Below are 54078 nucleotides of genomic sequence, written 5' to 3'. Positions count from 1 at the left end.
GCAATTGAGCCTGCTCAGACTCGCCTCGAACGCCCGCATCGTACTGTCATAGCCTTGGTGTAGATTCTTGACCTTGGTGGTGATGAATATTTCCGCGCGGTCGACACCGCTTTCGCGGACCGCTTGCCCGACAGCCGCTTCGTTGTCGTAAAGGGCGGCCGTGTCGATGAGCCGATAACCAATGGCGAGGGCCGAGGTTATGGCGCGGACCGCGTCCTCGCCATACATCCCGGACACCCCTAAGCCCAACATGGGCATAGCGCGGCCATTGTTGAGAGTAGTTCGCGACAAAGGAGTCTCCATGGCCGGGAAGGAATGCATCACGATGAAAAGTGTATCAGTGCTACTGTGCGCCGGTGAGTTTTAATCGCGAAAAGGACTGCCAGGATTACTTTGAGTTGCAGGGGAGTGTGAACTCGGGACGGTTTCGGATTCTCTACCTCACGAATCAACTTCCCATGCCTGCTCATAGCGGTGGCCAGTTACGGGAAGCGGAGACGCTGAAGAGACTGAGCCGCGACTTCGCGATCGAACTCGTCGTCCTGACGAACCATTTCGAGCGGGACCGGGAGAATGCCGGCCTGCTGCTCCCGTACTGCGCGAACGTGACTATTGCTCGAAGTACGGCGGCTACCGAGGGTTACGAGCATCGGGTGCCGAAGAGAGTCGCAAGCTATCGATCAGCCATATTGCGGCCCGCCCTCGAGCTCAGACTTGCCGCGGGCGGTATCGATGCGATCCATGTCGAGGGGTATTTCATGATGAGACACCTCCCGGATGTCGATGTACCTGTCGTTCTGTGTGAAGAGAACATCGAATATCTCCTCGACAAGGCGTGCGAAGAACTCGGCAATCCGGATTCGGTCGGCTGGAATGAAATCAAGGGTCTCGAACATGAGGCCTGGCGGCGAGCGACGATCTGCGGCGCTGTGAGTGTCGACGACCTCGAGATCATGCGTCGCGACGCTCCGGACATCCACAGCGCTTTGCTTCCTTGCGGGTTCGATCATGTCGGCGTGACGCCGCCGCGGAGCCACGCCGGCGGGGTGCAAGTGGTGTTCGTCGGCAACTACTCGTGGACGCCGACGCATGACGCGGCCGTTCGCCTGTTGACCTCGATCTGGCCGCGCGTCTTGGAGCTCGTCCCCGACGCTCGCCTCAGTCTCGTCGGCGCTGGGGCCGACGAGTCACTGAGCATCCTGGCTCGGCAGACGAAAGGCGTGGAACTCGTCGGCCGAGTCGCGAGCGTGGCGGAATACCTCAGATCCGCGGACGTCTTCGTCTGCCCGGTGCGAATGCAGGGCGGCATCAAGATAAAACTCTCCGAGGCGTTCCAAACCGCATGCCCGATCGTGGCGGCGCCAGAAGCCTTGGCGGGCTTTCCGCAGTCGGCACGTGACGCAGTTGTCGTCGCAGACACGGACGCCCGCTTCGCCGCCGCCATTTCCGGGCTGTTGCTCGATCCGCAGAAACGGCAGCGACTCGCCGGGCGTGCCCACGCGGTCGCCAGGGCGCTGCCGACGTGGGACGACGCGGCCATGGCACTGTCCACCGTATGGGAAGAGTCGATGTCCCTTGTATCGGTCCGCTCGGAGGGATGATTTCAATGGTTCAGTCGGCTCGCAGCGCGGTGCCGGTGTTGGCCACCGGTCCGTTTCTGCGAGCCGCTCGCCGAACCCGGCGTGCATGTCTCCATGCACCGGGCTCTCCACGGTGTCTGCTGTCAGGCGCGGTTGACCGTGTCCCCGGGGGTGGGGATCGTGTTGCCGCGATATCGGTATCGAGTGACCGGCACCGCAGCGAGGTTGAACAGTTCGATCCCGTCCGCTGACGGTTTCCTCCATTGACCGTTGCGGCCCATGAGGTGTCGGCGGATATCCTTCCATCTCCAGCGGTGCAATCGCTTCCACCATCGGACAACTCGCCACCAGACGATGGTTTCGAGCCTGCCGAGGGTGTGTTTGGCGACCGCATGCCGGAAGTAGTTGGACCAGCCGCGCATGATCCGGTTGAGCTGGATCAATATGTCCCTGGGCGACTGTTGCGACAGTCTGCTCGTCAGCGCCCGCACCTTTGTTTTCAGTGTCCGGACGGCCCGGTCACTGATGAAGGTGTAGACGTGCTATTTGTCCGTGCCTCGCTTGCGTTTCCACTGGATGCGGAACCCAAGGAAGTCGACCCCATCGCTCATGTGCATCACCCGCGTCTTGGCTTCGGATAACCGAAGACCCAGGGGTGCAAGCACTTTCGCGACGTCCTCGCGTATCTGATCCGCTGCCTGTCCGGAATGCCGCACAGTCTCGGATCGAGTTCACAGTCGCTACATGCGACAGCTAGCCGACCCTAGTTCGAAAGTGGGCCAGAGCCAGTATTCAGCCGCCGTTGCATTCAAGACCGATCTTGTGTGACCGCGAACGTCGCGGTCATCACGAGGTCTCTCGCGAGGGCAGCGGGAGGCTTTGGTCGCTTTCCAGCCAAGTGCGGAGCTGACCCGCGAACCATCGGTGCCCCTCTTCGAGGGAATGGCCGCCGGGTCCGCGCTCGAATTCTGCCGGCATCTCGAGGAAGCATGTGCCCGGGCGCGGCGGTATTCCGCCGAATGTCCGTGTCGGATCGAGTTGCTCGGCCGCGACGACGGCGGGCGCAGGAAGCTCGCGTGGGATCGGGAATGCGAAGTTGTACCTGGGATGTATACCGGTGTCGCGAAGGAGAGCGTCCAGCATCAGCCAATCCAAGAAGTGGTTCGCCAACTGTCCGTCGTCATTCCACAGGTGGTCGTAGAAGGCGATAGACCCCTTGTGTCCCTCCGCCACGCGCCAGGAGCCGATGCGTTGCCAGCCGTCATGAAAAGGGTCGCCGACGTTGAAACGCCTCAGACTCCGCTTCTTTCCGACGTAGTGCTCGTGTCGCGAGGTCTCGCTCCAGCTCACCAGGGTCATGATCTCGTCGGGTGCGTAGCCCGACTGCTTGATCACCGTGGGAAGTTGCTCGACAAGAGTCCGGATGATGCGCCGGTTCGACGAGCCGTTGCGAGCCAGGTTGACGAGCTCGACGCCCAGGCTTTCGGCCAGCACGACGGGCCAGCCGTCGCGGGCCGGATGCTCCATTTCTTTTCCGACCGCGCAGCTGCAGCCGTTGGTCACGAGAAGACGGATCATGAGATCACGCGGATTCCGGTCTTGGCGACCCACGATTCAACGTGAGAAGTGTCGTTCAAGAGCGGTTCGCTCCTTCCGTTCAGGCTGGTGTTGAGCAGAGCGGCACAGCCGGTTTCCTGCTCCCAAGCGGTGAGTAGCGCATACAGTCCAGGGTGTTGGTCTGCGGCGACGGTCTGCACCCGGCTCGTGCCGTCGGTGTGCACGACCGCCGGCATTTCGTCGGACAGTCGACTCCGCGCGGTGAACTGCATGTATGGCGACTCGTGCACCGGAAGGTCGAACAGCTCGTGGGCGCGCTCCTTGCGAACGACCGGCGCAAAGGGACGAAACGGCTCGCGTCCTTTGATCTTGTTGACTCGGTCCTTCATGTCCGCCGGGCGCGGGTCTGCGAGCAACGAGCGGTTGCCCAGGGCTCGTGGTCCGAATTCCGCCTTACCGCTGGCCACACCGACGACACCGTCACCGATCAGGGCGGCGAGGATGTCGTCGACGGGCCACTCGGTGCCGAGCGATGTGCCGAGATAAGGCCCTCGCCAGTCGATCTCGCCTCCGACGACCGCGGCCGCGGCGCCGATCGACGATCCCGCGTCTCCCGGATTCGGGAGGATCCAAATGCGGTCGAACAGTCCGCGCTCGGCGATTCGAGAGTTCGCCACACAATTCAACGCGACGCCGCCCATCAAGACGAGGTTGCGAGAGCCGGTCTCTCGCGCAACCCACTCGGCTGCCGTCACGAGGATGTCCTCGGTGACCTGCTGGATGCTCGCCGCGAGGTCGGCCGGCTCGGCATCCGCGGCCCATTCCCCGATACCGCGATGCGGGTTGATGCGAACCCGGAACGACGGTGGGACTACTTCGATGAGGTCTTCGTATATCCGGTCGACATGGCGGGGCGTGCCGAAGGCCGCCATCCCCATGACGATGTATTCGTCTTCATTCGGACGGAATCCGCAGCGCCTGGTGAACGCGCTGTAGAGCAGGCCCAGGCTGTGCGGATACCGGCGCTCGTGAAGCGTGCGATAACCGGAACCCCGTGTGTAGGAGCCGATGCTGAAGGTGGTGAACTCGCCGATCGCATCCGCGACGATGACGGCGGTTTCGTCGAAGCCGGAAGTCGCGACACCTCCGATCGCGTGCGATCGGTGGTGATTGACGTACTCGATCGGGGGGAGCCGAAACGGAAGCCCGAGTGATCGCAGGTAACGGCGGGGGAGGTCGTTCAATTGCAGTGCGTCGGACCATTGTCCGGCGCGGACCTGGCGCGCTTTCTTGATCAGCGGCCGCTCGTACCAGGCGATGAGATCGGGTCGGCCGAAACTCAACGCCTCTTCGATGAGCGCCGGATGCAGATAAAGGTCGTTCTTTACGCGCGAATAGCGCTCGGCATGCGCGGCGAAGAGGATATTCGTGCCGTCGAGTACGGCGAGTGATGCATCGTGGGACAACGCCGAAATTCCCCAGACCAGAGTCACGCGCGGCTCCTACTTGTAAAGAAAAGGATCACGGCCACGCAGCTTTCTCATCTTAAGACGCCGTCTCAGCGTCTTGAGTGTGAATAGGTCAATAACGTTCTGCCACATCGGATTCAATGTACTTGAACCGGATGTCCATCGCAAGGGTTTGCACTGACGCGAGGCAAGTATGGCACCAGCACCCGTCACAGGCGGGAAGGGGCGATTGCGAAACTTCCCGATTCTGAGAATATTGTCTGCGCTTACTAATGCTGCATTCCTCAATAATGGTGTATTTCGTTGTGGATCTTGTTGGCTCGGGTGATGGGGTGGGCTTTGCCGAAGGTGTTGGCTGCGCGTCCTGACTCACGGCCTGGAGGGGCTGGGCGATCGGCCGGGGTCGGGGCGCAAACCTCGCCTGACCGAGACAGAGCGCAGTCGTATCGTGGCCCTGGTCACTACCACGCCACCGGGGCGGTTGACGCGGCGATCCGACGGCGCTCTGGAAGCCGAGCAAGACGGGGCACCTTCGTGCTGGACGCTGGATTCGCTGACCGAGACTCTGCGCTCCGAAGGCATTGTCGTGGGTCGTAGTCAGGTTCGCAGAATTCTTGTGGCAGAAGGGATCAGGTGGCGTCGTCCGCGGTCGTGGACGACGAGCAAGGATCCGTACTTCGTCCCAAAAGGACCCATATCGTCGGTCTCTACACGCAGCCACCGGCCGGGACCACGGTAGTCTGCGCCGACGAGCTGGGCCCGGTCTCGCCCCGCACCTTCGCCCATCCGCTCGGCGGCGCGGTGCTCGGGCGGGCGACCGACAACTACGGCCGCGTGATCGGCCATCCCGGCCTGTACGTGATGGACGGCGCGGCGGTGCCCGGCAGCACCGGCACGGTCAATCCGTCGCTGACCATCGCTGCGCTGGCAGAGCGCAATATCGAGAACATCGTTCGCGCAGGTCACTGAAACCGGGCGGGGCGGCGGGTTACTCTCGGCGGGATTGTTCGCCATAGCGGCGCGTACCGGCGGGCCCGTAGGAGGCAGCGCAGCGTAACCACGCAGGCCCCTCGGGAGTGCCGCAGTCCAACTCAGAAGGGATCAGTCGTGGCGCAGTACCGCACCGCAGCGGGACAGCAGGAATATCCGCGCAAGCCGCCGATCCTCTGGACCGATTACTTCATGCTCGCCGTCGCCGTGGTGTCGGCGGCGCTGATCGGCTGGGTCGACCTGCTCCCGGTGCCGGGCGAGCCCTGGATCGGGGCGATCGTCATTGCCGACTACGCGACCTGTGGGATCTTCGCTCTGGAGTTCCTGTGGCGCTGGCGGCGGGAGGACTGGTCCTGGAACTTCCCGTTCGTGTACTGGTACGAGGTGCTGTGCCTGATTCCGGCGACCGCCTCCTATTTCCACGATTCGCATACGGTGCGCATCGTGGTGCTGCTGGTCCGGGTGCTGCGCCTCGCCGATCGCGTGTTCGGCGACCAGGTCACCGTAGCGATCGTGAATCGGTCGATGGGCGCGATCGTCGAGGCGATCAAGCGCCCGGTGACGATGGCGGTGCTCGAGGAGATCACCGCGGTGCTGCGGGTGGGGCAGTACACCCGCAACATCGCCTCCGCGCTGGAGGAGAACCACGCCGAGCTGGACGCCATGATCATGGAGCTGATCAAGAACGATCCGCAGCTGGGCCGCGTGCGTTATATGCCCTTTCACGACGAGATCATCAGAGGCATCGCGAACACCGCCTTCCGCGTCATCTTCCAGGTCCTGGCCGACCCGCGCATCGACGAGCTGGTGGGAGACGTGTTGCGGGAGAACGTACATCAGATGCGCCAGGCGATACACGAGGGCGTGCGCGTCGCGGAGACGGTCGACAACAAGCCGATCCCTTCGCAGTGACGCGGGTCCGGATCAGGCGCCGATCTCCTCGGCGCCGTGCCGGACCTCATCGCGCGATCGCCCGTAACGCAGTGTCTCCCAGGCAATCAGCACGAGCAGTACCGCGCACAGCAGGCCCAGCGCGGCCACGGCGGGCAGCGTCGATGCCAGCGGAATCAGCGCGCCCAGCAGCGCGGCGGCGACCAGCCGCGGCCACAGCACCGTTCCCGTTGCATAGTGCCGGAATCCGACCAGCGCTACCAGGTACACGATCACCCCGCCGTACAGCGCGAACAGCGGAATTCCGTGCAGCTCATCGCGTAACGAATGCCCCGCCGCGCCGCCGACGTAGGAGAGCACCCTCTTCATGCCCAGCGACAGTGCGATGATTCCCACGACCATTGGAAAGTGCCAGTAGGTGTAGCAGTTTCGCGCGATCTGGATCTGCCGCGCCCCGCTCGCGCGGGCCAGGTGGCGTTCCACCACCCTGGCGGCCACATCGAAGTACGCCCACCACAGCAGTGCCGAAACAGCAAGTCCTAGTAGCGATCCCAGTGCGATCGGCCACGAGATCGGCAGCCCGGCCACCCCGACGCCGATGGAGACGATCGATTCGCCCAGCGCCACGATGACGATCAGCCCGTGCCGCTCGGCGAAGTGTCCCGCCGAGTTGATCCGCCACTCGTTGCCCGCGAACAGGGTCCAGAGCATGTCGCCCGTGAGGGCCGCCACCCACAGCCAGATCTGCACCGCGCCGTGGTTCACCGCGGCGACGACGAGCAGCGTGGTCCCGATCGTGAGAGACCCCAGCGCCCACCGGACCACCTGCCTGCGCAGCTGCGGGTCCTGCGCGCTGGCGCACCAGAACACCCAGAGGTGGTCCAGGCGGATCGCCAGATACCCGAGCGCGAACACCAGCGGCCCGTACCAGCCTCCGGGCATGTCGTGGAATGCCTCGGGGACTGTCTCCGCCAAGATCAGCGTCGCGCCCGTGGCGGCGAACAGCGCGACCCGGGCGATGCCCTCGTCGGCCTTGATCACATTGCCCAGCCAGGCGTACGCGATCCACACCCACCACATGACCGCAAGCACCAGAAAGGCCCGCAGCATGTTCACCGCGGTGGTCTCGTGTGCGGCCAGATCGGTGACCTGTGTGAAGGCGAACACCATCACGAGGTCGAAGAACAGTTCCAGCTCGGTTACCGAAGCGTCGTCGGTGACCACCTGCATCCGTGATCGCTTGCGGGTCATGGGGATATCGTGGCAGGTGATCGCGGTGCCCGCGGGATCAGCTCACTTCGTAGTTCTCTCCGAATTGAAATTTCTCGATGAACTCGATCAAGTTCTGCACCGCCTCCTCGTTGACCTTGGCGATGCTTCGTTTCATGAGAATTCCGGGTACGGGAATCGGAAGATATATTTCCGAGTGATACCAAACCTCGGTGCCCTCGCCGGTCGTCTCGAGCTCGAACCAGCCCTTGCCGCCGCCGCCCCCGCCGCTTTCGACGACGTTCCAGCCGATGCGGTCGGCGGTGCAGTCGTATTCGAGGACCTGGCGGTCGGAGTTGCCCAACGGGCTGACCGTCGCATAGACGCGCCTGGGACGCCCATAGTCGTCGTAGGTCGCCACGCGCACATCCTTGTGCGAGGGGGACCACTCGGGAACCCGCTCGACCGCGAGGAGTGCCTCCATCACTTGCTCGGGGTCGATATCGACGATGAATCGGTGGTCGGTCTTCGTGCGCATAGCCTTGTGCCCTCCACCCCCCGTACTACTGGGACCGATTGTCTCCAGGGTCACAGTCGGTCGTCAACCACCTGGTCTGTTCCGGAATTGTGAGAAACCGTCCAGTACGTATCTAGCTGCGGGAGCGCCGAAAGGGTCGCGCGCTTCGCGGAATTCGATGTTTGATCGTGAGGGTCGGGGGGTACCGAAGGTGGCGTCGGGTCTGGTTCAGGCGTGCCGCACGACCCAGTCCGGGCCCGGGAACACCAGGCTCTCATGGCCATCGTCGAATCGGACGATGTACGGCGGGGCGCCATCGGCCCCGCGAACCTCGATGACTTCTCCGGTGTGATCCGGCATGCCGACCGTATGGCTGTGGACCAATAATTGATCACCGACATTTGCCTGCATGATTCGCATTATCCGACCATCGTGATGAAAGTCACAACCCCCGAACGTGAGGACTGGGGGTGTCGGCGGATTGACAGGCTAGGTGGATTCGCCCTCGCGCAGCAGCGCGGTGACTCGCAGCGACGCGTCGTGGAAGCGGTTGAACGCATCGAGCAGCAGCTCGAGCTGCTCGGTGCTGTAGTCCGCGAGCGCCGAGCCGAATTCGCGGGCGAGCGGCTCGTAGTGCCGGGCGATCTCGGCGGTGCGATCCTCGGTGAGGGTGATGATGACGCGGCGCCGATCCCGTTCGTCGTGCTCGCGGGTGACGAATCCCGCGCGCAGCAGCCGATCGATCATCCGGGTGACCGCGCCGGTGGTGAGGCCGGTGCGTGCGGCCAGCTCGCCCGGGGTGGCGGCGCCGCCCAATCGCAGCAGGTTCAGGCAGCGCAGATCGGTGACGTGCAGCCCCAGCCGGTCGGCCACGGCCTGATGCATCATCACCGCGTCCGTGGCGTTGCGCTGCGCCGCCAGGGTGAGCTCTCGGCCCAGATCCGCGCTGGTCGCCGCGTGCTCGGTCATTGTTCTCGCCTCCCGTCGTCACCGGATCGCCGTCCGGCCTTGACAGCATAACCTCACCCGATCATTATCTTACTCATGCAACTACTTTTGGATGCAGTTAATGATTCGAGAAGATAAAGGGAGCGCCGCGATGACCATCGACCACGCCGACGAGGCCGCCATCCATGCCCTGATCGCCCGCGCCGAGCGGGCCTGGGCTGACGGCGACGCGCGGGCGTACGCCGCCTGCTTCACCCCCGACGCCGACTACGTGACTTTTATGGGCACCCATCACAAGGGCAGGTCGGCCATCGAAACGAGTCACGTGCCGCTGTTCGAGAAGTATCAAAAAGGGTCGCGCATCGACGGGGAGATCACCCAGGTGCGCGCGCTCACCCAGGATGTGGCGCTCGTGCACGGCAAAGGCGCGCTGGTGAAGGGTGCCAAGCGCCGCACCGCACGCAACACCAAGGTCCAGACCTGGGTCGTCGTGCGCCGCGACGGGGAGTGGGAGGTGGCCGCCTTCCACAACACGAAGTACCACCCGATCATGGCATGGCTGGCCACGCGGATGGACGCGCGTATGGCCTCTTCGGCGTTGCCCCCGGTAGAGGTGGCCGGATAAGTACTGGACTCCGGTCGGTACTCTTGGGTGCTGGTAACAGCGGTTGATCGATCTTGGAGGATCCCTCGTGGCTCTCGTCGTTCAGAAGTACGGAGGATCCTCGGTGGCTACCGCCGAGCGCATCCGGCGCGTCGCTGAGCGGATCGTCGAGACCAAGAAGCAGGGGCACGACGTGGTCGTCGTGTGCTCGGCGATGGGCGACACGACCGACGAACTCCTGGATCTGGCGCAGCAGGTCGCGCCCGCCGCGCCGCCGCGCGAGATGGACATGCTCCTGACCGCCGGTGAGCGCATCTCGAACGCGCTCGTGGCCATGGCGATCCATTCGCTCGGCGCGGAGGCGCGCTCGTTCACCGGCTCCCAGGCCGGCGTCATCACGACCGGTGCGCACGGCAACGCCAAGATCATCGATGTGACGCCCGGCCGGCTGCGCGAGGCCCTCGACGAGGGCACGATCGTGCTGGTCGCCGGCTTCCAGGGCGTCTCGCAGGACAGTAAGGACGTCACCACGCTCGGCCGCGGCGGCTCCGACACCACCGCGGTCGCGCTGGCCGCCGCGCTCGGGGCCGATGTCTGCGAGATCTACACCGACGTGGACGGCGTGTTCAGCGCCGACCCGCGGATCGTCTCCGACGCGCAGAAGCTCGAGCGCATCTCCTACGAGGAGATGCTGGAGATGGCGGCCTGTGGCTCGAAGGTGCTCATGCTGCGCTGCGTGGAATATGCGCGCCGCTACAACGTGCCCGTGCATGTGCGCTCGTCCTATACCGACAAGCTGGGCACCACCGTTTCAGGATCGATGGAGGACATCCCCTTGGAAAAAGCACTCCTCACCGGCGTCGCACACGACCGCAGCGAGGCCAAGGTGACCGTTGTCGCGATACCGGACGAGCCCGGCTACGCCGCCAAGGTGTTCCGCGCCATCTCCGATGCCGAGATCAATATCGACATGGTGCTGCAGAACATCTCGAAGGTGGAGACCGGCAAGACCGACATCACCTTCACCCTGCCCAAGACCGACAGCGCCCGCGCGGTGGAGATGCTGACCAACCGGCAGGGCGAGATCGGTTTCTCCCAGGTCCTCTACGACGATCACATCGGCAAGGTGTCCCTGGTCGGCGCGGGCATGAAGAGCCACCCGGGCGTCACGGCCACCTTCTGTGAGGCGCTGGCGTCCGCGGGCATCAACATCGACCTGATCTCCACCTCGGAGATCCGGATCTCGGTGCTGGTGCGGGACCACGAACTCGACGAGGCCGTGCAGGTGCTGCACCGGGCATTCGACCTGGGCGGCGACGAGGTCGCGGTCGTGCACGCCGGATCGGGGCGATAGGCCATGGGCGTACGCGTAGGTGTGGTCGGCGCGACCGGGCAGGTCGGCGCCGTCATGCGGAAACTGCTGGAAGAGCGCAATTTTCCCGCCGACCAGGTGCGGTTCTTCGCCTCGGCCCGCTCGGCCGGTAAGACGCTGCCGTGGCGCGGCGGCGAGATCGTCGTCGAGGACGCCGAGACCGCCGACCCCAGCGGGCTGGACATCGCGCTGTTCTCGGCCGGGGCCACCATGTCCCGGGTGCAGGCGCCGCGGTTCGCCGCGGCCGGGGCGACCGTCATCGACAACTCCTCGGCCTGGCGCAAGGACCCCGAGGTGCCGCTGGTTGTCAGCGAGGTCAACCCGGAGCAGACCCGCAATCTGGTCAAGGGCATCATCGCCAACCCCAACTGCACGACCATGGCCGCGATGCCGGTGCTCAAGCCGCTGCACGACGCGGCGGGCCTACAGCGGCTGATCGTGTCCAGCTACCAGGCGGTGTCGGGCAGCGGCCTGGCCGGGGTCGAGGAGCTGGCCTCGCAGGCGCGCGCGGTGATCGACCGCGCCGAGGAACTGACCCACGACGGCTCGGCGGTGGAGTTCCCCGCGCCGGACAAGTACGTCGCGCCGATCGCCTTCAACGTGCTCCCGCTGGCCGGTTCGCTGGTCGACGACGGCTCGGGCGAGACCGACGAGGACCAGAAGCTGCGCAACGAGAGCCGCAAGATCCTGGGCCTGCCCGAGCTGCTGGTGAGCGGCACCTGCGTGCGGGTACCCGTGTTCACCGGGCACTCGCTGTCGATCAATGCCGAGTTCGCCCAGCCCCTTTCGCCGGAGCAGGCCCGCAAGCTGCTGGCCGATGCGCCCGGCGTGCGGCTGGTCGACGTGCCGACCCCGCTGCAGGCCGCGGGCATCGACGATTCCCTCGTCGGCCGCATCCGCCAGGATCCGGGGGTGCCCGGCGGGCGTGGGCTGGCCCTGTTCGTCTCGGGCGACAACCTCCGAAAGGGTGCCGCGCTCAACACGATTCAGATCGCCGAGGTCCTACTCGCCAACCGCTGAACCATTCTCCGAACATCTGGTACCACATCCGGTACCAGATGTTCGGAGGAATCATGGCACCGGCGATTACGGCATCGGGAAGCCCGAGCCGCTGAAGCATGATCTCGCTGGGTACTGGTCGCGCCGGATTACGCGGGAGCATCGCCTGGTGTACCGGATCGTGGACGAGGAGCTGTGGATAGCCAAGGTCGGGCACCCACTACGAGTGAGGTCTCAGCCCGGTGAGCAGGTGGTCGACGTGGTCGGCGCCCAGCCGCAGGTCCGATTCGGGGGCGTGGAGCAGGAAACGGTAGTAGACCGGGCCGTACAGCATTTCGACCATGGCGCGCGTCGGGATGTCCCCGCGTAGTTCGCCCGCGGTGATGGCGCTGTCCAAGCGCTTGCAGCACTGTTCCAAGCGAGGTTCGACGATGGTCTCGCGCACGGCCGCCGCGATGTGCGGATCGGATTGGGCCTCGGCGATGACGGCCTGGTAGACGCCGCCGATGTCACCGGCGAGCAACTCACTCAGTGCGGTGATCTGTGTCTTCAGGTCGGCGGCGATGTCGCCGGTGTCCGGGAAATCCGTTGTGGTGCCCATCTTTTCGTTGACCGCGTCGAGGGCGACCGCGCCCTTGGACGGCCACCAGCGGTAGATGGTCTGCTTGCCGACGCCCGCCGCCGCGGCGATCGCGTCGATGCTCATCCGGGCATAGCCCTTTTCTACGGCTAGGGCGAAGGTCGCATCCAGAATCGCCTGATGCGACCGCTGGCTTCGTAGTTGCGGGTTCGGGGCGGGCGGCATGCATTCAGCGTACGCGGTACGAGACGAAACGTCTCGTCTTGACGCGGTCGAGTCGAGGGTCTACCTTGGCGAGACGAGACGAGCCGTCTCGTCATTGCCCTGCAACGCTCTACTGAGAAGGACCGACCCATGACCGACACCGATTCCTCGTCGACCAGCCGCTTCGCACGGGGCCTGACCCTACTGGGTCGGGTCGGCGGCAGCGACCCCACCCGGGTGCTGGACAGCATGGCCGATATCGCGCCGGATATGGGCAGGCTGACCATCGAGTTCTACGCCGATATTTACGGCCGTCCCGGGTTGACCTTCGCGCAGCGGCAGATCATCAACGTCGCGGCGCTGACCGCGCTGGGAACCGCCGCACCGCAGCTGCGCTTCCATATCGACGGCGCGCTCAATGTCGGCGTCACGCCGGTCGAGATCGTCGAGACGATCATCCATATGGGCGTGTACGCCGGAGTGCCCGCCGCGCTCAACGGCCTGGCGGTTGCCAAGGCGGCGTTCGCTGATCGGCCGGAGGCGGGCAGCCCGGTGGGCGAGAGTCGGATTCGGCCGGACGAGACGACCGGGCAGCGGTACGAGCGCGGGCTCGCGGAGCTCGAGCGCATCGACGGTCAGGCGGGGCGGCAGGTGATCGATTCGCTGGCCGATATCGCGCCCGACTTCGCCCGCTACGTCATCGAATTCGCCTTTGGCGACGTCTACTCCCGCTCCGGTCTGGACCTGAAGACGCGCGAGCTGGCGACGGTCGCGGCCTGCACCGCCCTGGGCTCGGCCGGCCCGCAGCTGCGGGTGCACCTGCATGGGCTGCTCAACGTCGGCGGCACGCGCGAGGAGGCCGTCGAGGCGATCATGCAGATGGCCGGCTACGCCGGATTCCCCGCGGCCCTGAACGGAATGGCCGCCGCGCGTGAGGTTTTCGCCGAACGTGCGGCGGCTGAGGCGAACGGGGACTGAGCTGCGCGGCGGGCCGGCTCAGTCCGACAGGTGGTTGATCAGTTTGTTGGTCAGTCGGGTGAGTTCCGCGCGTTCGCGCGGAGTCAGCACCGACAGCATCGCCTGCTCGTTCTCGATGTGGCGGGGGATCGCCCGATCGACGAGTTCCCTTGCGCTGTCGGTGAGTTCGATGAGCAGCCCGCGGCGATCCCCGGGGTAGGGGATGCGGGCGATGTAGCCGCGCTTTTGCAGGCGGTCCAGGCGGTTCGTCATGGTGCCTGTTGTGACCAGCAGCGATTCGGCCAGTTGTGAGGGTGACAGGCGGTAGGGGGCCCCGGCGCGGCGCAGCGCCAGCAGCACGTCGCCCTCGCTGCGGTGAATACCGAATTCCGTTGCCATCGCGCTGATTCGGGCATCGATCAGCTGGCTCACCCGCTCCAGCCGGGTGATCAGGGCCATGGTGTCCACGTCCAGATCGGGCCGCTCGGCCCGCCACTGCCCCAGAAGGTGATCGATGCGTTCGGATGCCTGCATGCCCTCACTCTAGCTTGACGTCGAGCTACCTCTTGTCATTTAGCTTGACATCAAGTAATTTGATGACAAGTTACTTGAAGGGATGGAATCATGACGCAGACTCGACCGGTTCTCCTGACCCAGGCCTCCGAGGCCGAACTGATCGGCCAGGACCCCACGGCGATCCGGCTGCACCGCGATGCGAGCGCCACTGATGGCGTGCTGAGCACGCAGGAGGTGCGCCTGGGCGTCGGGCGCGACGGGGCCGTGCCGCACTATCACGCCCGCTCGCACGAGCTTTTCTATGTCGCCGAGGGCGAGCTGCAGGTGCTCGCCGACGGCGAGATTCGCACCCTGTCCGCGGGCGGCTCACTCGTCGTGCCCAAGCATGTCGTCCACGCGTTCGGCGCCTCGCCCGACAGTGCGGTGCGGGTGTTCATCGCCCTGACGCCCGGCGTCGAGCGCTTCGAATACTTCCGGGTTCTGGAACGGATCGAGCGTGGGCAGACCTCGGTGCAGGAACTCCTCGACAACCAGGAGACCTTCGACACCTACTTCGTAGACGCACCCGAGTGGGCCCGGGAGCGCGCCGCGGGGCGCTCGGAGTCGGCGCGCGGCTGAGGCCGGCAGGCAGTGCTCAGCGCGGGCGCAGACCGTCGAAGACGATCGCGAAGACTCGTCCGCGCTGCCGGTCGTCGGCGTCCGTGGTGTACGTGGCCAGGAAGGCGCCCTTGAGGATTCGCATCAGGTCGGCGATGTCGATGTCCGGGCGCACCGCGCCGCAGTCCTGGGCGCGGCGCAGCAGCACGTCGATCGCCGCTCGCAATTCCAGCGTCGGCGCCTGGGATTCCACGCCCTCGTGGCCGCTGACCGCCTCGGCGAGATTTCGCTTCACCCCGCCCTCGATGACGATCGTGTCGAGGTAGCCGAAGAAGGCCTGGCCCGCATCCGGGGCGTCGGCGAGGGATTGCGCCTGTGCGGTCATGCGCTCGATGCGATCCACCATCGCGGCGTGGAACAGCGCCTCCTTGGTAGGGAAATGTCGGTACACGGTGCCCGGGCCGACGCCGGCCCGGCGCGCGATCTCGTCCAGCGGCACCGAGATGCCCTCGGCGGCGAAGGCCTCCTGGGCCGCGGCCAGCACGCGCTCGCGGTTGCGGCGGGCATCCGCGCGCAGGGCGCGACCCGGTCCGGGGGCCTGGGGCGCCTGTGTATCGGTCACGGCGACGATTCTACCGGGGTGCATATTGACAAACGGGGCGATCGTTCCGGATTATAAGCGGGGTATTCGTTCCGCTTATTGAAAGGGTAAGTCATGACAGAGAATTCGGTGCAGACCCCGCGGGAGCTGGTCGAGCGGATGTTCACCGACCTCGGTTCGGTCGATGCCGACGTGTTCGCCGATCTGATGGCTCCGGACGCGGTGTTCGAGATTCCGTTCACCGTCCCGGGCATGCCCGCTCGCATCGAGGGGCGGGAGGCGATTCGCGACCACCTCGCCCAGCGCTGGTCCCGCACGCGCGAGATCCAGATCCACGGGGTGTACCCCGTCGTCCACGACACGACCGATCCGGAGCTGTTCTTCGTGGAGAACGAGGTCGACATGACCCGGCCCGATGGCATCCGTTCGCGCGCAAGGACTTCGGTCAACGTCGTGCGGGTCCGCGACGGGAAGGTCGTGCTGTTCCGCGACTACATGGACACCGCGCGGCTGGCGAACCTGGTGCGCGAGGGCCTGATTCGGACGGGCGGGGAATAATCCGCGGTCAGCCGATGCCAGGGGTGCGCGGATCCGGCCCGCGACACAGCAGGATCCAGCATCCGGGCGGCGCGTCGGTGAACGGGAGCTTGAGCGGAATGTCCAAGCAGGACACCACATTACAGCTCGGATAGGCGTCGGGACCGATGCCGAACAGGGCCAGGGTGAAGTTCGAATCGAGATAGTTCTTCGGATTCAGCCCCAGCGGCGGCTCCACCCACGGTCCGGGGTCCGGAAACGGCGGCCGCTCGAAGGCCGCCATCAGCTTGCGGAAGAATTCGTGCGAGAGCTCGGGCATGTTCTGCAGCATGCCGGCCGGGCCCTCGGTGGAGTGATCGCCGAAGACTCCGGTCCAGGCGATGGTCAAATCCATGCTGGGGACGACGAAGACGTCCTGCAGTCCGACCCCGGACATCTGATAGGTGTCCGGGGGCATGAAGCTCGGTATCTCCGCGCATCCCGGCCCGACCCAGAACAGCAGTCCGTAACAGGGATTCGTCGCCGTGGGATGGGTGGCACGGTGCAGGTATTCCGGTGAAACGATCTGCGTCTCGCCCCAACGGCCGTTATTGCTCAGTAGCAGGCCGAGTTTGACGAGATCGTCGGGCGGGATCAGCAGGTGTGCGTAGCCGTAGGTGTGTCCGGCGCGGTCGCGGGCCCAGTAGTAGTCGCCGCGTTCGATGCCCAGCGGACCGAACAGCGCGCGCTGGGCGAACTGCTGCAGCGGCTCGCCGATGGCCAATTCGATAACATAGGACAGTAGGTCGACATTGCGCTGGCTGTAGGAGAAGTGGGTGCCCGGCGGATGGTCGAAGTGCACGCCCAGCGCCTGCACCGCACTGTCGGGATCGATCGAGAAGACGCCGGTGACGCCCTCGTTGATGGCGCCGATGTGCAGGCCCGAGGACTCGGTGAGCAGGTCCGCGACGGTGATCGAGCGGTGCTCCGCATCGCCCAGCCCGGGCGGCAGGTAGCGGCCGATCGGCGCGCCGAGATCGAGTTTGCCTCGGTCCCAGGCGATTCCGGCGATCAGCGAGACCACGCTCTTGGTAACGCTCCAGACGTTCCAGGGTATCCGGCCGGTCCGGCCGTTGTGCGGACCTGTGCCGATCAGACAGTTGTGCCGGAATATCTGGACATTCACGCGATTTCGGGACGTGGCGAAGGCGAGTGCGGCGGCCAGCCGGTCCGGATCGAAGCCGGCCTGGGTGGGTGTCGCACGCGGAAAGTCCCGTCCCGAGTCGACCTCGCAGCGGGTGTCCGCGCCGGTCGTCGCGTGGGCGAGCCCCGGCGTCACAGCGCTCACCACCAGTACGAGGATTGTCGCAAACCACCCCAGCAAGCGGCACATGGGTGTGAGGCTACCGCGTGACCGCCGGCGCACCGTGAATACGAAACGCGCACGATAACAATCGAGATCTGAGAGCACCGAGACGCCGAAGGCCGCCGGATCCGTGGATCCGGCGGCCTTCGGTCTGCACTACTGCACTGGTTTCGCGGAGCCCACGCAGCTCCGCGAAACCGCAAACCGATGCCCAACATGCGCCTCTCGGCGAGTGGTCGCTCGTAGCGACGAAGTGGTGAGGCCCGGGGCTGTCCCGGCATCGGCAAATGGTGACAACGCCGGGCTACGCCGGATCTATTCCGCCACCGGCAGTGTGAGCTGCGGCATAAGGCGATTCGGCCGGTGCGGGCGGCGGTCGCGACGTCTTGGCGCCACGGCGCAGCGTGGCGCGGAGGGGTGGCAGTCAGCCGCAGCGCCCGAGATCGGCCCGGTGGTCGGTGCCGCACCTGCTCCGCTCGCCTCGGGTTCGTAGGAATCTCCAGTTGTCCCCGCGTGACCTGCCCACTGGAATGGCGGTGCACCTACGAGTGCCCGGACATAGAACGGATTTACTAGTTTTATTGACTTATTCCAAAAAACTGCCAGACTAGGCCCAAGCACACCGGTCCGGGCAGCCCACTCCCGGACGGTGCTCACCAGCGAGGAGGCGCGCATGACGAAACCGACCACCACCAACACCGGCGTCCCGGTGGCCAGCGACGACGAGTCGCTGACCGCGGGCACCCAGGGCCCGATCCTGCTGCACGATCACTACCTGATCGAGAAGCTCGCCCACTTCAACCGGGAGCGGGTGCCGGAGCGCATCGTGCACGCCAAGGGTGCGGGCGCGTACGGCGAACTGGTGGTGACCAACGACGTCAGCCGCTTCACCAAGGCCGATCTGTTCCAGCCGGGCCGCCGCACCGAATCCCTCGTGCGGTTCTCCACCGTCGCCGGTGAGCTGGGCAGCCCGGACACCTGGCGCGATCCGCGCGGTTTCGCGGTGAAGTTCTACACCCGCGACGGCAACTACGACATCGTCGGCAACAACACCCCGGTCTTCTTCATCAAGGATCCGATCAAGTTCCCCGACTTCATCCGGTCGCAGAAGCGCCTGCCGGGCAGCGGACTTCGCGACGCGACCATGCAGTGGGACTTCTGGACGCTGCGCCCGGAGACCGCGCACCAGGTGGCGTGGCTGATGGGCGATCGCGGCATCCCGGCGACCTACCGGCACATGAACGGCTACGGCTCGCACACCTATCAGTGGGTCAATGCCCAGGGCGAGCGCTTCTGGGTGAAGTACCACTTCAAGACCGATCAGGGCATCAAGAACCTGACCCAGGCCGAGGCCGACACGCTGGCCGGCGCCGATGCCGACTATCACCGCCGGGATCTGTACGAGTCCATCGAGCGGGGCGAGTTCCCGAGCTGGACCCTGCACGTGCAGGTCATGCCGGAGGCCGAGGCCGAGGGGTACCGGTTCAATCCGTTCGACCTGACCAAGGTGTGGTCGCACCGGGACTACCCGCTGATCGAGGTCGGCCGCTGGACGCTGAACCGCAACCCGCGCAACTACTTCGTCGAGATCGAGCAGGCCGCGTTCGAGCCCTCGAATCTCGTTCCCGGCATCGGCTTCTCGCCCGACAAGATGCTGCAGGGCCGCGTCTTCGCGTACTCCGACGCACACCGCTACCGCATCGGGGTCAACTACGCGCAGCTGCCGCCGAACCGCGCCCGCGCCGCGGAGGTGAACACCTACTCCAAGGAGGGCGCGATGCGATTCGACTACAACGCGCCCGATGTGCCCGTGTACGCACCGAATTCGTTCGGCGGCCCGCACGCCGATCCCGCCCGCGCCGGTGACGAGGGCACGTGGACCTTCGGCCAGGAGGCCGTGCGCGCCGGCTACATCCAGCACCGCGAGGACGGCGACTTCGGCCAGGCGGGCACGCTGGTCCGTGAGGTGTACAACGACGAGGAGCGGGATCGCCTGGTGGGCAACGTCGTCGGCCACATCCTCGGCGGCGTCCGCGAGCCGGTACTGAGCAAGGTGTTCGACTACTGGAAGCGCATCGACCCAGAGATCGGCAAGCGCATCGAGGAGGGCGTGCGCACCGCCCGCTGATACGGCACGACATAATGCGCAAGGCCCGCACCGTAATACGGTGCGGGTCTTGTCATTTCGGGAGATCTTGTGGGGGAGTGGCTCCCGGATCAGTTCTGGCTGTGGGTGAGCGAGTTGTACATCTGGATCACGCTGACGACCGCGACCGGTCCGCCGACCGCGATCGTGCCGATGGCGGTGCCGAGCCCGGCGCCGATGCCCGCGCCGGCGATGCAGCCGCCCGGCGCGCCGATCAGGAACGCGGGCGGCATCAGCGTGGTGCCGACGACCGCACCGGCCACGCAACCGCCGGCCAGGCCGATCGCCGCGCCGAGCATGCCGCCGATCGCGGTGGCCAGGCCGATCTGGTTGGCGGCCAAGCCGAGCGCGTCGTTGAAGTCGTCCTGCGAGAAGATCGGCTTCAGCGTCACCGGGGCCGCGGGCACCGCCTTGGCCGGATCGGTGCTCGGGGTAAGGGTGATGGTGCGCCCGCTGGCGTCGACCTGGGCCGCGATCGGCCAGTCCTTCTTGTCCAGCTGGTAGGTCAGCGGCATCCCGTAGGCCAGCTTGCCGTTGGCGTCGAGGATCTCGAACTGGGTGCCGCGCACGTTGATCCGGCCCGCGTCGGTCCGCAGCACCACGGAGTGGTCGACCACGTTGGCGGTGTAGTGGATGCCCGGCGCCACATCGGTGCTGACGGTCGCACCTGGGCGGTTCGCGGGTGCGGCGGGAGCGTCGGCGTAGGCGGTCCCGCCGGCAACGGTGAGCGCGGCGATGGCCAGCAGCGCGGTCGACGCGACGGCGTTCAAGGTCTTCATCAGGGGTCGTTCCTTCCTTGCGAACACCGGTTCGCGAGACGAAAAGTATTGGGATCGAGGGGGATTGCCGCGTAGTGGGTTGTTACTGAGGGGCCAGCGTGAAGGTGCGAGTGCCCTCGATGCGGTGGCCGTCCTTCGAGGTGATGGTGAATGTGGTGGTGTACACCCCGGCCGGGCCCAGCGGCGCGAGATCGATGCTCAGCGTGCGGTCGTCCACGTGCACGTCACCGTGTGAGTAGACCTTGCCGTCCGGCCCGGTCACGACCAGCTCGGGGTCGGTCACCTTCTCGTTGAACGTGATGGACACCTGCGGCGGGCCCGCCTGCACCGCGGCCCGATCGGCCGGCTCGGCATGGGTGACGTACGAATGCGCATCCGCAACACCCGCGCCCAACATCACGACCCCGGCCACGACCGCGGCCAACAGGGTCGCAATCGACTGCAGCCAGCGGAGCTCACGTCCGCCTCGAACGAATTTTCTGGTCGACAAAACAATTCCTTTCCATACGTTGGTGAATGAGCCGGCAGGCAGCGCGAATCCGCATTTAGGGCAGCGCGAATTCGACAATTGTCGAGAGCGTTTCGACTGCCGCTATTCAGGCCTTCGCCGACGCGATCAATCGCCGTGCCGGGTCGCGATGGTCACGCCGGGTGAGCGCCGAATCATTCCGCCACGAACAAGGATGTTCGGGCGGTGCAGGAGAGGCCGCGGATGCGCGTGCGAGGAGGGCTGATCCGATCGGATCAGGACAGCGCGAGCGCGGCCGACATCGCGGGTGGGCCGCGTGGAGAAATCGCGCTGAGCCGCGCCGAATTCGGTCTCCGGACGATGGCGCGAGGTATGCGGGCTAGTCGGTCGTCGGCCGGCGGGGGTGGTCCGAACTCGGCAAGCATGGTGCGAGCCGCGCGTGAAACCGCAGCGTAGAAGCGCTCTACGGCGAAGATGAGCAGCGCGCACGCCAGAGTTGCGACGCCGTGCGCAGTCAGCATGAGCAACCCCCCGCGACCGGCGCCCTCGACGGTCGAATGCATGTCGTGTGCACCGGCCGTGGCCGTCAATGCGGCGTGTTCCACCAGTTGCCCGCCCGCGAGCAGGCCGAAAAGCGCGGCTCGGCCGCGTCCGGACGGTGAGCCGACAGCGGCTCCGACCGCACCGCTGACCAATAACAGCAGAACCAATGCCGAGGAATGCGGCAGCATGCCTTCGAATCCGTGCGCGGCGATTGCCAGCAGCCCACAGAGAATTCCCGCCAGACTTCCGCGAATACGATCGCGCGATGTGTCACCGGCATGGGTGAGCAACATCATCGACGACTACCTTTGCGGAAAGCAGGCCTAACTCGGACAAGGATCGTATCGACTATAACCGGCGTATCCGACGATTCCGAAATCCGCGGCCGCGCTCAAAACGCCCCTTAACCGAATCTTCCCAGCAGGAAGTATTTCGGCTCGTCCCCACCCGCCCGGCGAAGTTCGGTGCCAGGCGCCGTCATTTCAGCAAGACAATGGTCGCCCAGCAAGGCCGGCAAATCCTGACTACGCCCGTCGGCGCCCGCGGTGACCTGCAGGCCGCCGAGAAGTACGCCCGGGGCCGCGTCGATCGGGTATCGGTGCGGGCATGGCAGGGGTTTCGGGCAGCGCCATCCGCCGGAGCTGGGCTGGCGCGGATCGAGACGCCGGTGTGGCCGGTTCGTGCGAGAGCTGTTGCCCCCGGTGGTCAGCGCGGGTCGAACGGCTTCTGCGCCGGGCGACCGTGGCCGTCGGCGCTCACTGATTTGTAGCCGGGGTGGACGCCCGGGATCAGACCCTGGTCCGCGGCGATGCGGCCGAGCAGGGCGGTGAGCTGGGTGCGCTCGTCGGGGGACAGGGCGCGGCACAGCGCGTCCTCGTTGTCGCGGGCGGCGCCGCTCAACTTGCCCAGCAGTTTTCGCCCCGCAGTGGTCAGGTGCAGGGCGTGCAGGCGGCGGTCGTCGGGGTTGCGGCGGCGTTCGATCAGGCCGCGCTCCTCGAGCTTGTCGGCGAAGGGGACGAAGCGGCTGGGCGGCATGCCGAGCTCGTCGGCGAGTTCGCGCTGGCTACGGCCCGGCTGCATGACCAGCAACCGGAGCAGCCCGGCCTGGGGCGGGGTGAGGTTCAGTTGCGCGATGCGGTCGGCGAAATGCGCCGCCGCATGGGCTCCCACCTGCGCCAGGAGGAAGCCGACTCCGCCGGGGGGCCGATGTCCGCCCGACTCTCGGTCCGTGTCCATGCAGACATATTAGATGATCCAAAATGATGTCAGCTTGACAATCGTTACAGATTGTAATCATTATTGGAGAGTCACGATCAGTGCATCGCCTCCGAGAAGGACCGCCGTTATGAGCGCACCCACCACCACCCGGACCACCAGGACCGCCCTGCCGGTCCTGGCCGCCACCCTCGCCTTCGCCGCCTTCACGGTGGCCTACGTCGCGGTGAACTCCGGTGTCCCGCACCCGGATGCCACCGGTTCGGCCGTGCTCGCCTACAACATCGCCCACCGCACCCTGCTCGAGGTGGGCGCCACGCTGTTGCTGATCTCCGCCGCACCCCTCGCGGTGACGGCCACGCTGCTCTACCGCGCGGTGTCGGCGCGGATGCGCGGCGTGCCGCCGATCGCCATGGCCGGCGGCCTGCTCGCCTCCGGCGCACTCGTCGTCAGCGCCCTGTTCACCTGGGCGGGCGCCCGCCTGACCGGTACCGCGTCCCCGGACCTCGCGCGGGCCGTCGCCGATCTCGGATTCGTCTCCGGCGGCGCGGCCTACGCGGCCGGGGTCGGGCTGCTAGTGCTGGGCGTGGCCGTGCCCGCGCTGCTCGGCCGGCTGTTGCCGCGCGCGTTGGCGTGGTCCGGTCTGGTCATCGCCGCCGCCGGTGCGCTGTCCGCGCTGGGCCTGATCGTGCCCGCTCTGCAGTTCCTGTTCCCCATCGTCCGGTTCGGCGGGCTGCTGTGGCTGCTGATTACCGCAATCGTCCTGTACCGCCGCCGCTGATCACCCCAATCATCCTGTACTGCCGCTGATTTCACCCTGTTCGAAAGGTAACTCCCATGCTCAGCAACTACTCCGATCTGCCCGGGCGCACCGCCGTCATCACCGGCGGTTCCCGCGGCATCGGCGCGCAGACCGCCCGCATGCTCGCCGCCCAGGGGGTGCGGGTCGGCGTCGTCGGACGCGACAAGGACGCCCTGAACGCGGTCGTCGCCGACATCACCGCGGCCGGCGGCACCGCCGTGGCAGCACCCGCCGACGTCACCTCCGCCGACGCGCTCGCCGAGGTGCGGGCGCTGGTCGAGCGCGAACTCGGTCCGGTCGACGTGCTCGGCGCATTCGCCGGGGGCCAGGGCTTTCCGGTGCCGTCGGCGGAGCTGACCGAGGCGCGCTGGCGGGCGGTGCTCGACTCCGATCTGACCTCGTCTTTCCTGACCGTCCGGGAATTCCTGCCGGGCATGGTCGAACGTGGTCGCGGCAGCATCATCACCATGGCCTCGTCCGCGGGCCGTCAGCCCAGCCAGGCCAATCTCGCCTACGGCGTCGCCAACGCCGGCCTGATCATGATGACCCGGCACCTGGCCACCGAATACGGTCCGCGCGGCGTGCGCGTGAATACCCTTGCGCCAACGTCGATCCGGACCGAGAAGGTGGAGGCGAACATGCCGGAGGCAGTACAGCAGCAGGTCGCGAACATGCATCCGCTGCGCCGCCTGGGCACCACGACGGATGTCGCCGAGGCCACGCTGTTCCTGGCCTCGGACGCCTCGTCCTATCTCACCGGCCTGACCATCGATGTCGCGGGCGGCCGCATCACCAATTGACGCCGGTTCGAAGACAATACCTTGGCCCGCACAGGAATTGGTGCGGGTCCCGGCCGTGCTGACCCGCGTCGGATGGATCCCGGGCCTGTTCGTTGGGGCCGGGAAGACTGGCCGTCCGGGCTTATCGCATATCCACCGCCACTCGGGCGGACGCCGGGGTGGAGGGCGCCGAGCCGAGCGGGACGCCAGGTGCCACCTCGCCACGGGCGGTGGACCCGGCCGAGGTGCGGGACCGGCCGAGGTGGCTTCGCTGTTCGTCGTGCGCGCGATCTGGGTCAGCTGACCCGGTGTGCTGGTCGTAGGGGAGTCCCCCCGGGAACGAATATCACTGGTGTAGAAGTGATTTAGTCAGACTCGCGGCGGTGTCGTGGTCCAGCGGAGCGTGCCCGAGCAGGAAGCGGTACCAGAACAGCCCATAGAACTGGTCGACGATCAGGTCGATATCGGTATCGGCGCGGAGCTCGCCCCGCTCGAGCCCGCGGCGCAGCACATCGCGCACCACGGCTCGCCGGGAAGCTGTGTAGGTCCGCATCAGCTCGGCCAGGTGGCTGTCGTCCGCGGACTCCCGGACGAGCGTTCGCAATGCGGGCCCGGTGGGAACCTGTTGTGCCGCAGCGAAAGTCGACTCGATCAGGGCGAGCAGGTCGTCGTGCACGGAGCCGGTGTCCGGCTGGGGGACGTCCTGACGGGAGCGGTCCTGCAGCGCATCGAGCAGCACCGCGCCCTTGGACGGCCACCATCGATACATGGTCTGTTTGCCCACGCCGGCCGCGCGAGCGATGGCATCGATGGTGATGGGCGCGCCGTCGGATTCGGCCAGCAGGCGCAGCGCCGCATCGAGGATGGCCAAGCGGACCGCCTCGTTGCGGCGTCGGCCGGTGTGCGGGCGCGCGGAATCCGTTGGGGGTTCAGGCGATTGCAAACGTCCACCCTTCCTGGTCCGGTGAGGTTCCTCGGCTTGACGGGAATGCCGGAGCCGCTACTCTCGTTATCGAGACTGTAAGTCTCGTCAAGAATACGACGGGATCCTCGAAGAAAGAAGGCCAGCAATGACACAGCCCACGAATGCCCCGGTCGACCGCGTCGTGGTGATGGGTGGCAGCTCGGGCATCGGCGAGGCCACCGCCGCGCTGTTCGCCGCGGGCGGGGCGGAGGTCGTCGTCACCGGCCGCGGCCAGGACAAGCTGGACGCCGCGGTGGCCCGCATCGGCGGCAAGACCACCGGCCACCGCCTGGACGCGGCCAGCAAGGCGGACATCGAGGCCTTCTTCGCGCAGTCGGGCGCCATCGATCACCTGGTGATCGCCGTCAGCGGCGCGGCGGGCAGCGGTCCCTTCGCCGAACTCGACCTGGACGATCTGGCCGCCGGATTCGCCGCCAAGTTCTGGCCGCAGGTCCGGATCCTGCAGGCCGCGCTACCGCACCTGACCGCGCACGGATCGGTCACCCTGATCACCGCGGGCTCCTCGCGCGCGGCCTTCCCCGGTACCGCGGGCCTGGCCGCGATCAACGGCGCCCTGGACGCCATGGTCCGCCCGCTGGCGGTGGAGCTGGCGCCGCTGCGCATCAATGCGGTCTCGCCGGGCGTCATCGATACCCCGTGGTGGGATCGGATTCCGGAGGATCAGCGTCGCACGCTTTTCGAGGGGATCGTCGCCACCACTCCGGCCGGCCGCGTCGGCCGCCCGGAAGACGTTGCGGCGGCGATCGTTTCGCTGGCGACCAACGGATTCATCACGGGTGTCGTGCTGGATGTGCAGGGCGGGGCGACCCTGGCCACCGGTCGCTGAGCCGTCGTCCCGAGGTCGGCGGCCCTTTGCTCCCGATCCTAGAACATGCTCGCCCAGTACAGGATGCAGGCGAGCACGAAGACCACCACGGTTTCCATCGTCCTCCCGATCCAGTCGACGCCCGATCGTTCCCCCTCGAGGATACGGCGACACGCCGCCGACCAAGATCACAAGGCGGCAACAGAATGGGATGGTGCTCCTGCGGCCCCCTCCAACCGCAGGAACATCCGTATCTGCACCCGGTCGCGACCCGACCCCTCGTACAAGCCGCGACCGGCACCCACTCCCGGCAGTGGCCTACCGGTTATGAGAATGCCGCCCGGGGCTTGCCACGGGCTTAAGGAGAACTTGCGGTGCTTACGCGGAAATCTCGTCGGATTCGACGATCAGCACGACCAGTTGCCGCTGGCGATGGCGGCCCTGGCCGGGCGAGGCCGGGGCGTCCGAGGGCGCGGTCGGGCCGCCGCACCAGGTGATGGGCCGGCGGGAATCGAGCTTGTCGAGCACCTCGGGCAGCGAGGAGTCGATCTGCGCCGCGCGCACCACGCAGACGTGGCAGCTGGGGATCACCTCGCGCCTGCCCTGGCCCGGCCCGCCGTCCAGCACAACAGCCCCGGCGTCGGCGACCGCGCCGGCGCAGGCGGTCACGATGGCGTCGGCGTCGTCCAGTTCCTCGGGCGAGAGCTGCGGGTACTCGTCGAGGACCTGGTGATCCGGATTGGCGGACCACGTCTCGAGCCATTCTTCGGGCAAACCCTCGGGCGCCACAACGGATTTCGCGCGATGTTCGTAGAGCGCCCCGTATACCGCGGCCGGGATCTGCGGTTCGGCCAGCCGCCGCACCCGGGCGCCGTGATGCTCGAGACGTTCGACGAACTGTTCGATGATCGCGGTGCGATCGCGGGGGGACTCCTCGGTGGTGTGCCGCCGGTGGCCGTTGAGCGTGACGGTGCGATCGTCGTCGGGCAGTGCCTTGAGGCCGTCGCGCACGCGGCGCAGGAAATCCTCCCGCGACATCAGCACCCCCCGGACGGGATCCCCGCCGGCGTCCGATGGTGCGCTGTGCTGCGGGTAGCGAGCGCCGTTCGCATGAGAGGCGGCCCCCTTTCCGGAACGGCGTCGCAGCGACCCTGCGATACCGCGGAACCGGGTGCGAGACGAGCTGTGCGTTGTGGTGCTCGGCGTCCGTCCGCCCGGACGGACGCCTGGTCTGATCTTGCAGACAGGCTACCTGGACGCGGGACCGATCTTGCTCGAGGTTCGGGCTACTCGGTTATTTCGGGCCGCAATTGGCTGGAATCCGCTGGTGGGTGTCAGCGGGCGGCGTTGCGGATCTGGGCGAGGAATTCGGCGTTCGTCTCGGTCTGGCGCAGACCGGTGAGCAACAGTTCGATGGCCTGCTGCGGCTCGCGGCCGGCGAGGGTGCGCCGCAGCGATGCGGTGGCGGCGAGTTCGTCGGGGGTGAGCAGCAACTCGTCGCGGCGGGTGCTGGAGCGGTCGATGTCGATGGCGGGGAAGGTGCGCCGATCGGCGATGTGCCGGTCGAGCTTGAGTTCGGCGTTGCCGGTGCCCTTGTACTCCTCGAAGATCAGGGTGTCGGCCACCGAACCCGTCTCGACGAGGGTGGTGGCGATGATGGTCAGCGAGCCGCCGTTCTCGATATTGCGCGCGGCGCCGAGGAATTTCTTCGGCGGGGCCAGTGCGCCGGCGTCCACGCCGCCGGACAGGATGCGCCCGGTGCCCGGGGAGGCCAGGTTGTAGGCGCGGGCCAGCCGGGTCAGCGAATCGAGCAGCACCACCACGTCGCGGCCCATCTCGACGTGGCGCTTGGCGTGTTCGATGGCCAGCTCCGCGACCGCGACGTGATCGCGCGCGGGGGTGTCGAAGGTGGCCGCGGCGATGTCGGCGGGCACGGCCCGGGACAGGTCGGTGACCTCCTCGGGGCGCTCACCCACGAGCACCAGGATCAGCTGGCATTCGGGGTGATTCTTCGCGATGCCGTGCGCAATGGATTGCAGCAGAGAGGTTTTGCCCGCCTTGGGCGGCGCGACGATCTGCGCGCGCTGCCCCTTGCCGATCGGCATCACCAGATCCGTGACGCGCGTGGTCATTTCGTGCGGCTCGGTCTCCAGGCGGAGCCTGTCCTGTGGATAGATGGGGATGAGATCGCCGAAGTGTTTGCGGGCCTTGGCCTGTGCGGGCGGCAGCCCGTTGACGCGATCGACCCGCAGCAGCGGGGGCAGTTTGACGCCCTCGCGCTTGGGTCCGGTGATGCCGGTGATCGCATCGCCGCGGCGCAGCCCGTGCTCGCGGACCAGGCGCAACGGCACGTGCGCGTCGCGCGGTCCGGGCAGGTAGCCATCGACGCGCAACGAGGCATGGTTGTCGGTGATGTCGAGGATGCCGCTGACTTCCGTCGCGGTCTCGATGGCGGCCAGATCGCCGCCGGAATCGTGAATAGTGTTGTCCTGCATGGAATGTACTCCTGAATATGAGTGTGGGCGGGTGCGGCGAGATCGCCGCCGGTGCAGCGCGAGGCTGTGCTGTGAACCCCCGGGCGGTACGTCGGGTACCGGTACTTCGAATACGGCTTCGCTCGGATCACCGAGGAGAGTGGAGTTCCGGGGTGTCCAGCGGACTGTGGCAGGGATTACTCACCTGCATCCACAAGCTGGAGACATTGCCAAGGCTACAGTCGACATCGTCAACGCGCAATCATCCCGGTCTATTCCCGGCCGCCGGCGCCCGTTCTCTCGACATCGTTTCGACTGCCATCGGCTATCGCGCGCATCGTCGTCGGGCATTGCGCCCGTCGTTGTGAGATGCTGCGCTTATCGTCCTCCGGCGCTGCGTCTTTCATTATCCGGTGGGTTTTCGACGGGGATCTCTGGGTGGATTCGGGCGGAAGGCACGTCGAATGACGCCCCGCACAGGAATGACGGGTCCGAACCGGAACTGCGGGGCGCAAACGCGAAGAGCCCGGGTTCGCGCTCGCGAACCCGGGCTCGATGAATCGACGAATTACGCGCCGGTGGTGATGAATTCGGCCGCCATCTCACCGATCATGTAGCACGGCGCGTTGGTGTTGCCGCCGGTGATGCTCGGCATGATCGAGGCGTCGGCCACGCGCAGGCCCTCGATGCCGTTGACCTTCAGGGTCGGATCGACCACGGCGCGCTCGTCCACGCCCATGCGGCAGGAGCCGACCGGGTGGTAGATCGAGTGCACGCGGTTGGGCAGCTCGCGCCGCAGCGCGGTCTCGTCGGCCCACTCGTTGCCGGGGAAGAAGTTCTCCACGACGTCGCCCGCGATGCTCTTGTGCGACATCACATCCCGGATCATCTTGATGCCTTCGATCAGGAATTCGGTGTCCCACGGATCGGACAGATAGCCCGGGTCGATCAGCGGCGAGGCGAACGGATCCGCCGACGCCAGACGCACCTCGCCGCGGCTCTTGGGGTAGATGAGGCTGGGCATGATGGTCAGCGCCGCGCGCCGGTCGACCAGGTGCAGCTTGTCCTCGTCCTGGTTCGGGGTCGGGTAGCTCCACGGCAGGGTGTGGATCTGCATGTCCGGGTAGTCGCCCTCGGCGAACTTGGTCTTGACGAAGCCCGCGGCCTCGAAGACCGTGCGGCCCATCCAGGAGCTGCCCGGGTTGCGCAGCTCGCGCATGATGCCGCGGGCGAAGTAGGTCGGAATGCCGCGGTGGATGGCCTTTTTCGAGACGAAGGTCATCGGCACGAACAGGTGGTCGTGCAGGTTCTGCCCGACGGGTAGGTCCTGGTGCACGGCAATGCCCAGGTCGCGCAGGTGCCCGGCCGGCCCGATGCCCGAGAGCATCAGCAGTTGCGGCGAGCCGACGACGCCGGCGGAGACCACGACCTCCTTGGCGGCGCGCACGATGCGGTGCGAGCCGTTCTTCTCCTGGATCTCCACGCCGGTGGCGCGCCCGTTCTCGATGACCACGCGGGTGGCGTGCACGTTGGTGAGCACGCTCAGGGTCGGGTTCGGCATATCGGTCAGGTAGCCGCGAGAAGAGCTGTAGCGCAGCCCCTTTCGCACGCTTTGCTGGAAGATCGAGATGCCTTCCTGCGATTCGCCGTTGTAGTCCTCGATGATCGGCGCGCCCAGGGTCTCCGAGGCGGCGGTCATGAACTCCTGCGTGATCGGAGTCAGGTCCTGCTGGCGGGTGACCTCGATCGGGCCGCCGGTGCCGCGGTAGTCGCTCGCGCCGTCCTGCCAGTTCTCCAGGCGCTTGTAGGCGGGCAGCACGTCCTCGTAGCTCCAGCCCTTGTTGCCCTCGGCGGCCCAGGAGTCGAAGTTGGCGCGGTTGCCGCGCACGAAGAGCATGCCGTTGACCGAGCTGGAGCCGCCCAGCACCTTGCCGCGGGTCATGGGGACCTCGCGCTCGTTGGCGTGCTTCTGCGGGACGGAGTACTGGCTCCATGTGACGCGGTGCTTGAGCTGGGGCACGGTGTGCACCATGGTGATCATGCCGGGGCTGGTGACCAGGCGGGTGTTGTCCTTGCGACCGGCCTCGAGCAGGATGACGCGGGCACCGGTCTGGGCCAGCCGCCCGGCGATGGTGGCGCCGGAACTGCCCGCGCCCACGACGACGTAATCGGCCTCGGTGGTGTCCGCGCTGCGCGGAGAGTCGGTCATGATCGGTTACCTCATCCTCGAAGTGGTCGTCAGGGCCCGAAGCACGCGCCCGGGACCCACTGTAGAACAAGTTCTAATTCTGGTGAAGATCGAGTATGTAGCCGGCGTCACAGCAGGTCGGGCGTGGTGCAAGTGATCATGGTTTCAGAATCATGATCAGACACCTGTTCAGAAATGCTTTGAGGTGCTTGAATCTCTCTAGAACTCGTTTCATTTTCACGCCGGTTCGCGACGCGGCGGACCGTGAGGAGGAACCGTGCCCGTGCCATCGCTTCCCGCCGGATTCGACTTCACCGATCCCGGTCTGTGGGAACAACGCAAACCGGTGGAAGAGTTCGCGGAGCTGCGCCGGACCGCGCCGGTGTGGTGGAACGCCCAGGAGCGCGAATACAACCTGCCCTTCGACGACGGCGGCTACTGGGTGGTGAGCCGCCACGAGGACGTCCGGGAGATCTCGCGGCATCCGGAGCTGTACTCCTCGAACACCAACGGCGCCATCGTCCGGCTGCCCCCGGACACCACACGCGAGCAGATGGAACTGACCGGCGAGGCGCTGCTGATCAACATGGATCCGCCCAAGCACACCAAGATCCGGCGCATCATCTCCAAGGGGTTCACCCCACGCGCGATCGAGGCGCTGCGGGGCGCGCTGACCGAGCGTGCCGCGCGAATCGTGCAGGAGGCCAAGGAAACCGGGAGTGGCGACTTCGTGCAGCAGGTGGCCTGCGAGTTGCCGCTGCAGGCGATCGCGGAACTGCTCGGGGTGCCGCAGGCCGACCGGCACAAGCTGTTCAACTGGTCGAATCAGATGCTCAGCTACGACGATCCGGAATACGGCGACCCGATGACGGCCACCGCCGAGATTCTGGGCTACGCCTGGAACATGGCCGAGCAGCGGCGCGCGGAACCGTGCGACGACATCGTCAGCCAGCTGGTCACCGCCGATGTGGACGGGGAGGCGCTGGGCTCGGACGAGTTCGGCTACTTCATGATCCTGCTGACCGTGGCGGGCAACGAGACCACGCGCAATGCCATCACCCACGGCATGAAGGCATTCGTGGACCATCCGGACCAGTGGGAGCTGTACAAGCGGGAGCGCCCGCGCACCGCGCCCGACGAGATCGTGCGCTGGGCGACGCCGGTGACGGCGTTTCAGCGCACCGTCACGCAGGATCTGGAGCTCGGCGGTCAGGCGATCTCGGCCGGGCAGCGGGTCGCGCTGTTCTACAGCTCGGCCAACTTCGACGAGGACGCCTTCGAGGACCCGTTCCGGTTCGACGTGCTGCGCGACCCGAATCCGCACCTCGGATTCGGCGGCACCGGGGCGCACTACTGCGTCGGGGCCAATCTGGCCCGGCTGGAGATCGGCCTGATCTTCAACTCGATCGCCGATGTCCTGCCCGACCTGCACCAACTCGCCGATCCGGTGCGGCTGCGGTCGGGTTGGATCAACGGGATCAAGCACTGGAACGTTGCGTATTGACCGCGGGCACCCTCGAGCCCCTCGACGGTGCCGGTGCCGAGTACTCGGCCGACAAATGTGGGTCAGCGCGCCCAGGGTGCGACGACCGGCGGCTGACCGGGAATAAGTCCCTGCCCGCCGACGGGCAGCACCACGACGGCCTCGAACGGTTCATCGCTCGGATTGGACATGGCGAACAGCTCGTGTGCGGGCACGATAAGCGCGTCCCCGGCTGCCACCGTGAGGATTTCGCCGCCCATGGTGACGGTCATCGTGCCAGACAGCGCGATGAAGATCTCCTCGCGATCCAGGGCGTGTGCCGGCGCGTCGACGCCCGGCTTGATGGTGAGTCGCCACGCGCTGTTCTCGGTGGATCCGCGGCTGGGTGCGGCCAGACCGGTGAAGTTCGCGTGGTCGTTCTCGAAGCGAGGGGCGCGGTCGGCGGTGATGTGCGGCATGACTCTCCTGTGCGATCGATTGTGCGTTGACTATTGAGCCCAGGGCGGGCTGACTCGGTCGCCGCCGGGCGCTTGGGCGTAGGCCCCCACCGGCAGGATCGCCACCGCCTCGAACGGTTCGTCGCCTGGCACGGACACGCGGAAGACGGTGTGTGCAGGGATCACCAGTGCGTCGCCGGCGCAGAAGTCTCGGGTTTCGCCGTCGATGGTGGCGCGGGCCCGGCCGGAGAGGGCGATGAAGATCTCCTCCCGCGAGACCGCGTGCTCGTGGCCGGGATTGCCTGGGTGCATGGTGAAGCGCCAGACGCTGTTCTCGGTGGAGCCGCGGCTGGGGGCGGCTAGGCCGACTGCGGTCATGAGGGGAGCTTCGAAGACGGGCGCGTCGGCGGATTTGATGAGTGGCATGCTGTGACTCCTATGTATTCAACCAATGTGTTCAACTGTGGTGTACAACTAGAGTTGAACATGTTGCCGGGAAGGAGTCAAGGATGGATTTCGGCGTCCTGCTCGGGCAGGCATACCAGGCGTTCGTTCGGGAGCTGCACACGCATCTGGCTGAGCACGGCCATCGCATGCTCGGCGCTTCCTATGGCTATGTACTGCGCACATTGGCCGAGAACGCGCTCACCGCAAGTCAATTGGGGGAGCGTCTCGGGATCACCGCGCAGGGTGCGGCCAAGGTCGTCGACGAAATGGTGCGGGACGGCTACGTGGAGCGGTGCCCGGATCCGGCGGACAAGCGCGCCAAACTGCTGCACCTGTCCGACCGGGGCCGCGACATGCTGGACACTGTGCGGGAATTCCACGCCGAGTACGAGCGAAGGCTTGCCGCGCGGGTGGGTGCAGACCAGGTCGCGACGGTGCGAGCCGTGTTGGGCGAGATCGTCGGCGCGGCAGCTGATTCCGGCGCGGCGCGGACCTTCCGGCCGCTATGAGGCCCGCCGCGCGCGTATCGGTGGCGGCTGAGGCCGGTCACATTGGTACTGACGGTGAGCGCACGACTGCCGATGGTGATGCGGCCGCTCTCTTCGGGTGCGAGAGGCTCCACACTGATCCCGTCCGTTGAGTTTCAGGATCGGCCGGGGCATCACGAGCGCGGTCCGCGGCCTCTCGGATGCCGGGCAGATCGACCAGGGGTTGCAGGACGGCGTTCACGACGTCACACGCGACTTGGGGGGCCTGGTCATCTCATCGGGATGTGAGCCGGACGGGCGGGCCGCCTCGCCGCGTTCGTCACCACGCGCGACGAGTTCGTGCAGGCCCCGAACATAAGCAGTCCCCGGTACTCACGTCTCGATCCGTGAGCCTCAGTCGTCGCTTCGGCTTCGGTTTCGGGGCTGACGTGCCGGGGGCCTCTCCAGATGCCCTAACAGAATCATGTAGGTCTTTGGACGTCTCCGCCGTCCTCATGGTTCTATTCAGCGTTTCTGGCGTATCGCTCATTATCCGTCTTTATTCAGACGACGTCAAGACGATCGCGGGCCTATTTCGGCAGCCACCCGCTGACCGGGCCATCTCATCTTGCCCGCCGGGGTGAAGCTCGATTCGGAGGTAGCATCTCCCTTTGTGAGCATTCGAGAGATTCCCGTCAAAACCCTTGCCGACGAACCCACCACCCTGGCCCAGTTGGCCGGTGACAAGGCGTTGCTGGTGGTCAACGTGGCCTCGAAGTGCGGCCTGACCCCGCAGTACACGGGCCTGGTCGAGCTGCAGCAGACCTACGGCCCGCGCGGATTCAGCGTGGTCGGCGTGCCGTGCAACCAGTTCATGGGCCAGGAGCCCGGCACCGCCGAGGAGATCGCCGAGTTCTGCTCGACCACCTACGGCGTGGATTTCCCGCTGCTGGAGAAGGTCGACGTCAACGGCGACGCGCGCAGCCCGCTCTACACCGAGCTGACCCAGACCGCCGACGCCGAGGGCGAGGCGGGGGACATTCAGTGGAACTTCGAGAAGTTCCTCGTCGATCGCGACGGCAAGGTTGTGGGGCGCTTCCGTCCGCGCACCGAGCCGAAGGACCCTGCGGTTATTTCCGCGATCGAAGCGGTGCTCTGAAAACGTTTGCCGGATAAGGTAATTCCGGTGCCTGGGCGGCGCCTCGCGAGAGCGGGAGCCGCCCGCCGCCGGACCGACTGTTGTTACGAGACGCGAGCGTCGTAGGCCTCGCGTTGGGTGAGTATCTCGCCCATGTGACCCTGTGCCCAGGTCCTGAGGCCGCGGGTCACGTCATGAAGGGAACGGCCGAGGTCGGTCAGTTCATAGGTGACGGTGACGGGGACGGTCGGCGTCGCGGTGCGGGCGATGACGCCGTCGCGTTCCAGGGCCCGCAATGTCTGGGTCAACATCTTTTGGCTGACGCCGGCCAGTAGCCGTGCGATCTCGGAGTAGCGCATCACCTTCGCTGCCGCTGCCGCATCGGGCTGGTCCGGAGTGTCGCCCGCGAGCGCGCAGAGGACCAGCACGACCCATTTGTCCGAGATTCGATCGAGCAGCTGGCGACTGGGACATGCCGCCAGGAACGCGTTGTACTCCACCTTGCTCTGCGCTCGTTCCCGAGCGGCTTTCGGCATCCCCATGTCGATAACACCCGTCCAATAAGTGAGTTACGCACTGTAAAGTGCCTACTTCCCAATGGGAAGTAACTCCCTGATCATGGTCCAAGGCGGCGACACGCGCCACCTCCGATCAGAGAGAATCCCGAACCTGATGAACACATCCACCTCTTCCACTGCGTCACTTCCCGGCGGCGCGTGGGTTCTGGGCGATCAGACCATCACCCGATTCGGTTACGGTGCAATGCAACTCGCGGGCCCGTGGGTCATGGGCCAGCCAGAGGACCGCGACGGCGCACTGGCCGTGCTGCGCGAGGCGGCCGAGCTCGGGATCACCCACATCGACACCAGTGTCGCCTACGGGCCGCGAGTGACGAACGAGCTGATCCGCGAGGCCCTGCACCCCTATCCGGAGTCGTTGTTCATCGCGACCAAGGTGGGAGCGGAACGTGATGCGCAGGGCGGCTGGCCCACTGCCCGCCGACCCGAGGATCTGCGCAAGCAGGTGCATGAGACCTTGCAGTCCCTCGGGAGCGAGGTGCTGGACCTGGTCAACATGCGCATGGGCGATGCCCAGGGCCCGCAGCCCGGCTCGATCGCCGAGGCGTTCGAAACACTCGCCGGGCTTCAGCAGGAGGGTCTCATCCGGCATCTCGGGGTCAGCAATGTCACCAGCGAGCAGGTCGCCGAGGCCCGGACCATCGCCCCGGTCGTGTGCGTGCAGAACATGTACAACCTCGCCCACCGTCGCGACGACGACCTCATCGACCGACTCGCCGCGCAGGACATCGCCTACGTGCCGTTCTTCCCCCTCGGGGGCTTCACGCCACTGCAATCAGAGACCCTCTCGAGGGTTGCCCGCCGGCTGGGGACAACACCGATGTCCGTCGCGTTGGCCTGGCTGCTGCAGCGCTCCCCGAACATCCTGCTCATCCCCGGCACTTCCTCGAAGGCGCATCTGCGCGAAAACGTCACCGGCGCGGGGCTTTCCCTCTCCGAGCAAGATGTAGCCGAGCTGGACACCATCGGGCACTGACCATCCGACGAAGAGCGTGGGGAAGCGGCGAACGAGTCGACGGTCTCGCTATCAACTCTGGGAACCTGTAGTCCCGCAGCAGGATCGGGAGGCCGCCTGCAACTGCATCGTTGCGCCGGCGATGGCGGTGCCGAGCGCCGCTGTCAGGGGCCGTTGGTACGGTCGCGGTGAGGTACAGAGGAGACGATCATCGCTACCATCACCGAATCTACGGTTATCGCAGCAACTCCCACCCAGGTATGGGCGGCGGTGAGGGACGTGGGAAGAGTGCATGAGCGGCTGCTACCCGGCTATGTGTCCGATACGCGGGTGGAAGGGGACGTCCGCTATCTGACCATGCCGACGGGCGCGGTGATTCGTGAGTACATCGTGTCCGTTGATGACGAGGCACGTCGGCTCGCTTATTCGGCGGTGGAGGGATTTTCGCTGCCGATCGACCATCATCACGCCTCGTTCCAGGTCTTCTCCGACGAGGCGGGCGCGCGGCTGGTGTGGATCACCGACGTGCTGCCGCACGCGGCGGCGGCCGAGGCGCGGTTGCGGATCGTGCGCGGGCTGCAAGTTATGCGCGAGACCATCGAGGCGCAAGCACGGTGAGACCGGGCCGAGTCACCCGGCCGAGGTCGTCTCTCGTGCGGTGAGCCGTACGGCGAATCCGTCCAGGAGTGCGGCCAATCCGTATTCGAAGGTGCTGTCCGGCGCGGAGTTGTATTCGGTCGCGGCAGAGGCCTTTTCGATGCGGCGGCGCAGCCTCGGGTACCCCTGGGCGATCTCGGTGGCCTCGGAGATGGCCTGTGCGACTTGGGCTTGCGCGCTGTCGCCATTGCGGGTGAGGCGGCGGTTGAGTGAGATGTTCGCGGCCTGTCCGACGGCATTGCCGAGCACGAACATGAACATGCCGACGGTGGCTCGGTCGGCCTCGTCCTCGTCGAACCCGGCCCGCTCGAAAATAATCGTTGTGCGAAGCGTCGCCGTGGCGGAGTTTCCGCTAGTATCACGGGCAGAAGCACTACTCGGGGACGTACTGGTCCGTGACCGAGTGCGGGCATGTCATCTACGAGTCGCGGCTGGAACTTGCCCGCTTGCTGTTCGCTGACTTCGACCGGTCTGTGCGGCGGATCGTGGCGCAGCCGTTCTTGTTGCAGGTGGAGATCAGCGGTGAGTTGCGGCGCCACATCCCGAACTTTCTGTTGGTGACCGAGGCACAGAACGGCGAGTGTTGCTCGAGCGTGCCGAGCACGTTCGTGAGGTTCTCACCGGTTTCCGGTCCGGTTCGGCCGAACTCGCCGCGGTCGGGGAACCGCGCGCTGAGTATGACTCGGCGCTGTCAGTCAACGAAATCCGGGCCCGCGCCGCCGCCTGACGTCCCAACCCGCGAACGGCCCCGAAACCAGTGGTTTCGGGGCCGTTCGGCACGGTGGCCTCAGCGGGTGACCAGTCGGAAGGCGATGTCGCGGCCGTGGCCTTGGCCCATGGCCAGGGTGAGCCACAGCCGCATGACTCCGTCAACCACGTCGTAGGCCTGGTCACCGACATAGACCGGGCGCAGACCGACGGCCGTGATCAGTTCGTCCACCTGGGTCTGATCCGCTGGTGCGCAGGAGTAGTACATGTCCGCAGGATCGCCGTCGAAGAGCGGGTCGATGAGGACCTCGGTGCCCACGCTGTTGAACACCCGGGCGTACCGGGACTTCGGCGCGTGCTCGGCAAAGGCGGCGGCTGCGTTGGCGGGGACGGCCATGACGTCGTTGGTAGCGTCCAGGACGAGCGTTCCGGCGAGGGCGGAGCCGTGGTCGCGGGCGAAGTCGCGCGCGGCCGCCGGCGGGGTAGCGACGACGATGACGTCGCTACCCACCAGGGCCTCGGTGACGCCGAGGCTGCCCGCGCCCGGTGTCCGGGAACCGTAAGCGACGCGGTATCCGGCTGCGGTGAGCGCTGCGCCCACGGCGCGACCAACTCGTCCGGTGCCGATGATGGCGATGTTCCTCATCGGGCGGCGCTCCCGCTGAGCCGAACCACGGGATACTCCCGCTCGGACTTGCGCTGGTACTTGTCGTAGCGCGGCGAGGCCGCGGTGATGCGTTGCCATGCCTGCGCCCGCTCGTCACCGGCCAGTCGCAGTGGGGCCACCGGCTGGCCCTCGCGGCCCGGCAGTTCGATCGCGGCGTGCTCGGGGTGCGCCATCAGATTTCCGTACCAGTCCGGGTTTCGGCTGCCGCCGCCGGAGGCCACGATCAGCCAGGCGTTGTCACCGTCGGCGAAATACGACACCGGAGATTCGCGGTGTTGCCCGCTGCGCTGGCCGACGGTGTGCAGGATCAGGACGTTCATGCCCGCGAATGTGCCCTTGCCGCGCCGGATCTTGACGGTCATCCGGGTGTTCATCGTGCGCTGCATCCATCGGGAGAAGGCTCCGGGGGTGCCGCTCTGTTTGCTCGCCATTGTGGTGCTCCAATTGATTTCAGGGTGGCAGGGGTTGGGGATGCTCAGGCGACGGCGGCGCGGGCGAGGTGCCCGATCTTCTGCTCGTCGTCGGCGGTCAGGGCGGTCAGCGCGAATACCGTGGGCCACATGGTGCCGTCGTCAAGACCTGCGATGTCGTTGAACCCGAAGGTGGCGTAGCGCGACTTGAACTTCGCTGCGGGCTGGAAGTAGCAGACGACCTTGCCCTCCTTGGCGTAGGCGGGCATGCCGTACCAGAGCTTCGGGGTGAGCTCGGGCGCGGCGGTCGTCACGACGGCGTGGACTCGAGCGGCGATGGCGCGATCGAATTCGGTCATCTCAGCGATTTTCGCGAGCACGTCCTGTTCGCCGTCCGCCTTGGCGGTGCGCGAGTTGCGCCGCGCGGCGGTCTTCAACTCCTTCGAGTGCTCCTTCATCGCGGCACGTTCTTCGGCCGAGAACGCCACGGCAGAGGTTGACTTGGTGGTGGTCATTGTGGTTCCCCTTCGATGGGATGGATGCGAGTCAGTTGTCTTGAATGAGTCCGAGGACATTGCCGTCGGGATCGGTGACGGTGGCGACTTGGCGGCCGCCGCCGACGTTGTGCACGGCTTCCTGCACGGTGGCCCCTGCGGCGGTCACGGCGGCGAGCGTCGCCTCGATGTCGGGCACATGCCAGTAGGCCACTGGCGTGGCCATGGCTTGCGGACCACCGTTCGGCACCAGGCCGATGTGCTGGCCTTCGGCGTCGAAGCCGACGTAGAAAGGCGAGTCTGTTTGTGGCGGCATACCGAGCAGGGCGGCGTACACCGCCTTGGCGGCGGCGAGGTCGGTCACCGGATGCAGCACCGTCTTGATCCCCTGAGTAGAACTGCTGGTCACATTCGCTCCTGCCGCTGTCGTTCGCGTTGACCCCGGCGTGGTTTCGGCTTGGCCGGGTGTGCTTTCAGCATCGCTGCGGGAAGGGCCTGCACACATCCGTGCCGACCACGGATCGCACCACGGATCCCGGATCCGGGGCGGGTACGGCACACTGGGTGGCGTGGCGGCGACGGTAGACATTTCGGCTCGGGAGGCCGAGGTGCTGGAACTGGTCGGGGAGCACCTGAGCAATGCCGAGATCGGCGCCCGCCTGTTTATCTCGGTCCGCACGGTGGAGAGCCATGTCTCCTCGTTGCTGCGCAAATTGGAGGTGCCGGACCGACGTGCGCTCGCGCAGCGCGCCGCATCGTCTGTTCGTGCGGACCGGTCGCATCCGACGACGCCGGTGCTGCCTGCTCCGCTGACCTCCTTCATCGGCCGGACTCGGGAGCGGGCCGAGTTGGCCGAATTGCTCGGGCAGCACCGCCAGGTCAGTGCGGTGGGCCCGGGCGGGGTGGGCAAAACCCGGCTGGCATTGGCGGTCGCGGCCCAACTGGCCGGCGACTATGCCGATGGGGTGTGGTTCGTCGATCTGGTTCCGATCACCAATTCCGACGTGCGCGCCGTCGCAGGCACCGCCGCGCTCGCCTTGGGTCTCGGCGAGCAGCCTGGTCGAGGGATCGACGAGTCAGTGTTGGCTGCACTGGCCGATCGGCATGCGCTGGTGGTGTTGGACAACTGTGAGCATGTGCGCGCGGGGGTAGCGCCCTTCGTCGAACGGCTACTTGCCGCCTGCCCTGGGGTATCGGTGCTGGCGACCAGTCGGGCCCGGCTCATGGTGCCGTTCGAACGGGTCTATGTCGTGCCGCCGATGTCGCTGGCCGGTGCGGGCGGGTCGGACGCGGTCGATCTGTTCATGGACCGCGCCGCCGCGAGCGGCTGGCCGCCGAATCACGCGCTGCGAGATCAGGTTGCCGAGTTCTGTGCCCGGCTCGATGGTGTGGCGCTGGCGATTGAGCTGGCCGCCGCCCGCTGGACCACACTCGGGCTGGACGGCCTCACCGCCGGTCTCGCCGATCAGCTGCGAATGCTCGCGGGCGGCGCCCGGGAACAAGACCGGCACCGGTCGGTGCGGGCGGCGCTGGATTGGAGCCACACCCTGCTGGATTCGGCCGACCGTGTCGTGTTGCGTCGGGTGTCGGTGTTCATGAAGTCGTTCTCGGTCGCGGCGGCGGCGGAGGTCGTCGGGTCCGAAAAGGGAGTCGTCGCCGACGGATTGGCTCGGCTGGTGGAGCAGAGCCTGCTTGCCGCGACCCCGGCAGCACATGGAATCGAATACCGCGCGCTGGAAACGATTCGCCAGTACGGCGTGGAGCAGCTCGCCAACGCCGGTGAGCTGGACGATATCCGGTCGCGACATTTGCAGTGGTGCCTGCGCCAGGCCGCCGAGCTGTCCACCGTGCAGGTTGACTGGCGGACTCAATTCGACGCCGTGGCGGATGATTTCCGCGCCGCGCTGGCCTGGGCAGCCGACCGGCCTGGGCAGCGTGCGGATGCCGCTCGCCTGGCCCAACACCTGGCGCGACTGTTGTTCGGCAGGCACCTCCTCGGCGAATCCCTATGGCGTTACGAGCAAGCGGCCGGTCTCGTCGATGACCCGGCCGTCGCCAACGCCATGCTGCGCGACGCGGCGGCGGTAGCCGGATGCCAATTGCGCGGCGACGACATGTACCGCTGCTACCGCGCGGCCGCCGATGCTGCCCGGGCGGCCGGGAACAATGCGGGCGCCGCCCACGACCTGGCGACGGCCGTCGCCACCGCCTACCGGTTCGCCACCAAATTCGTCCGCGGCCTGGCGCCGGACGAGGCGGACATGCTCATTGCCGAGGCGCGGGAGCTGTCAGGAACGGATCCAGCCGCTCGAGCGGCGGTGGCACTGGCCGCGGCCGGGCAGACGCTGACCGCGGCCTTCGCGGCCAATGACCCACTGGGCGATGCCGCATCCGAGACGATTGCCGTCGCCGAGCGGGCGGTCGAGCTCGCGCACCGCACCGGAGATCCGCTCGCCGAATCCGCCGCGCTCGACACCTTGGCGGGCGCGCAGAGTTGGGTGGGTGACACCTTCGCCGCCGCGGCCACCGCCCGACGACGGGTAGCGTTGCTGCACAATGTCTCTGCTACCCCGGCAGGCACCCATGAGCTGGTCGAAGCGCTCGGCGAGGCGGTCGAGGCCAGCCTCGGCACCGGCGATCTGCACGACGCTCGCCGTTGGGCGCAGCAGCTCGCGGATCATCCGCTGCTGGCCGAGGTCGGCCATCGCGCCACGAGCTGGCTGTTAGTGACCGATGCGTTGCTTGGCAATGTCGCAGCGGTACTCGCGCACAGCGAGCGGTTCCTCGAAGCATGGCGGCGGGCGGGCAGCCCCGATCATTCAGTTCTCGGTCCGGCGGTGGCGGCGGTCGCGATGGTGCACGGCCTGCGCGGGGATCGCGACGCCTACGTCGTCTGGAGTGCGATTCTGTCTCAGCTTGGTGGCGGTCCCGAGCGCACGCAAGGCTACGGTGCGGTCTTCAACGCCATGGTCCTGCTGCACGACGGCTATGCGCGCGCCGCGCTGGAGCGGATGGAGCCCGCCCCCGGCGAGGTCTGGCGTTCGGTCACCTGGATCTGGCTGCACTGGTACGTCGCGCTGCGCGCCGAAGCCGCCGTCCTGGCCGGGCGCACCGAAGCGGTGGACCGCCTAGCCGAAGCCCGAATTGTCGTGACGGGCAATCCCATTGCCAGTGCCATCGTGGCACGCGCCGGGGCAGTGCTCGACGGCGACCAGGATCTCGTGCTTGCCACGGCGGCCGCTTTCGACGCCGCAAGCTGCCGCTACCAGGCCGCCCGGACCCGGGTACTTGCCGGTGCTGCGCAGGCCGCCCGCGGCGCCGCCGAACTTGCCGAGATCGGCTGCGCGCCAATGGCTGCTGCGCAACGATAGGAACCCGCTGCGGGCGACTCGGTGCGCGGGATTCGCATCGGATTGGCGGATTGCCCCAAGGCTGCTGCCGGCATTCGGGAGTTGGCTCAGAACAAGCCCTTTCGGCTCCCCGCTATTGATCGGCAGGCCAAATGGCGGATCCGGCGGAAGCGTGCCTGGACGGTGCCAACCTCAGCGGTACTAACCTGACTGGCGCAATTCTCACCGAGGCGAACCTGACCAGCGCAAACTTAGCCGGTGCGATCGTGACCGAGGCGACGCCAGAGAAGAGACAGAACTGATCGGTGGGTTTGCCCGGAACTGGCGAAGGTGCCACAGCCCGGCGGTCGCGGCGACTAGCCAGCTTGACGCGGTTTCGCGGCGAAGACCCACGTTGAGCTCGCTACACCGAGATCAACGATGTCTGAGGGGCCGGAAGCAGATGACCTGGTGGGCACTGAATTCGCGGGCTGGACCATCGACCCCGACACTGGTGCATGGCGCGACGCCCAGGGCCGACCCGCCTACGACGCGAACGGGCAGCGCATCCGCTACCCCGACGCGGAGGGCTCCGAGCGAACAGGGGAACGGTATTGAGCGCAGAACCCGCGGACAACCCGCAAGAGGAGATGATCGGGCCTATGAGATTTCGCCTGAGCGATCGGCTCAGGCGCGACCGCCACAGCCAGCGCTTCGCTCGAGGATGCGCAGCGACCCGGTGACCGAGACCTCACGGAACTTCCCGCCGTCCAACGCCTTTCGGCAAATATGGTACGGAGCCTGACCCCCTCGGCCGCCGACGTCACGCGTGCCGTCTCCGGGATACGCGTTTCCGCGCAGCCGCTGACAAGGGTCACGATCGTCATCTGACAAGACCCGTCTGGTTCCTCCGGCTTGACGCATACCGATATGGGAATATGATCGAGCCTCATGGCACGAGCAGCGACGACGTCGGACGTCTTCAACGCGATCGCCGAGCCGCAGCGCCGGGAGATCCTGGTGCTGTTGCGGGCGGGTGAGCGGCCGGTGACCGAGCTGGCCCAGGAGCTGGGGATGACCCAGCCGGGGGCGTCCAAACACCTGCGGGTGCTCCGGGATGTCGGATTGGTGCGGGACCGCAAGGCAGGCAAGCAACGCCTGTACGGCCTCGACGCCCGCGGGCTGCGGCCGGTTCACGAGTGGACCGGCGGGTTCGAGCGGTTCTGGAACGAGAGCTTCGACCGGCTGGACGAGTACGTGCAGGGCTTCGAGCAGGCAAGGCAGGAGGAGTGACCGATGGCAGCGACAAGACGGGACGCGCCGGCGCAGTCCGCGACGACCGACCGCGAGATAGTGATCTCCCGGCTCATCAGTGCCCCACGGGAGCTGGTGTTCGAGGCGTTCACCGAAGTCCGGCACCTGTCGCGGTGGTGGGGACCGGAGGGGTTCACCACCACCACGGCGGCGTTCGAGTTCCGCGTCGGCGGGGAGTGGGACTTCGTGATGCACGGACCGGACGGGACGGACTACCAGGAGTGGATCTCCTGGACCGAGATCACCCCGCCGGAGCGGATCGCGCTGCTGCACGGTGAGACCCGCGGCGACCCGAACGCCTTCGAGTCGGTCTTGACGTTCGCGCCCGACGGCGCGGCGACCCGGATCGAGATGCGCACGGTCTTCCCCACCAAAGAACTGCGCGACCAGGCCGTGGAGAAGTACCACGCGGTCGAGGGCGGCGAGCAGACGCTGAGCAACCTGGCGGCCTACGTCGCCGAGATCACCAAGAAGGAGAGCCGCTGATGGCCGGGAAAGTGTTCTTCAGTGTGTCGATGTCGCTGGACGGCTTTATCGCGCCCGAGTCCCCCGAGGACCTGATGGGGCAGCAGTGGATGGAACTGCAGCAGTGGATATTCCCGCAGCGGTACTTCCGGGAGAGCCTGAAGCTTGGCGAGGGCGGCGAGGAAGGGCTCGACAACGACATCGTGCGGGAGACGTTCGAGCGCACCGGCGCGAGCGTGATGGGCAAGCGCATGTTCGACGCCGGCGAGCGAGCGTGGCCGGAGGAGGCGCCGTTCCACACGCCGGTCTTCGTCGTGACGCACGAGAAGCGTGACCCCTGGGAGCGGCCGGGTGGGACCACCTTCCACTTCGTCAACGACGGCATCGAGACCGCGCTCGACCAGGCCCGCGAGGCCGCCGGCGACCGAGACGTCCGCATCGCGGGCGGCGGCGCAACGATCCTGGAGTACGTGAACGCCTGCCTGATCGACGAGTTCACGATCGCGCTCTCCCCCGTGCTGTTCGGCTCCGGAATCCGCCTGTTCGAGGGCGTGGACGCGGGCCGCGTGGCCCTGGAGCAGGTCAGGGCGCAGCCGACGCAACGGGTGACCCACCTGACCTACGCAGTCCGGGAGCGGTAACTGTCCGAACTCAGCGCTCCCCCGCCGAGGTCAGCAGCCCGGTGAGATCCTTGACGCTCTGAGCGTCAGGGAGGGCGAGCGTTCGGGCCGCGATCTCGGCCGCGCTCCTCCGGGAGGGACCTCACGGGTAAACGATCTCCACCATCCAGGACGCCGAATTCGGGGTGAAATACACTTGGATGCATGGGTTTTCGTGTTGGGCTGCAGGAAAGCTGCAGACTGGACGTAGATGTGGGCCATGAATGTGTGCTGAGGTCTGAGGATCGACCCGGGGCCGCGGCGCTACCTGACATGGAGGCACCCCGAGTTGATTGAAGGTTCGGTCGAGAGGGAAAATCAGTTGCCGAACTACCGCTCTGCCGTCCTCATCGTTCGAAGCGAAAGGTGGCTGGGATATTGTGTGCAACACGATCGAGATCGACCGGGAAGACACTGCGCCGCTTGGGTTTCGGTGTGATCACCGCGCTAGCGGTCGCATCGTGCTCGCACCAGACGTCCGGGGCGGCAGGTACGCTCGATTTCGGGTTCGGTTCCGATGGCAAGGTGTCCGCCGATCTCGGCTCCGGCGCCGACTATGCCCGGGCGGTGGTGATGCAGCCGGACGGCAAGATCGTCGCGGCGGGCTCGGCGCGGGATTCGACGCAGGGTGACAATTTTGCCGTCATCCGTTACACCGCCGATGGCAAGCTCGACGCCGGTTTCGGCGACGGCGGGAAGGTATCGACGGATTTCGGCGGCAAGGCCGATGTCGCCAACGCCGTCGCCATCGGGCCGGACGGCAAGATCGTTGCTGCGGGCACCAGCCACGCGACCACCACCGGCGACACCATCGCCCTCGCTCGCTACACCAGCGACGGCAAACTTGACACCGGTTTCGGCGACGGCGGCAAGGTTTCCACCGACCTGGGTACCCGAGCCGATCACGCCAACGCCGTTGTCCTGCAGCCCGACGGCAAGATCGTGGTCGCGGGCTCCACCCGCGATCCGGTCCAGAGCGACAACTTCCTGCTCGTCCGTTACACGACCGACGGCAAGCTCGACGCCGGTTTCGGCGACGGCGGCAAGGTCTCGACGGATTTCGGCGGTAAGGACGACATCGCCAATGGCGTGGCAATCGAACCGGACGGCGGGTTTGTGGCCGCGGGCACCAGCCACGGCACCGCCACCGGTGACGATATCGCCCTGGCCCGCTATTTCGCCGACGGTAGGCTCGACGCCGGTTTTGCCCTCGGCGGCAAGATCTCCGCGGATCTGGGCACCCGGGCCGATCATGCCAAAGCCGTCGTGATCGATTCCGATGACAAGATCGTGGTCGCGGGGTCCACACAGGATCCGGTGCGGGGCGACAAATTCGTGCTCGTCCGCTACACCTCCTCCGGCCAGCAGGACACCGACTTCGGTGAGAACGGGAAGGTCTCGACGGATTTCGGCGGTAAGGCCGCCGTTGCCTACGGCCTGGCGCTCACCCCCGTTGGCAAGCTGGTCGCCGCCGGTACCAGCACCGGCACGGCAACCGGCGACAATATCGCCTTGGCTCGTTACACCAGCGATGGGAAGCTCGACGCCGGTTTCGGCGATGGTGGCAAGGTCTCCACCAACCCGGGTACCAAGGCAAACAGTGCCAACGCGGTGGCCGTCCAGCACGACGGCAAGATCGTCGTGGCTGGCTCCACAGCGGATCCGACGCAGGGCGACAAATTCCTTGTGGCTCGCTACAACGGGTGACCGGCACACGCGACCTGGCGGCGGCCACGACAGCGGTCTTCGCGAATCCCGGCCACGACGGCAGAACTTATGCCATCACCGGCCCGGAGGCAGTCTCGTTCGGCGACGTCGCCGAGGCCATCGGCAACGCCAGCGGCAACCCGGTTCGTCACGTTGACGGCACGCTCGCCGAGCACCGTGAGTACATGCGGGCCCCGAACCGTCCGGCCGGGTATGTGAACCGAGCACCTGACCGGACAGCCTGCGCGCACCTTCCACGCCTACGTCGAGGAGACGTGGTCGGCGTCCGACACCATGCCGCCGCTCGCTCACGGGTACTCGACGTTCCTGTAATTAGACAGACCGCACGGGCCAGAGCGTGAGACATCGGAAAGGCCCAGGTGGATCAATCGGCAGATGCCACGACTTTCGAGACACTACAATTCAGCGACCGCTGGGATGCCACAGTGGGCAGCCTGAGGTGGCCGAATTTGCCTGTGAACGAAGGGGTTTCGCCTGAGCGATCAGCTCAGGCTCGGCCGCCGCACCCAGCGCTCCGTTCGAGGATGCGCAGCGACCCGGTCACCGACACCTCACGGAACTTCCCACCGTCCAACGCTTTTCGGTAGATATTGTACGGAGCCTGACCGCCGTCGGCGGGGTCGGGAAAGACATCGTGGATCGCCAGTGCGCCGCCCGCCGCCACCCAGAGTGCCCAGTTGTCGTAATCGCGCTGGGCCGCTTCCTCGGTGTGCCCGCCGTCGATGAACAGCAGGCGAATCGGCGTGCGCCACATGCGGGCAACGGTGGCCGACGAGCCGAGCACGCCGATCACCGTGTCCTGCAACCCCGCTCGGACGATCGCGCGGCGGAATTCGGTGACCGTGTCGAAGCGTCCGGTCTCGGGATCGACCAGCGAGCTGTCGTGATATTCCCAGCCCACCTGATGCTCCTCGGAGCCGTGGTGGTGGTCGATCGTGTAAACGACCGCACCGGTTTCCCGCGCGGCGGCGCCGAGATAGATCGAGGATTTCCCGCAGTACGTGCCGATTTCGGTGATTATCCCGTCGCCGGCGTAGCGCAGCGCGGCCTCGTACAGCGCCCGGCCCTCCTCCAGCGGCATGAAACCAGTTGTTTGCTCGGCAATCTCGAACAATCGTGTGGTATCCGTGGAAATCACCGAATCGGCGCGAGTCATCAGCGCGGAACCTTTCTGCCGTCACCTCGCCCGTGGATTGCCGCGGCGGTGCGAGTTGCTCTCGAAGCCGACCCATAGTAGCATCCAGACACGTGTCCGATCCCCTTTCCATCGACCCGGCCCCGGTGAATATGGAGGCCACGCGCCGCCGTCTCACCGAGAAGCAGGCGGATACGGTCGACAGGCTGACCAGGGCGGCACTCGATGTGCTCTCCCGCGAGGGGTTCGCGGGGCTCACGGTGCGCATGGTCGCCGCGGCCGCCGGCGTCGGCACAGCCACGGCCTACACCTACTTCTCCTCGAAGGAACACCTTGTCGCCGAGGTGTTCTGGCGCCGGCTCGCCGCGACCCAAGCCCCGCTCACCGACTCCGCCGATCCCGCCGCGCGCGTGGTCGCGGTCCTGCGCCAGATCGCGATGCTCGTGGCCGACGAACCCGCCCTGGCCGGGGCGGTCACCAGCGCCCTGCTGGGCACGGACCCGGATGTCGCGCACCTGCGTACCCGCATAGGCATCGAGATCCGCAAGCGCCTGATGGACGCCCTCGGCCCCGACGCCGATCTCGATATCGTGGAAACCCTGGAATTGCTGTACGCGGGCGCTCTGGTCCGCGCGGGCGTGGGCTATTCCTCGTACGTGGAAATCGCCGACCGCCTGGAAAAGTCCGCACTGCAGGTCATGCGCAACTGACTCACGGCCGATTGCGCAGGTCGTCAGTCCGCAATCACGCAGGCAGGAAAGATGTTTCGACACCGTCGACTGGGCCGGGCCCAGCACGTCGACCAGATCGACCACCCGGGCGGGTCCCGCGGCCAGCCGGTGCACGATCGCCAGCCGCGCCGGATCGCCCAACGACCGGAACAACGCCGCTGCCGGAGCGAGCTCCACTCGACGCGATCCGAGATCCGTCGATTGCATCGTCATATAGCGATGATATTGCTTGCGCGAGGGTTTCCGGTCTGTTGGGCGGTGAGTCAGTAGGCGTCAGCAGAATGACTGAACACCGGGCGCGGGATCAGCTGACGAAGAATTTCGCCCAGGGATCGTCGGCTCGTGCGGTCCAGTAGTTGCTGAACAGGAATTGTGCTGCCGCGATGTCTTCTGCCGCCGGCTCTTCAGTTCTCGGGGGAAGCTCACGCTTCGGTGCCGGTCTCGCGAGCCCCTTGATCACCTGCTCGAAACCGGCCGGGGTATAGCCGTTGAGCACGCGGCATACATCGCTCGTGACGTTGAAACTGTGCACGGTGCCCCGAGGAATCCACAGAGAGTCGCCATCTTGCCCCGACGACGTTTCGCCCTCGAGCTCGAAGTCGACGGTGCCGTCGAGGACGTAAAACCACTCGTCGACATTGTGCACGTGCTTGGTATGTGCCCCAGAGTCTTTCGGCATCCACTGCTCGGTGACCGAAAATACGCCCCCAGTTTGATGGGCCTCCAGTAGCGGAATCCACAGCAGATCGAGCATCCAAAACGCCGGTGCGTCTCTTCCGCTGCTCAACAGGGCGGGAAGTTGCGCCTCGAAGAACGAGGGTGTGGTGGGGGTCATCGGCCTGCCTTCCAGGAGATGGAGTCAAACCAAACACCGGCGTCCGACGGCCGCAGTGCCGCCCCGACCCGACGCCATCCGAAATTGAAACACATGAGTCGTGGGTCTGGCTCGCCGTGGCGGGAGCGAAGTCAGCTGTCTGCGGTGCCGGCTTCGCCAGCGGGGGCCGTCAGCGGTGCCTCGCCTTGCCCGATTTGCCTCATTAACGCGTCCATATCGGTGTAGTCCCAGACCTCGGCGAACTTGCCGTCTTCGAGGTGATAAAGAGTGAACTCCGAAATAGTCACCCGACGGCCGGTCGCCTCAACTCCCTGGAAATCCCCCTGGTGAGTACCGGTTACCGTGAAGTGCGCCGCGATATAGTTGCCGTCGACAACGAGGTGCCGCATCTCCCAATGCCAGTCAGGAAATGCGGAGATAAGCGGCGAGAATTGTGCCGTAACAGCGGCTGGATCCATAGGGGCGTCATCGACTTTGATGGTCGATGTATAAAATGACGCCATTCGATCAAAATTGTGCTCATTGCAGTACTCGAGATATGACAGGTACAGGGATCGGTGTTCGTCGTGCTGGGTCACCATGTGTTCGCACCGCCTTACGTGGTCGATTCACTTACCCTCGCAGGCATCCTAGTGCCTCGTTCAGGAAGGTGGATGCGGTAATCGCCGGGGTGGCGGGTTGATCGACAGCCGGTCGGCTTGATCGCGAAGCTGATGCAGGTGTCGGAAGGCTATGTGCGGCAAGTGATCCACGACTTCAACGCCCACGGATTCGAGGCACTCGACTCAAAATGGAACGGGGGCAGGCCGGCGAAGACCGATCGAGCGATACGTGATCGGATCTGTCAGATCGCCCGGTGCTGCCCCCGTGACCTGGGCTGGCCGTTCTCGGTGTGGAGATCGAGTGCGAGTTCGCTGTCGGCTCCAAGATCCGACACCCGGATTACCTACCGAACGTTGCTTGACGCTGCACTAGCTGGCCCCCAGCACCTCGCGGAGCCGCTTGCCGAACGCCTCGGGCTGCCCCGGATATCCCATCTCCGGTCCGACGAAACCGCCGTGGTGGCTCGGGAATACGGTCGGCTCCTGCCCGAGTAGCGCCGCGACGGCCGCGGTCGTGCGTGCGGTGAAGGTGCCCGCGGACTCTTCGCCGACGGCGATCACGATCCGGGTCGGCGCCGCGGTCAGGGCGGCGACATCGGGCCGGTACGCGGTGACGGCGACCGAACGCTCACTCAGCAGCGGATCGTTGCGGGAGCCGTCATCGGCTGTCGGCATGCCGAACTGGGCGGGATCGGCCGGGGGCTGGGCGAAGAAGGCATCGGTGAACTCGCCCTGCCACATCGTCAGGGCCATGAACGCCGCCATGCCCGCGCCCACGCCCTTGGCCTGGTACGCGGCGCGCATATCCGCCAGGGCCCGCTCGGCGGCCGCGGCGTCGGGGAGCGTGGTGGCGGCCGGCGGCTCGTGCGCGACCAGTGTGGACACGTCCTCGGGGTGGGCCGCGATGAGGGCGAGCGACGTCACCGCCCCGCCGCTGCTGGCGAACATCTCGACTGGCCCGGCCTCCAGCACCTGGATCACCGCGTGAATATCGTCCGCCTGCACCTCGGGCACATTGTCGTCCCGGCCGTCGGTGCGCGTGCTGCGCCCCAAACCCCTTGGGTCGTAAGTGATTACGGTCCGATCGGGAGACTGCGCGACCAGCGCCGCGAATCCGTCGGCGCACATGGGCTGCCCGATCATCATCAACGGTGGACGGCCGTCGGCCGGGGGAAGTGTCCCATGCACGTCGTACACGATGTGAGCGCCTGCGTGATCGAGAGTTCGAGTCGTCATACCTCTGAAGACGAGGTGTGCCACCCAAACTCATCGGTTCCCGAACAGCAGCCTCGACCAGGCAACATTAGGTCGACCGGATACCGGCGCGGTCGCCGCGAGCTGGCCGCGGGCGAAGATGCCGCCGCGGCGGCCAATCGGCCCGGGCGCCACCGCGGGCGCCGAAGCCGCGCTCTGCCGAGCTCACCCTTGATCGGCCGATCAGCCGACCGGAACTGCCGGGCGGACTCGGTCGAGCGACGTTCGCAGCATCCGCACCCAGGGTGACCACCGGGCGGGTTCGGTCGGCGGATGCCCCACCGTGGTTGCCGCGCGGTCGAGCAGTTCCTCGAGCACGGCGTCGTGCAGCCAGCGGATGGCGAAGGTCCACAGGAGCCACCCGCGTACCTCGGTGGCCCGCGCGACGACGAGATGCCTGACAACGCAACCACGTTCGCCGCGATCGATGATCTCGAAGGTGTGCGTGCCGGTGAACGGCATGCTCGGTGCGAAGGTGAATTCGACTGCGCGTCCGGGTTCGTAGGCGGTGCAGCTGTAGTGGATGGTGCCGTGGCCGCCGTCGGCGCCGACCTGCAGAGGCCGATCCAGCACCAGGGCGGGCCAGTGATCGGCGGGCCACAGTGGATTGCCGGGCTCGGCGACGGTGTCGAGCAGGGCTCCCACCTCTTGTGCGGGGACTGGCAGTTCGCGCTGGTGGATATTCCGGATCATCGACTCACCCATGTTCCATACGGTGCCGTATTGTGCAATCCATACGGTACCGTATGGAGCCGTGACGGAGAAGAGGCGACGACTCGGCCGAGACGATTGGACTGCTGCCGCACTTGCCGCACTGGCCGAAGGCGGCGTGAGCACGGTCGCCATCGAACCGCTCGCCGCCCGGCTCGGAGCGACAAAAGGCAGCGCCTACTGGCATTTCGCGAATCGGGACGAGTTACTGCGGGCGGCCCTGGAACGCTGGGAACACGACGAGACCGACGTCGTGATCGCACTGGTGTCGGCCGAGCCGGACCCGGCCGTCGGCCTGCGGACCCTGCTGGGAACCGCGCTGGCGCATCCAGAGGCGAACCTTGCGGTCGTGTTGGCGGGTTGCAACGACCCGCTCGTCGAGCCGGTCTTGACCCGAGTCACCAACCGTCGCATCGACTACTTGGCCGAGCTGTTCACCCGGCTGGGCTTCGGCGACGAGGCGGCCCGGAACCGCGCGACGCTGGCCTATTCGGCGTATCTGGGCATGGGACAGCTGTGGCGGACGGCGCGCGGCGCCCTGCCGGCGGACCCCGGTGCCTGGGATTCCTATGTCGACCAGACGTGGCGGGTATTGGCCGCGGCCGGCTCCTGACGCGCGCGGGCGCCGAGAGCGCACAAGAGGAACGCGGCAATCAGTGTGAGGGTCAATCCGCCGTCCCACGCAACGGTTTTGCCCGCTTCCGCGACACCGCCCTTGCCGAGAAAGTAGATCGCGGTCACCGTCAGCGCGAGCTTGTTCGCGATCGTCAGCGCCCAAATCGCGCCGTTGCCGTCAGGCCGGCGCGCCAGCACCGCGAACAGCCCGGCACACAGGAACAGGCCGTACATACGCCATGCCTGAACCACCAGTGTGTCATTTCCGGCGTGATGCAGATCGGCGGCGCAGGAGAGGGCGGCGGTCCGGGTAGCTGCCAGGAGGCCCGGTAGCAGGCTGGCGGTTTCGTGGGGAAGCCTGCGGGGTCGAAGCCCAGCGTCAGAAGTGCTGTGAGGGAGAGCAACCGAGCGGTCCGCAGTATGAAGCGAAGCCTGCGGCGTTGTTAGAGGTCCGTCCGAGAGGGCGGGTGTAGGGAGTGCCGAGCCGCCGAAATCACGGTGAAGGCCATGGAAGGCGTCGAAGACCTGGAAGTGCAGACGCTGAAGGACTCCCCGGCGTATGGGGCGCGGAACGTTCGGATAGTGGCGGCGGGAACTGGTGAGGTCCTCCCCGGCCCGGTGACCTGCGGAATCGTGTTGCCGGAGCGTGGCGTCCTATAACCGATGACCTCGGGAAATGGATTGCTGGCCGGGTGGGCGTCGGAGGCGGTCGTAGTACTGATTGAGCCGAGCGGACAACAGAACCGCCGGTGAGGGAAGGGCCGCTGCTTCGTCGATGCGTCATGACTGATGGAGAGGGGCCTGGTGAGTGCCGTTGAAGGCTAGTTCCGCCACGTCGGGGTCGGTGATGGACCCGGTTCGGGCTTTGCAGCGTGCGCTTTACCGGGCGGCCAAGGCCGATCCCCGGCGACGGTTTCATGCGTTACGGGACAAGGTCTTCCGCAGAGATGTCCTGTGGCATGCGTGGGTCACGGTGCGGCGCAACAGCGGTGCACCGGGTATCGACAAGACCACCCTTGCGGAGGTCGAGGAGTACGGAGTCGAACGGCTGCTCGACGAGCTGGCCGCCGAGTTGCGGGCGGGGACGTATCGGCCGTTGCCGATGCGCCGGGTGTGGATTCCCAAGCCGGGCGTGAAAGAGTAACGGCCGCTATCGATTCCCGCTGTTCGTGACCGGATCGTGCAATCGGCGTGCAGGATCGTGCTCGAGCCGGTCTTCGAAGCCGGCATGTTGGACTGCTCGTTCGGGTTCCGCCCGAAACGCAGTCCGCACGATGCCCTGCAAGTCCTCGTGGACGAGTCCTGGCGGGGTCGGCGCTGGGTGGTGGAAACCGATATCGCCGACTGCTTTTCGGCGATTCCGCACGAAAAGTTGATGCAGGCAGTCGAGGAACGCGTCAGCGACCAGGCCGTACTCAAACTCTTGCGCGCGATGCTGCGGGCAGGGGTGATGAGCGATGGTGTGGTGCGGCGCGAGGTGACCGGAATCCCGCAGGGCGGGCCGATTACGCCCCCAACGCAGTTGGCAATGTTCGCCCTCCGTGTCGGTGTTCTCGTTGGCGGGTGTGTCGGTGTGGGTGCGTTCGCGGATGGGGATGCGA

General features: G+C 66.5%; 63 protein-coding genes and 5 pseudogenes (1 of these 68 only partly in view). 33 read left to right on the top strand and 35 right to left on the bottom strand.

Annotated elements, in window-relative coordinates; all coding sequences use genetic code 11:
• Positions 1-321, bottom strand: partial view of an aldo/keto reductase gene (locus ABH933_RS04750; protein WP_429419159.1) — the start only. Its footprint begins 519 nt before the window's first position; only the first 321 of its 840 coding nucleotides appear in the window; it begins with the start codon at positions 319-321; its stop codon lies off the left edge, out of view.
• Between the two features lie 35 nt (positions 322-356).
• Between ABH933_RS04750 and ABH933_RS04745 the strand changes: the two genes are divergently transcribed.
• Complete coding sequence (locus ABH933_RS04745; RefSeq protein WP_429417925.1) at positions 357-1601, top strand: glycosyltransferase; 1245 nt, start codon at positions 357-359, stop codon at positions 1599-1601.
• 122 nt (positions 1602-1723) lie between these two features.
• Here ABH933_RS04745 and ABH933_RS04740 read toward each other — a convergent pair whose 3' ends face one another.
• The 3 genes from ABH933_RS04740 to ABH933_RS04730 all read right to left on the bottom strand — a co-directional run bounded on the left by ABH933_RS04740 (position 1724) and on the right by ABH933_RS04730 (position 4630).
• Positions 1724-2083, bottom strand: coding sequence for a group II intron maturase-specific domain-containing protein (locus ABH933_RS04740; RefSeq protein WP_429419157.1), 360 nt, complete (start codon positions 2081-2083; stop codon positions 1724-1726).
• 343 nt (positions 2084-2426) lie between these two features.
• Positions 2427-3158, bottom strand: a complete 732-nt coding sequence (locus ABH933_RS04735) for a DUF6071 family protein (protein ID WP_429417923.1) — start codon at positions 3156-3158, stop codon at positions 2427-2429.
• Positions 3155-4630 (bottom strand): carbamoyltransferase family protein, encoded by a 1476-nt coding sequence (locus tag ABH933_RS04730; protein ID WP_429417921.1) that lies wholly within the window; start codon positions 4628-4630, stop codon positions 3155-3157. Before ABH933_RS04730 ends, ABH933_RS04735 begins: the two co-directional genes overlap by 4 nt.
• A gap of 331 nt (positions 4631-4961) precedes the next feature.
• Between ABH933_RS04730 and ABH933_RS04725 the strand changes: the two genes are divergently transcribed.
• The 3 genes and pseudogenes from ABH933_RS04725 to ABH933_RS04715 all read left to right on the top strand — a co-directional run bounded on the left by ABH933_RS04725 (position 4962) and on the right by ABH933_RS04715 (position 6508).
• Complete coding sequence (locus ABH933_RS04725) at positions 4962-5345, top strand: helix-turn-helix domain-containing protein (RefSeq protein WP_429419155.1); 384 nt, start codon at positions 4962-4964, stop codon at positions 5343-5345.
• 35 nt (positions 5346-5380) lie between these two features.
• Positions 5381-5575: pseudogene (locus tag ABH933_RS04720) on the top strand (GMC oxidoreductase); the annotation flags it as partial.
• A gap of 138 nt (positions 5576-5713) precedes the next feature.
• Positions 5714-6508, top strand: a complete 795-nt coding sequence (locus tag ABH933_RS04715; RefSeq protein WP_429417919.1) for an ion transporter — start codon at positions 5714-5716, stop codon at positions 6506-6508.
• A 12-nt stretch (positions 6509-6520) separates the two neighbouring features.
• On the opposite strand, the gene ABH933_RS04710 is transcribed toward ABH933_RS04715, so the two are convergent.
• The 4 genes from ABH933_RS04710 to ABH933_RS04695 all read right to left on the bottom strand — a co-directional run bounded on the left by ABH933_RS04710 (position 6521) and on the right by ABH933_RS04695 (position 9182).
• A complete protein-coding gene (locus tag ABH933_RS04710) occupies positions 6521-7738 on the bottom strand; it encodes a low temperature requirement protein A (protein ID WP_429417917.1) in 1218 nt (405 codons plus the stop codon).
• Between the two features lie 37 nt (positions 7739-7775).
• Positions 7776-8234, bottom strand: coding sequence for an SRPBCC family protein (locus ABH933_RS04705; RefSeq protein WP_215915290.1), 459 nt, complete (start codon positions 8232-8234; stop codon positions 7776-7778).
• Positions 8235-8441: 207 nt separating this feature from the next.
• Positions 8442-8624, bottom strand: a complete 183-nt coding sequence (locus ABH933_RS04700) for a DUF1918 domain-containing protein (protein ID WP_215915291.1) — start codon at positions 8622-8624, stop codon at positions 8442-8444.
• A gap of 78 nt (positions 8625-8702) precedes the next feature.
• Positions 8703-9182 carry a MarR family winged helix-turn-helix transcriptional regulator gene (locus ABH933_RS04695; RefSeq protein ID WP_429417914.1) on the bottom strand — a complete coding sequence of 160 codons (480 nt, stop codon included), beginning with the start codon at positions 9180-9182 and terminating at the stop codon, positions 8703-8705.
• A gap of 130 nt (positions 9183-9312) precedes the next feature.
• Here ABH933_RS04695 and ABH933_RS04690 point away from each other — a divergent pair, with 130 nt between their 5' ends.
• The 4 genes and pseudogenes from ABH933_RS04690 to ABH933_RS04675 form a co-directional block, all read left to right on the top strand.
• On the top strand, positions 9313-9786 hold the full coding sequence (locus tag ABH933_RS04690) for an SgcJ/EcaC family oxidoreductase (RefSeq protein ID WP_429417912.1): 474 nt from the start codon (positions 9313-9315) through the stop codon (positions 9784-9786).
• A 67-nt stretch (positions 9787-9853) separates the two neighbouring features.
• Positions 9854-11119: an aspartate kinase gene (locus ABH933_RS04685; protein ID WP_429417910.1), complete on the top strand. Its 1266-nt coding sequence runs from the start codon at positions 9854-9856 to the stop codon at positions 11117-11119.
• Between the two features lie 3 nt (positions 11120-11122).
• Entirely contained in the window at positions 11123-12157 is a 1035-nt protein-coding gene (locus ABH933_RS04680; RefSeq protein WP_429417908.1) for an aspartate-semialdehyde dehydrogenase, read from the top strand.
• A 37-nt stretch (positions 12158-12194) separates the two neighbouring features.
• Positions 12195-12341 (top strand): annotated as a pseudogene (locus tag ABH933_RS04675) (Txe/YoeB family addiction module toxin); the annotation flags it as partial.
• A gap of 15 nt (positions 12342-12356) precedes the next feature.
• On the opposite strand, the gene ABH933_RS04670 reads toward ABH933_RS04675, so the two are convergent.
• Positions 12357-12941 carry a TetR/AcrR family transcriptional regulator gene (locus ABH933_RS04670; RefSeq protein ID WP_429417906.1) on the bottom strand — a complete coding sequence of 195 codons (585 nt, stop codon included), beginning with the start codon at positions 12939-12941 and terminating at the stop codon, positions 12357-12359.
• Between the two features lie 129 nt (positions 12942-13070).
• On the opposite strand from ABH933_RS04670, the gene ABH933_RS04665 reads away from it, so the two are divergent.
• On the top strand, positions 13071-13898 hold the full coding sequence (locus tag ABH933_RS04665; RefSeq protein WP_429417904.1) for a carboxymuconolactone decarboxylase family protein: 828 nt from the start codon (positions 13071-13073) through the stop codon (positions 13896-13898).
• 18 nt (positions 13899-13916) lie between these two features.
• Here the strand turns inward: ABH933_RS04665 and ABH933_RS04660 are convergent, their stop codons facing one another.
• Positions 13917-14411, bottom strand: a complete 495-nt coding sequence (locus ABH933_RS04660) for a MarR family winged helix-turn-helix transcriptional regulator (RefSeq protein ID WP_429417902.1) — start codon at positions 14409-14411, stop codon at positions 13917-13919.
• A 90-nt stretch (positions 14412-14501) separates the two neighbouring features.
• Here ABH933_RS04660 and ABH933_RS04655 point away from each other — a divergent pair, with 90 nt between their 5' ends.
• A complete protein-coding gene (locus ABH933_RS04655) occupies positions 14502-15011 on the top strand; it encodes a cupin domain-containing protein (RefSeq protein ID WP_429417900.1) in 510 nt (169 codons plus the stop codon).
• 16 nt (positions 15012-15027) lie between these two features.
• Here ABH933_RS04655 and ABH933_RS04650 read toward each other — a convergent pair whose 3' ends face one another.
• Positions 15028-15612, bottom strand: coding sequence for a TetR/AcrR family transcriptional regulator (locus ABH933_RS04650; RefSeq protein ID WP_429417898.1), 585 nt, complete (start codon positions 15610-15612; stop codon positions 15028-15030).
• A gap of 93 nt (positions 15613-15705) precedes the next feature.
• Here ABH933_RS04650 and ABH933_RS04645 point away from each other — a divergent pair, with 93 nt between their 5' ends.
• Positions 15706-16149: a nuclear transport factor 2 family protein gene (locus ABH933_RS04645; RefSeq protein ID WP_429417896.1), complete on the top strand. Its 444-nt coding sequence runs from the start codon at positions 15706-15708 to the stop codon at positions 16147-16149.
• Positions 16150-16156: 7 nt separating this feature from the next.
• On the opposite strand, the gene ABH933_RS04640 is transcribed toward ABH933_RS04645, so the two are convergent.
• Positions 16157-17458, bottom strand: coding sequence for a serine hydrolase domain-containing protein (locus ABH933_RS04640; protein WP_429417894.1), 1302 nt, complete (start codon positions 17456-17458; stop codon positions 16157-16159).
• Between the two features lie 688 nt (positions 17459-18146).
• Between ABH933_RS04640 and ABH933_RS04635 the strand changes: the two genes are divergently transcribed.
• Positions 18147-19601, top strand: coding sequence for a catalase (locus ABH933_RS04635; RefSeq protein WP_429417892.1), 1455 nt, complete (start codon positions 18147-18149; stop codon positions 19599-19601).
• 89 nt (positions 19602-19690) lie between these two features.
• On the opposite strand, the gene ABH933_RS04630 is transcribed toward ABH933_RS04635, so the two are convergent.
• From ABH933_RS04630 to ABH933_RS04615, 4 genes are all read right to left on the bottom strand, one after another.
• Positions 19691-20398, bottom strand: coding sequence for a hypothetical protein (locus tag ABH933_RS04630; RefSeq protein ID WP_429417890.1), 708 nt, complete (start codon positions 20396-20398; stop codon positions 19691-19693).
• Positions 20399-20480: 82 nt separating this feature from the next.
• Positions 20481-20888: a copper resistance CopC family protein gene (locus ABH933_RS04625; protein WP_429417889.1), complete on the bottom strand. Its 408-nt coding sequence runs from the start codon at positions 20886-20888 to the stop codon at positions 20481-20483.
• 254 nt (positions 20889-21142) lie between these two features.
• A complete protein-coding gene (locus ABH933_RS04620; protein WP_429417887.1) occupies positions 21143-21706 on the bottom strand; it encodes a hypothetical protein in 564 nt (187 codons plus the stop codon).
• Positions 21707-22115: 409 nt separating this feature from the next.
• The gene (locus ABH933_RS04615) at positions 22116-22646 is read right to left on the bottom strand and encodes a MarR family winged helix-turn-helix transcriptional regulator (protein ID WP_429417885.1); all 531 of its coding nucleotides are present in this window, start codon (positions 22644-22646) and stop codon (positions 22116-22118) included.
• A gap of 109 nt (positions 22647-22755) precedes the next feature.
• On the opposite strand from ABH933_RS04615, the gene ABH933_RS04610 reads away from it, so the two are divergent.
• Complete coding sequence (locus tag ABH933_RS04610; protein ID WP_429417883.1) at positions 22756-23406, top strand: DUF4386 domain-containing protein; 651 nt, start codon at positions 22756-22758, stop codon at positions 23404-23406.
• A 56-nt stretch (positions 23407-23462) separates the two neighbouring features.
• A complete protein-coding gene (locus tag ABH933_RS04605; protein WP_429417881.1) occupies positions 23463-24227 on the top strand; it encodes an SDR family NAD(P)-dependent oxidoreductase in 765 nt (254 codons plus the stop codon).
• A gap of 325 nt (positions 24228-24552) precedes the next feature.
• Here ABH933_RS04605 and ABH933_RS04600 read toward each other — a convergent pair whose 3' ends face one another.
• Positions 24553-25149: a TetR/AcrR family transcriptional regulator gene (locus ABH933_RS04600; RefSeq protein WP_429417879.1), complete on the bottom strand. Its 597-nt coding sequence runs from the start codon at positions 25147-25149 to the stop codon at positions 24553-24555.
• Between the two features lie 127 nt (positions 25150-25276).
• Here ABH933_RS04600 and ABH933_RS04595 point away from each other — a divergent pair, with 127 nt between their 5' ends.
• Positions 25277-26017, top strand: a complete 741-nt coding sequence (locus tag ABH933_RS04595) for an SDR family oxidoreductase (protein WP_429417877.1) — start codon at positions 25277-25279, stop codon at positions 26015-26017.
• 357 nt (positions 26018-26374) lie between these two features.
• Here the strand turns inward: ABH933_RS04595 and ABH933_RS04590 are convergent, their stop codons facing one another.
• The 3 genes from ABH933_RS04590 to ABH933_RS04580 form a co-directional block, all read right to left on the bottom strand.
• Positions 26375-27034, bottom strand: coding sequence for an LUD domain-containing protein (locus tag ABH933_RS04590; RefSeq protein ID WP_429417876.1), 660 nt, complete (start codon positions 27032-27034; stop codon positions 26375-26377).
• A gap of 296 nt (positions 27035-27330) precedes the next feature.
• On the bottom strand, positions 27331-28491 hold the full coding sequence (locus ABH933_RS04585) for a transcription termination factor Rho, short form (protein ID WP_429417874.1): 1161 nt from the start codon (positions 28489-28491) through the stop codon (positions 27331-27333).
• Positions 28492-29038: 547 nt separating this feature from the next.
• Positions 29039-30679 carry a GMC family oxidoreductase gene (locus ABH933_RS04580; protein WP_429417872.1) on the bottom strand — a complete coding sequence of 547 codons (1641 nt, stop codon included), beginning with the start codon at positions 30677-30679 and terminating at the stop codon, positions 29039-29041.
• 256 nt (positions 30680-30935) lie between these two features.
• Between ABH933_RS04580 and ABH933_RS04575 the strand changes: the two genes are divergently transcribed.
• Entirely contained in the window at positions 30936-32162 is a 1227-nt protein-coding gene (locus ABH933_RS04575) for a cytochrome P450 (protein ID WP_429417870.1), read from the top strand.
• Positions 32163-32224: 62 nt separating this feature from the next.
• On the opposite strand, the gene ABH933_RS04570 is transcribed toward ABH933_RS04575, so the two are convergent.
• Together ABH933_RS04570 and ABH933_RS04565 are read right to left on the bottom strand one after the other, a co-directional pair.
• Complete coding sequence (locus ABH933_RS04570; protein ID WP_215915316.1) at positions 32225-32599, bottom strand: cupin domain-containing protein; 375 nt, start codon at positions 32597-32599, stop codon at positions 32225-32227.
• 30 nt (positions 32600-32629) lie between these two features.
• Positions 32630-33004: a cupin domain-containing protein gene (locus ABH933_RS04565; RefSeq protein WP_215915317.1), complete on the bottom strand. Its 375-nt coding sequence runs from the start codon at positions 33002-33004 to the stop codon at positions 32630-32632.
• Positions 33005-33087: 83 nt separating this feature from the next.
• Here ABH933_RS04565 and ABH933_RS04560 point away from each other — a divergent pair, with 83 nt between their 5' ends.
• Together ABH933_RS04560 and ABH933_RS04555 are read left to right on the top strand one after the other, a co-directional pair.
• On the top strand, positions 33088-33534 hold the full coding sequence (locus ABH933_RS04560; RefSeq protein ID WP_429417868.1) for a MarR family winged helix-turn-helix transcriptional regulator: 447 nt from the start codon (positions 33088-33090) through the stop codon (positions 33532-33534).
• Positions 33535-34165: 631 nt separating this feature from the next.
• Entirely contained in the window at positions 34166-34651 is a 486-nt protein-coding gene (locus ABH933_RS04555) for a glutathione peroxidase (RefSeq protein WP_429417866.1), read from the top strand.
• Between the two features lie 83 nt (positions 34652-34734).
• Here ABH933_RS04555 and ABH933_RS04550 read toward each other — a convergent pair whose 3' ends face one another.
• Entirely contained in the window at positions 34735-35172 is a 438-nt protein-coding gene (locus ABH933_RS04550) for a winged helix-turn-helix transcriptional regulator (RefSeq protein WP_429417864.1), read from the bottom strand.
• A 130-nt stretch (positions 35173-35302) separates the two neighbouring features.
• Here ABH933_RS04550 and ABH933_RS04545 point away from each other — a divergent pair, with 130 nt between their 5' ends.
• Together ABH933_RS04545 and ABH933_RS04540 are read left to right on the top strand one after the other, a co-directional pair.
• Entirely contained in the window at positions 35303-36184 is an 882-nt protein-coding gene (locus ABH933_RS04545) for an aldo/keto reductase family oxidoreductase (protein WP_429417862.1), read from the top strand.
• A 186-nt stretch (positions 36185-36370) separates the two neighbouring features.
• On the top strand, positions 36371-36781 hold the full coding sequence (locus ABH933_RS04540) for an SRPBCC family protein (protein ID WP_429419153.1): 411 nt from the start codon (positions 36371-36373) through the stop codon (positions 36779-36781).
• 12 nt (positions 36782-36793) lie between these two features.
• Here ABH933_RS04540 and ABH933_RS04535 read toward each other — a convergent pair whose 3' ends face one another.
• Entirely contained in the window at positions 36794-37135 is a 342-nt protein-coding gene (locus tag ABH933_RS04535; RefSeq protein ID WP_429419150.1) for a TetR/AcrR family transcriptional regulator C-terminal domain-containing protein, read from the bottom strand.
• A 5-nt stretch (positions 37136-37140) separates the two neighbouring features.
• Here ABH933_RS04535 and ABH933_RS04530 point away from each other — a divergent pair.
• Positions 37141-37386, top strand: a pseudogene (locus tag ABH933_RS04530) (TnsA-like heteromeric transposase endonuclease subunit); the annotation flags it as partial.
• Positions 37387-37607: 221 nt separating this feature from the next.
• Here ABH933_RS04530 and ABH933_RS04525 read toward each other — a convergent pair.
• The 4 genes from ABH933_RS04525 to ABH933_RS04510 are packed head-to-tail and all read right to left on the bottom strand — an operon-like array spanning position 37608 to position 39508.
• Positions 37608-38273: an NADPH-dependent F420 reductase gene (locus tag ABH933_RS04525; RefSeq protein WP_429417860.1), complete on the bottom strand. Its 666-nt coding sequence runs from the start codon at positions 38271-38273 to the stop codon at positions 37608-37610.
• Positions 38171-38626, bottom strand: a complete 456-nt coding sequence (locus ABH933_RS04520) for a nitroreductase/quinone reductase family protein (protein ID WP_429417858.1) — start codon at positions 38624-38626, stop codon at positions 38171-38173. Before ABH933_RS04520 ends, ABH933_RS04525 begins: the two co-directional genes overlap by 103 nt.
• 44 nt (positions 38627-38670) lie before the next feature.
• Positions 38671-39120, bottom strand: a complete 450-nt coding sequence (locus ABH933_RS04515; RefSeq protein ID WP_215919409.1) for an iron chaperone — start codon at positions 39118-39120, stop codon at positions 38671-38673.
• A gap of 31 nt (positions 39121-39151) precedes the next feature.
• The gene (locus ABH933_RS04510) at positions 39152-39508 is read right to left on the bottom strand and encodes a VOC family protein (protein ID WP_429417856.1); all 357 of its coding nucleotides are present in this window, start codon (positions 39506-39508) and stop codon (positions 39152-39154) included.
• Positions 39509-39668: 160 nt separating this feature from the next.
• Here ABH933_RS04510 and ABH933_RS04505 point away from each other — a divergent pair, with 160 nt between their 5' ends.
• The 7 genes from ABH933_RS04505 (at position 39669) to ABH933_RS04475 (ending at position 46573) form a co-directional block, all read left to right on the top strand.
• Positions 39669-42470, top strand: a complete 2802-nt coding sequence (locus tag ABH933_RS04505) for an ATP-binding protein (RefSeq protein ID WP_429417854.1) — start codon at positions 39669-39671, stop codon at positions 42468-42470.
• A gap of 131 nt (positions 42471-42601) precedes the next feature.
• Entirely contained in the window at positions 42602-42751 is a 150-nt protein-coding gene (locus tag ABH933_RS04500) for a pentapeptide repeat-containing protein (protein ID WP_429417852.1), read from the top strand.
• Positions 42752-42899: 148 nt separating this feature from the next.
• Positions 42900-43046 (top strand): hypothetical protein, encoded by a 147-nt coding sequence (locus tag ABH933_RS04495; RefSeq protein WP_429417850.1) that lies wholly within the window; start codon positions 42900-42902, stop codon positions 43044-43046.
• Between the two features lie 333 nt (positions 43047-43379).
• Positions 43380-43721, top strand: a complete 342-nt coding sequence (locus ABH933_RS04490; protein WP_429417848.1) for an ArsR/SmtB family transcription factor — start codon at positions 43380-43382, stop codon at positions 43719-43721.
• A gap of 3 nt (positions 43722-43724) precedes the next feature.
• Positions 43725-44228 carry an SRPBCC family protein gene (locus ABH933_RS04485; RefSeq protein WP_429417847.1) on the top strand — a complete coding sequence of 168 codons (504 nt, stop codon included), beginning with the start codon at positions 43725-43727 and terminating at the stop codon, positions 44226-44228.
• Positions 44228-44848 carry a dihydrofolate reductase family protein gene (locus ABH933_RS04480; protein WP_429417845.1) on the top strand — a complete coding sequence of 207 codons (621 nt, stop codon included), beginning with the start codon at positions 44228-44230 and terminating at the stop codon, positions 44846-44848. Before ABH933_RS04485 ends, ABH933_RS04480 begins: the two co-directional genes overlap by 1 nt.
• A 543-nt stretch (positions 44849-45391) precedes the next feature.
• Positions 45392-46573, top strand: a complete 1182-nt coding sequence (locus tag ABH933_RS04475; protein WP_429417843.1) for a hypothetical protein — start codon at positions 45392-45394, stop codon at positions 46571-46573.
• 508 nt (positions 46574-47081) lie between these two features.
• Here the strand turns inward: ABH933_RS04475 and ABH933_RS04470 are convergent.
• Entirely contained in the window at positions 47082-47750 is a 669-nt protein-coding gene (locus ABH933_RS04470; RefSeq protein ID WP_429417841.1) for a class I SAM-dependent methyltransferase, read from the bottom strand.
• Between the two features lie 125 nt (positions 47751-47875).
• Here ABH933_RS04470 and ABH933_RS04465 point away from each other — a divergent pair, with 125 nt between their 5' ends.
• Positions 47876-48439 (top strand): TetR/AcrR family transcriptional regulator, encoded by a 564-nt coding sequence (locus ABH933_RS04465; RefSeq protein WP_429419148.1) that lies wholly within the window; start codon positions 47876-47878, stop codon positions 48437-48439.
• 18 nt (positions 48440-48457) lie between these two features.
• Here ABH933_RS04465 and ABH933_RS04460 read toward each other — a convergent pair.
• The 3 genes and pseudogenes from ABH933_RS04460 to ABH933_RS04450 all read right to left on the bottom strand — a co-directional run.
• Positions 48458-48673, bottom strand: a pseudogene (locus ABH933_RS04460) (ArsR/SmtB family transcription factor); the annotation flags it as partial.
• Between the two features lie 91 nt (positions 48674-48764).
• Positions 48765-49295, bottom strand: coding sequence for a cupin domain-containing protein (locus ABH933_RS04455; RefSeq protein ID WP_429417839.1), 531 nt, complete (start codon positions 49293-49295; stop codon positions 48765-48767).
• Positions 49296-49426: 131 nt separating this feature from the next.
• Complete coding sequence (locus ABH933_RS04450; protein WP_429417837.1) at positions 49427-49876, bottom strand: ester cyclase; 450 nt, start codon at positions 49874-49876, stop codon at positions 49427-49429.
• Between the two features lie 117 nt (positions 49877-49993).
• Here ABH933_RS04450 and ABH933_RS04445 point away from each other — a divergent pair.
• Positions 49994-50110 (top strand): annotated as a pseudogene (locus ABH933_RS04445) (helix-turn-helix domain-containing protein); the annotation flags it as partial.
• Between the two features lie 156 nt (positions 50111-50266).
• Here ABH933_RS04445 and ABH933_RS04440 read toward each other — a convergent pair.
• Positions 50267-51133, bottom strand: coding sequence for an alpha/beta fold hydrolase (locus tag ABH933_RS04440; protein WP_429454919.1), 867 nt, complete (start codon positions 51131-51133; stop codon positions 50267-50269).
• Between the two features lie 201 nt (positions 51134-51334).
• A complete protein-coding gene (locus tag ABH933_RS04435; RefSeq protein ID WP_429417833.1) occupies positions 51335-51856 on the bottom strand; it encodes an SRPBCC family protein in 522 nt (173 codons plus the stop codon).
• Between the two features lie 49 nt (positions 51857-51905).
• On the opposite strand from ABH933_RS04435, the gene ABH933_RS04430 reads away from it, so the two are divergent.
• Positions 51906-52475 (top strand): TetR/AcrR family transcriptional regulator, encoded by a 570-nt coding sequence (locus ABH933_RS04430; protein WP_429417831.1) that lies wholly within the window; start codon positions 51906-51908, stop codon positions 52473-52475.
• Here ABH933_RS04430 and ABH933_RS04425 read toward each other — a convergent pair.
• Positions 52430-52711: a hypothetical protein gene (locus ABH933_RS04425; RefSeq protein WP_429417830.1), complete on the bottom strand. Its 282-nt coding sequence runs from the start codon at positions 52709-52711 to the stop codon at positions 52430-52432. The genes ABH933_RS04430 and ABH933_RS04425 overlap by 46 nt on opposite strands.
• Positions 52712-53342: 631 nt before the next feature.
• On the opposite strand from ABH933_RS04425, the gene ABH933_RS04420 reads away from it, so the two are divergent.
• A complete protein-coding gene (locus tag ABH933_RS04420) occupies positions 53343-53621 on the top strand; it encodes a hypothetical protein (RefSeq protein ID WP_429417828.1) in 279 nt (92 codons plus the stop codon).
• A gap of 36 nt (positions 53622-53657) precedes the next feature.
• Positions 53658-54078: reverse transcriptase domain-containing protein (locus tag ABH933_RS04415; protein ID WP_429454918.1), on the top strand; the 421-nt coding region annotated here is incomplete at its 3' end.

It is taken from the genome of Nocardia sp. GP40 (genome assembly GCF_050434125.1).
GTDB lineage: Bacteria > Actinomycetota > Actinomycetes > Mycobacteriales > Mycobacteriaceae > Nocardia > Nocardia albiluteola.
This window is presented reverse-complemented; position numbering and strand designations above follow the sequence as displayed.

Coding starts and splice junctions, on each gene's coding strand:
- ABH933_RS04735 (WP_429417923.1), bottom strand. CDS start 3,158: ATGATCCGTCTTCTCGTGACCAACGGCTGCAGCTGCGCGGTCGGAAAA.
- ABH933_RS04710 (WP_429417917.1), bottom strand. CDS start 7,738: ATGACCCGCAAGCGATCACGGATGCAGGTGGTCACCGACGACGCTTCG.
- ABH933_RS04705 (WP_215915290.1), bottom strand. CDS start 8,234: ATGCGCACGAAGACCGACCACCGATTCATCGTCGATATCGACCCCGAG.
- ABH933_RS04700 (WP_215915291.1), bottom strand. CDS start 8,624: ATGCAGGCAAATGTCGGTGATCAATTATTGGTCCACAGCCATACGGTC.
- ABH933_RS04695 (WP_429417914.1), bottom strand. CDS start 9,182: ATGACCGAGCACGCGGCGACCAGCGCGGATCTGGGCCGAGAGCTCACC.
- ABH933_RS04690 (WP_429417912.1), top strand. CDS start 9,313: ATGACCATCGACCACGCCGACGAGGCCGCCATCCATGCCCTGATCGCC.
- ABH933_RS04680 (WP_429417908.1), top strand. CDS start 11,123: ATGGGCGTACGCGTAGGTGTGGTCGGCGCGACCGGGCAGGTCGGCGCC.
- ABH933_RS04670 (WP_429417906.1), bottom strand. CDS start 12,941: ATGCCGCCCGCCCCGAACCCGCAACTACGAAGCCAGCGGTCGCATCAG.
- ABH933_RS04665 (WP_429417904.1), top strand. CDS start 13,071: ATGACCGACACCGATTCCTCGTCGACCAGCCGCTTCGCACGGGGCCTG.
- ABH933_RS04660 (WP_429417902.1), bottom strand. CDS start 14,411: ATGCAGGCATCCGAACGCATCGATCACCTTCTGGGGCAGTGGCGGGCC.
- ABH933_RS04655 (WP_429417900.1), top strand. CDS start 14,502: ATGACGCAGACTCGACCGGTTCTCCTGACCCAGGCCTCCGAGGCCGAA.
- ABH933_RS04645 (WP_429417896.1), top strand. CDS start 15,706: ATGACAGAGAATTCGGTGCAGACCCCGCGGGAGCTGGTCGAGCGGATG.
- ABH933_RS04635 (WP_429417892.1), top strand. CDS start 18,147: ATGACGAAACCGACCACCACCAACACCGGCGTCCCGGTGGCCAGCGAC.
- ABH933_RS04630 (WP_429417890.1), bottom strand. CDS start 20,398: ATGAAGACCTTGAACGCCGTCGCGTCGACCGCGCTGCTGGCCATCGCC.
- ABH933_RS04620 (WP_429417887.1), bottom strand. CDS start 21,706: ATGATGTTGCTCACCCATGCCGGTGACACATCGCGCGATCGTATTCGC.
- ABH933_RS04615 (WP_429417885.1), bottom strand. CDS start 22,646: ATGGACACGGACCGAGAGTCGGGCGGACATCGGCCCCCCGGCGGAGTC.
- ABH933_RS04610 (WP_429417883.1), top strand. CDS start 22,756: ATGAGCGCACCCACCACCACCCGGACCACCAGGACCGCCCTGCCGGTC.
- ABH933_RS04605 (WP_429417881.1), top strand. CDS start 23,463: ATGCTCAGCAACTACTCCGATCTGCCCGGGCGCACCGCCGTCATCACC.
- ABH933_RS04595 (WP_429417877.1), top strand. CDS start 25,277: ATGACACAGCCCACGAATGCCCCGGTCGACCGCGTCGTGGTGATGGGT.
- ABH933_RS04590 (WP_429417876.1), bottom strand. CDS start 27,034: ATGTCGCGGGAGGATTTCCTGCGCCGCGTGCGCGACGGCCTCAAGGCA.
- ABH933_RS04585 (WP_429417874.1), bottom strand. CDS start 28,491: ATGCAGGACAACACTATTCACGATTCCGGCGGCGATCTGGCCGCCATC.
- ABH933_RS04580 (WP_429417872.1), bottom strand. CDS start 30,679: ATGACCGACTCTCCGCGCAGCGCGGACACCACCGAGGCCGATTACGTC.
- ABH933_RS04570 (WP_215915316.1), bottom strand. CDS start 32,599: ATGCCGCACATCACCGCCGACCGCGCCCCTCGCTTCGAGAACGACCAC.
- ABH933_RS04565 (WP_215915317.1), bottom strand. CDS start 33,004: ATGCCACTCATCAAATCCGCCGACGCGCCCGTCTTCGAAGCTCCCCTC.
- ABH933_RS04560 (WP_429417868.1), top strand. CDS start 33,088: ATGGATTTCGGCGTCCTGCTCGGGCAGGCATACCAGGCGTTCGTTCGG.
- ABH933_RS04550 (WP_429417864.1), bottom strand. CDS start 35,172: ATGGGGATGCCGAAAGCCGCTCGGGAACGAGCGCAGAGCAAGGTGGAG.
- ABH933_RS04545 (WP_429417862.1), top strand. CDS start 35,303: ATGAACACATCCACCTCTTCCACTGCGTCACTTCCCGGCGGCGCGTGG.
- ABH933_RS04525 (WP_429417860.1), bottom strand. CDS start 38,273: ATGGCAACGCATCACCGCGGCCTCGCCGCGCTACGACAAGTACCAGCG.
- ABH933_RS04520 (WP_429417858.1), bottom strand. CDS start 38,626: ATGGCGAGCAAACAGAGCGGCACCCCCGGAGCCTTCTCCCGATGGATG.
- ABH933_RS04515 (WP_215919409.1), bottom strand. CDS start 39,120: ATGACCACCACCAAGTCAACCTCTGCCGTGGCGTTCTCGGCCGAAGAA.
- ABH933_RS04500 (WP_429417852.1), top strand. CDS start 42,602: ATGGCGGATCCGGCGGAAGCGTGCCTGGACGGTGCCAACCTCAGCGGT.
- ABH933_RS04490 (WP_429417848.1), top strand. CDS start 43,380: ATGGCACGAGCAGCGACGACGTCGGACGTCTTCAACGCGATCGCCGAG.
- ABH933_RS04485 (WP_429417847.1), top strand. CDS start 43,725: ATGGCAGCGACAAGACGGGACGCGCCGGCGCAGTCCGCGACGACCGAC.
- ABH933_RS04480 (WP_429417845.1), top strand. CDS start 44,228: ATGGCCGGGAAAGTGTTCTTCAGTGTGTCGATGTCGCTGGACGGCTTT.
- ABH933_RS04470 (WP_429417841.1), bottom strand. CDS start 47,750: ATGACTCGCGCCGATTCGGTGATTTCCACGGATACCACACGATTGTTC.
- ABH933_RS04455 (WP_429417839.1), bottom strand. CDS start 49,295: ATGACCCCCACCACACCCTCGTTCTTCGAGGCGCAACTTCCCGCCCTG.
- ABH933_RS04450 (WP_429417837.1), bottom strand. CDS start 49,876: ATGGTGACCCAGCACGACGAACACCGATCCCTGTACCTGTCATATCTC.
- ABH933_RS04440 (WP_429454919.1), bottom strand. CDS start 51,133: ATGACGACTCGAACTCTCGATCACGCAGGCGCTCACATCGTGTACGAC.
- ABH933_RS04435 (WP_429417833.1), bottom strand. CDS start 51,856: ATGGGTGAGTCGATGATCCGGAATATCCACCAGCGCGAACTGCCAGTC.
- ABH933_RS04425 (WP_429417830.1), bottom strand. CDS start 52,711: ATGTACGGCCTGTTCCTGTGTGCCGGGCTGTTCGCGGTGCTGGCGCGC.